Consider the following 55,061-nt stretch of genomic DNA (forward strand, 5'->3'; position numbering starts at 1 on the left):
GGCTCCCGATTCGTTTCGGGATACGGCTATCGGCCGTGGCCCTCGTAGGTGAAGATGTCCCGGTTCTTCGTCTCGGGCATGAAGAGGAGGCCGATCACTAAGGTCGCAAGCGCGATGATGATCGGATACCAGAGGCCGTAGTAAATGTCACCCTTGAAGGCCACCAGCGCGAAGGAGGTGGTCGGGAGCAGGCCGCCGAACCAGCCGTTACCGATGTGATAGGGCAGGGACATCGAGGTGTAGCGGATGCGGGTCGGGAACATTTCCACCAGCATTGCAGCAACCGGGCCATACACCATGGTCACGTAGATCACCAGCACCCACAGCAGGAACAGCGTCATCGGGATGTTGATGCGCGCCGGATCCGCCTTCTCGGGATAGCCGGCGGAGGTCAGCGCGGTCTTCAGGCGCGCGCCCAGGTCGGCGCCCTGCGCCTTGGCATCGTCCTTGGACAGGCCGGCCGCCTCGTAGGATTCGACGCGGTTGCCGCCGACTTCGACATGCGCCAGCGTACCCGGCGCCGCCGCCTGCACGGTGTACGGGACGCCGGCCTTGGTCAGGGCCGCGGTGGCGACGTCGCAGGAACTGGTGAACTTGCGCACGCCGGCCGGATCGAACTGGAAGCTGCAGGTCGCCGGATCGGCCACCACCACCGCGGGCGAGGTCGCGCGGGCTTCCTCGACGCCGGGATTGGCGAAGTGGGTCAGGCCCTTGAAGATCGGGAAGTAGGTCAGCGCGGCCAGCAGGCAGCCGGCCAGGATGATCTTCTTGCGGCCGATGCGATCGGACAGCCAGCCGAAGAACACGAAGAACGGTGTCGCCAGCGCCAGCGCACCGGCGATCAGCAGGTTGGCGGTGGTGCCGTCGACCTTGAGCGCCTGGGTCAGGAAGAACAGCGAGTAGAACTGGCCGCCGTACCAGACCACGGCCTGGCCGGCGGTGGCGCCCAGCAGGACCAGCAGCATCAGCTTGAAATTGCCGCCCTTCAGGCTGTCGCGGAACGGTTGCTTGGAGCCCTTGCCCTCGGACTTCATCTGCTGGAACAGCGGCGATTCGCTCAGCTGCATGCGGATCCACACCGACACGCCCAGCAGCACGATCGAGACCAGGAATGGAATGCGCCAGCCCCAGGCTTCGAATTCCTCGGTGCCCAGCGACAGGCGGCACCCCAGGATCACCAGCAGCGACAGGAACAGGCCGAGCGTGGCGGTGGTCTGGATGAAGCTGGTGTACAGGCCGCGCTTGCCGTTGGGCGCATGCTCGGCCACGTAGGTCGCCGCGCCGCCGTACTCGCCGCCCAGCGCCAGGCCCTGCAGCAGGCGCAGGACGATCAGGATGATCGGCGCGGCCACGCCGATGCTGGCGTAGTTGGGCAGGACGCCGACGATGAAGGTGGACAGACCCATGATCACGATGGTGACCAGGAAGGTGTACTTGCGACCGATGCGGTCGCCCAGGCTGCCGAAGAACGCCGCGCCGAACGGACGCACCGCGAAACCGGCGGCGAAGGCCAGCAGCGCGAAGATGAAGCCGGTGGTCTCGTTGACGCCGCTGAAGAACTGCTTGGCGATGATCGCCGCCAGCGAACCGTACAGATAGAAGTCATACCACTCGAAAACGGTACCCAGGCTGGATGCGAAGATGACTTTCTTGTGGCCGCCGGTGAGTTCACCGGACGGCGAATGCTTGAGCGTGGTCGCGTTCATTCCTCTCCCCTCAGAACGAGTATTTGACGTGGGTGTGCAGGCGCTTCAGGTCGCCTTCGCGGTCATCCTCGAGCGAACGCTGGCCGAAGATGAGTTCCGCGCCGATGTCCAGCTTCGGGAACGGCGAATAGATGATGTTGGCGTGCATCGACTGGGTGCGTTCGGTGACGCCCCACCCGGTGACCGCCACGTCGTTGTCGAAGTGCGAAGCCGAGTACATCAGGTTGGTGCGGACCTTCGGGCTGAACACGTGGCGCCAGGCCACGAAGCCGCCGTAACCGTCCAGCGCGCTGATGTCGCCGTCGGCCTCGGTGACCACGTCGCTGCCGACGCCGAACGCCAGGTAGCGGCCGATGCCCTGGCCGGCGTTGACGGCATAGCGGATGTCGTCGTTCTTGCCCAGGTTGAACTTGCCGGAGACGCTGAGCGCGGCGCCGGTGTCGGTCTCGTCGGCGACCTTGAACTGGCGCAGCAGCGCGGCCACGGTGAAGTGGCCCCAGTCACCCTTGGTCAGCCAGCGGGCGGTGACGTCGGGAGCGGCGTTGTCTCCGCTGTTGAAGCGGGCGCCGGTCAGGTACGGCGTGACCGTGGTCTGCGGATTCTCGATCGAGAACGACCACGGGCCCTTGGTGTAGCGCAGCTGGGCCTGGCGCACGAAGATGGTGCCGTCGGTGGGACCGACGAAATCCACCGCGTCCGGCAGCGCGCCGGCGTCCATGAAGTTGGACCAGGTCTGGCCGGCCAGCCAGTTGTTCCAGGTGACATAGGCGTGGCGCAGGGATACCGCGTAGGTATTGGTCGCCGTCTCATTGCCGGCCAGCGCGTTGCTGCCGCCGCCGAAGAAGTCGGCCTCGATGTAGCCCTTGAACTTGTCGCCGTTGTCGGTGACGTGGTCGGCGCTGAGCCAGAAGCGCGAGAACTGGGCGTGGAAGTCGGCGTAGGGATCGCCGCCATCGGCGTTCGCGCCCGCCACCGGGATCGTGCTGGGCACGTAGAACAGGCGGCCGGACGAACCGTCGGCGATGCGGCCATCGCTGGTGTCGGTCACCATCGCGTCCATCTTGATGAAGCCGCCGTAGGAGAACGTGGTTCCCGGGTTGGCGGCGGTCATGATGGTGGTGCCCTGGATCGGCTGCTTGCCGGCGGGCAACGCGGGCTTGGCCGCCTGCGCGGCCTGGACCTGGGTGACCTGCTCCTGGGTGCTGCTGATCTGGGTCTGCTGTTGCTGTTGCGCCGACAACAGCAGCTGCACCTGCCGTTCCAGCTCGGCCACGCGGGCCTCCAGCGCCTTCTCTTTCGCCGTCTGGGCGAATGCCAGGCCCGGCGCGATGCAGGCGACGAACAGCGCGGTGGCCAACGGCCGCCGTGCCATCGTTGCGAAACGTGTGGTCATAACCCCTCCCGGTTTGGACGCATGCCGTGGTCGGCACGTGCCGGGCAGACTTGCGCCGATGCCTTCGCCACGCCTATTCGCCATTGGTCGAATGACGTCGAAGGTTCGCGGAAACCCCTTCAAAACAGCCCTCGCGCAGCTGGTGACACACTGGTATGCGGCTGGAATTACGACCAAGGTCTAACAGGGTTGCTGCGATGCCGCATGGCCGGATGCGGCAAACTCGGTCCATCGCCCGTCCCGCGGAGCGTTGCCGGCGCTCGCGGTGTGATGGGCATTCTTGTCAGAATCGCATCCTCAGACTTTCGTTCCGCTGTCCCCGGGAGGGCCCCCATGAGCGACATCTACCCCGTCAAGCCAGACTTCGCCGCCAAGGCGCGCATCGACCGCGCGGCTTACCAGCGCGATTACCAGGCTTCTATCGATGACCCGGACAAATTCTGGGGCCAGGTCGCCGAACGGCTGGACTGGTTCAAGAAGCCCACCCGGATCAAGGATGTCAGCTACCGGCTCGACGACTTCCACATCCGCTGGTTCGAGGACGGCGAACTCAACGCCAGCGTCAATTGCCTGGACCGCCAGCTGGCGACCCGCGGCGACAAGACCGCGCTGCTGTTCGAGCCCGACAGTCCGGACCAGCCGGCCTACCGGGTCACCTACCGCGAGTTGTACGAGCGCACCTGCAAGCTCGCCAACGCGCTGCGCAGCCTGGGCGTGAAGAAGGGCGACCGCGTCACCATCTACCTGCCGATGATCCCGGACGCGGCCGTGGCGATGCTGGCCTGCGCGCGCATCGGCGCGATCCATTCGGTGGTGTTCGGCGGCTTCGCGCCCAACTCGATCGCCGATCGCGTGGCCGATTGCGGCAGCAAGCTGATCATCACCGCCGACGAGGGCCTGCGTGGCGGCAAGAAAGTGCCGCTGAAGGCCAACGTGGATGCGGCGCTCAAGCTGCCGGGCACCAACTCCGTCGAGACCGTGCTGGTGGTGCGCCACACCGGCGGCGCGGTGGACATGCAGATGCCGCGCGATCGCTGGTTCGACGCGGTGGTCGACGAGCAGCCGGCCGAGTGCGAGCCCGAGCGCATGAACGCCGAGGACCCGCTGTTCATCCTCTATACCTCCGGCTCCACCGGCAAGCCCAAGGGCGTGCTGCACACCACCGGCGGCTACCTGCTGTACGCGGCCTACACCCATGAGGCGGTGTTCGACCTGCGCGAGGACGACGTCTACTGGTGCACCGCCGACGTCGGCTGGGTCACCGGTCACAGCTACATCGTCTACGGCCCGCTGGCCAACGGCGCGACCTCGCTGATGGTCGAGGGCGTGCCCAACGATCCGAGCGTGTCGCGCTTCTGGGAAGTCATCGACAAGCACCAGGTCACCATCTTCTATACCGCGCCCACCGCCATCCGCGCGCTGATGCGCGAGGGCGAGGTGCCGGTGAAGAAGACTTCGCGCTCCTCGCTGCGCCTGCTCGGCAGCGTCGGCGAGCCGATCAATCCGGAAGCCTGGCGCTGGTACTACGACGTGGTCGGCGACGGGCGCTGCCCGATCGTGGACACCTGGTGGCAGACCGAGACCGGCGGCATCATGATCAGCCCGCTGGCCGGCGCCATCGATCAGAAGCCGGGCTCGGCCACGCTGCCGTTCTTCGGCGTGCGTCCGGCGCTGGTCGACGCCAACGGGGAAATCCTGGAGGGCGCCACCGAGGGCAATCTGGTGCTGCTGGATTCCTGGCCGGGCCAGATGCGCAGCGTGTACGGCGATCACCCGCGTTTCATCGACACCTACTTCCGCACCTATCCGGGCACCTACTTCACCGGCGACGGCTGTCGCCGCGACGCCGACGGCTATTACTGGATCACCGGCCGCGTCGACGACGTGATCAACGTCAGCGGCCACCGCATCGGCACCGCCGAGGTGGAAAGCGCGCTGGTGCTGCACCCGAAGGTCGCCGAGGCGGCGGTGGTCGGATTCCCGCACGACATCAAGGGACAGGGCATCTACGCCTACGTCACCCTGAAGGCCGGCGAGGTTCCCAGCGAAGACCTGCAGAAGGAGCTGGTGCTATGGGTGCGCAAGGAAATCGGCCCCATCGCCGCGCCGGATCACCTGCAGTGGGCGCCGGGCCTGCCCAAGACGCGCTCGGGCAAGATCATGCGCCGCATCCTGCGCAAGATCGCCGAGAACGCGCCGGACCAGCTGGGCGACACCTCGACCCTGGCCGATCCGGGCGTGGTCGACTCGCTGGTGGCGGAGCGGAAGGTGAAGTGAGCGCCGTGGGGACAGGCAAATCCCCCCCGGCCTCCCTTTTTCAAAGGGGGGAGCCCGGTTTGTTTTTCCGGATGGCCTCGCTTTCCGGTGCGCCAGCGGCTTCCGCTGAACAGCGCGCGTCGTCATCCCATCGTGATGTCGCCGACGCATCCCCCCCTTTGAAAAAGGGGGGCAGGGGGGATTTGCCTTCACGCGGGAGAACTCCATGACCACCCTGTTGATCGCCGATGACCATCCGCTGTTCCGCGAGGCCCTGCGTGCCGCGGTGCAGCGGGTGCTGCCGGGCGTGCGCCTGCACGAGGCCGACGGCGTGGATGCGTTGTACGCGCTGGTGGACGCGCACCCGGACGCGGATCTGCTGCTGATGGATCTCAACATGCCCGGCGCGCAGGGATTCAGCGCGCTGGTGCATGTGCGTGCCCTGCATCCGCAGTTGCCGGTGGTGATCGTATCCGCGCGCGAGGAACCCACCGTGATGCGGCGCGCGCTGGATCACGGCGCGCTGGGTTTCATTCCCAAGTCGGCCGACTCCGACACCATCGGCGAGGCCATCGGCACGGTGCTCGACGGCGAGCGCTGGGCGCCGGCCGAGGCGATGAACGCGCCTGCCACCGCTCGTGACGAGCACGAGATCGCCCAGCGCCTGCGCGACCTGACGCCGCAGCAGTTCCGGGTGCTGCAGATGCTCGGCGTGGGCCGGCTCAACAAGCAGATCGCCTACGACCTGGGTGTTTCCGAGGCGACCATCAAGGCGCACGTCACCGCGATCCTGCGCAAACTCGGGGTCACCAACCGGACCCAGGCGGTATTGATGGCCGGACGGCTGGCGGTGGACCCGGACGGCGTGGTGCCGCCGCCGGAAGAAGACTGACGCGGCTCAGCGCTTCAGGCCCAGCACCAGCACGCCGCCGGCGACCAGCAGCATGCCCAGCCCGTCACGCAGGCTCGGCCGTTCGCCGAGGAACAGCCACGCGAACACCAGCACCAGGAGCAGACTGGCCTTGTCGACGGGCGCGACCTGCGAGGCATCGCCCAATTGCAGCGCGCGGAAGTAGCACAGCCAGGACGCGCCGGCGGCCAGGCCGGACAGCACCAGGAAGGTCCAGGTGCGGGCGGGAATCGCGGTCGGGTCGCTCCACTTGCCGGTGGCGGCGATGAACACCGACAGCGCGCCCATCACCACCGCCGTGCGGATCCAGGTGGCCATGTCCGAATCGATGCGCTGGACGCCGACCTTGGCGAAGATCGCGGTGAGCGCGGCGAAGGCCGCCGACGCCAGCGCCCAGCCGAACCAGCCCGATGCCTGACCTGCGTTCATCGTGATCCTCCTCCGCCGGAGCGGCGTGGGACTTGCCGGATCAGTTTTTCACGACACCACGGCACCGCGCAAAGAGGTCGCGATCCGGGTCATACAGCGTCGTGCGCACGTCCAGCAGGCCCAGCACCGACGGGAACAGGTTGTCCTGGCTGGCCGGCTCGGCCGCCTCGCGACGCACGCAGGCGGTGTCCAGCGCGGCGTTGGCGGCGAAGCGGGGCGAGAACCACATCACCATCGGTACCCGGGTCTGCTCCTCCGGCGCGATCGCATAGGGCACGCCATGCAGGTAGAGCCCTTTCTCGCCGAGCGATTCGCCGTGATCGGACAGATAGATCATGGCGGTATCGTAGTTCGTGTCGCGCCCCAGCTGGCCGATCAGCTGGGCGAGCACATGATCGGTGTAGCCGATCGCATTGTCGTAGGCGTTGACGATGGCCTGGCGATCGCAGCTTCCCAAGTCGCCCGATTCGCACACCGGCGTATAGCGGCGGAAGCCGGCCGGATACCGTTCGAAATAGTTGGGACCGTGGTTGCCCAGTTGGTGCAGCACCACCAGCCGGTCGCCCGTGCCGGAGGGCAGCGCGGATTCAAGATCGCGCAGCAGGATTTCATCCAGGCAGCGCTTGCCGTTGCACAGCGCCGGATCCCGGGCGTCATCCAGCTGCTGTATCGCCAGCCCCTCGCAGACGCCCTTGCAGCCGGACTGGTTGTCCCGCCACAGAGTACGGATGCCGGCATGCTCCAGGACATGCAGCAGCGACTGGTGGCTGCGGATCTTCTGCTGGTCGTAGTCATGGCGTCCGTATGGGGAGAACATGCACGGCAGCGACACTTCCGTGCTGCTTCCGCAGGCGGTCACGGCGGGAAAATTGATCACGTCCAGGCGCGACAGCTCGGGCGTGGTCTGGCGCGCGTAGCCGTTCAGGCCCCAGTTCTGCGCGCGCGCGGTTTCACCCACCACCAGCACCAGCAGGCGCGGCCGCCTGCCGGCCGCCTGCGGCAATTGGCGGGCATCCTGGCCGATCGGCGTGCGGGCGGGGCGGCTGCCTGGCGGCGAGGCCGTCACCACCCGGCTCAGCGAGACCAGGTAGTTGGCCGGCGTCACCAGATAACGCACTTCGCGGCGGTTGCGGATCAGCGAGGAGAGATCCTGGAACGACAGCATCGCCGCACCGACGAACGCCAGCGCCAGCACCACCAGGAAACCGGCCCGCACCGCCAGCGCGCGGCGCCAGGGACGCACACGCAGCTGCACGCGCCACAGCAACGCGATCGGCAGGCTGGCGAACAGGATCGGCACCAGCAGGCGCCAGCTCAGCAGCTCGCTGGATTCCTTGCGGTCGGTATGCAGGATGTTGCGCAGCATGTCCGAATCCAGATACACGCCATAGCTGCCCATGTAGTAGGTGGCGATGGCGGTGACCAGAATCAGCACGGCCAGCAGTGGACGGGCATAGCGGCGATGGACCAGCAGACCGAGGAGAAGGCCATGCACGGCGGTGATGATCACGAACAGCGCGGCGGCCAGTTTCCATTGCACCGCCGGCGCGACGATCACGTTGCGCCAGAATTCGCCGTTGCTGAATGCGGTGAAGTAAAGGCTCACCGCCAGCAGCAGGGTTTCGCTGGCGATGACGGGGCGTCGCCGCAGCCATAGCGGCGCGGCCGAACGGGCGTTGCGGCGCAGGCCGGCTTCCAGCGGACTCGCGCTCATGGCTGTTCACCCCGCGGCAGCGGCGCGGAGCCGGGCAGGGCGGCCGCACGCGAGCGCGTCGCCGGCGTGCGTCCCGGCACCAGGATGCAGGCGTACAGCAGCAGCCCGATCGCCCAGCAGATCGCCAGCGTCCACAGATCGTGCGAGAGGAAGTGGGCACCACGCAGCTGCTGGGCAAAGCCGAACAGCAGACCGATCGCCAGGCCGACGCCCAGTCCCAGCCAGCGCAGGCGTGGCCAGGTGGCCAGGAAGAAGAAGTACAGCGCGACCCAGGCATAACCGGCGCTGGCGTGTCCGGCCGGGAAACACGAGGCGCGCGGCAGCAGCGGCGGACGCGTGGTGAACAGATCGATGAACGGCCGGCTGCCGCCATAGCGCGCCAGATCCCAGGGGCAGTCCATGTCCGTCCACAGTTTCAGCGTGCCGACCGCGGCGGTGGACAGCGCGGTGGCCAGCAGCAGGAAGAATAGCGGACGTCGCCATGCCTTCAGGCGCGGAAACGATCCGCTGGCGATCAGCAGCAGCGCCACGCAGTACCAGGCCAGCGTGCTCAGGCGCTTGCCCATCACGTGGATCAGATGCTGGGTGACGAAGCCCTGTTGCAGCGACCAGCGGTGGCCTTCCCAGGCGTAAAGCTGATCGGCCAGCCACAGGTCGCCGCGCAGCGGAATCAGCAGCACGGTCGCGAGCACGAACGCCAGCAGCGGCCAGCCGGCATGGCGGGCGAGGAAATCCCGCCCAAGGACGAGCGGGGGATGACTGAGGTGCAGTGGCGGCGAGGGTGCCTGTGGCGCGGCGTAGGACATCGGATACGGTCGTTCCGGCCCCTGTGCCGGTCATGGCGCCATGCTGGTGTCGCCGCTGTCGGAGAGCCGTCGGAACCAGGTTCGCCACGGGTTAAGCCGGATGAACGCCGACGGCACGCTTCAGCCAGCGTTGTGTTTCCGGGGACGTTGACCCGCGTGCGGCCCGCGCATGGGAGAATGACTCTCGTTCCGACCGGATTCCGACACCGGGAGGCTCAGCGTGGCGGCCGCCGGGCGACCGCACCGGCAATGACGAGGACGGAAACCCCCGATGCGGCTGCTCGTGATCGAAGACAACCGGAGCCTGGTGGCGAACCTGTTCGACTACTTCGAAGCGCGCGGCCATGCCCTGGACGCCGCGCCGGACGGCGTGACCGGCCTGCACCTGGCGACCACCCAGGCCTACGACGCACTCATCCTCGACTGGATGCTGCCGCGCATGGACGGCCGCGAGGTGCTGCGTCGCCTGCGCGAGACGCACGGCAACGACGTACCGGTGATCATGCTGACCGCCCGCGACGAACTGCCCGACAAGATCGCCGGCTTCCGCGCGGGCGCCGACGACTACCTGACCAAGCCCTTCGAACTGCCCGAGCTGGAAGTGCGGCTGGAGGCGGTGCTGGCGCGCAGTCGCGGACGCGGGCGCAGTCGCCTGCTGCAGGTGGCCGACCTGAAACTGGATCTGTCCACGCTGGAGGCCAGCCGCGCCGGTCATCCGCTGCACCTGTATCCGGCCTGCCGCAAGCTGCTGGAGGTGCTGATGCAGGCCAGCCCGGGCGCGGTGACCCGCGACCGCCTGGAGTACGCGCTTTGGGGCGACAGTCCGCCGGACGGCGACATGCTGCGCTCGCATGTCTACGAACTGCGCCGCAGCGTCGATGGTCCGTTCCCGGTCAAGTTGATCCAGACCCTGCCCCGGGTGGGCTATCGCCTGGCGGTGCCGGAGGAACAGCACGATGGCCGCTAGGAACGGCCTGCGCCGGCGCATCCTCACCTGGCTGCTGGTGTACGTCTCGCTGCTTTCGGTGGCGATCTTCATCGGCGGCCTGATCGTCAACGAGGAAGCCGAGCGCATGGTCTGGGAGTCCCTGCTGCGCGCCGAACTCCATCACTACCAGGACCGGCTGGAAGCCGATCCCGGCTATCGCTGGACCGATACCGACGACATGACGCTGTACCGCTGGGACGACTCGCCGCCGCCGCCCAAGGTGCTGCGCGTGCTGGGGCCGGGCCTGCACGATGACATCTGGGTGGAGGGCAAGCTGCGGGTGGTGATGATCCAGGATCTGGCCGGCGGCCGGGTGGCGCTGGCGCTGGACATCACCGAGTTCGAGGGGCTGGAGGAAACCATCAGCAGCGGCATCGTGGTCGGCATGTTCGCCGCGGTGATCCTGCTGGGCCTGCTGCTGGCCTGGGGCCTGGGCCGCGCGATCCGCCCGCTCAGCGTGATGGCCGGCGACATCACCCGCCTGCAGCCGGAGCGTGGCCGCCAGCGCATCGACGTGGAGCCGAAGGCCAGCGACGAACTGCGCGTGATCGCCGACGCCTTCAACGATTACCTGAATCGCAGCGAGCGTTTCGTCGAACGCGAACGCGCGTTCATCAACAGCGCCAGCCACGAGCTGCGCACCCCGATCGCGGTGATCGGCGGCGCCGCGCGGCTGGCGCACGACCAGGACGGCATGCCCCCCGCCGCCCGCGAGCAGATGCAGCGGATCCTGCGCAACGTGCGCCAGATCGAACAGCTGATCTCGCTGCTGTTGATCCTGGCCAAGGATCCAGAGCGGCTGGCGGCGGTCAGCGACACGGTTTCATTGGACGAGCTTCTGCCGGAAATCGTCGAGGATCACCGCCATCTGACCGAGGGCAAGGACCTGGCGCTGCGGACGGCGACACTGCCGTCCGTCCGGATAACCGCGCCGGTGGCCATCGTGCAGGCGGCGATCGGCAACCTGCTGCGCAACGCCATCGAGAACAGCGATCGCGGCGTGATTGACATCCGCCTGGACGCCGACGCCACCGTGACGATCGCCGATCCCGGGCATGGCATGAGTCCGGAGGAGATCAGCCGCATCTACGCGCAGATGGCGCGCGGCCAAGCGCGCGACGGCGGCGGCATCGGCCTGGATCTGATCGCGCGGTTGTGCGAACACCTGGGTTGGCACCTGGACATCGATTCGGCGCCGGAGCGCGGCACCGTGGCCCGGCTGCATTTCCGCAGGTAGTCCCCCGGTTCCGGCGGTGTGGCGGCGTCCCGCGCCGCCGGATTCACCCCATGGGCTCATGCGAAGGCGATGGGGTTCCGCAGCCTGGAGAACGCCCGCGCCCGGAAGCAGAACCGGTGCGCGCCACGCGCGCGCGGGGTTGTCACGCGCATGACTTTGAAGACGAATGTCTTCATCCATCGCGCGTGACTGGTTAGCATCGCCGCGACAGGCGTCCCATCCGCGTGGATGGTTCGCATCGACAGGCGCGTGATCGGCGGGCCGTCTCCACTCCCATCGCACCCCCTGGAGGGACGTCCATGCGGACCGCACATGCCCGCGACCTTTATCCACGCCGCCACCACGACGCGGGATTCAGCCTGATCGAATTGATGGTCGTGGTGGCAATCCTCGCCATCCTGTCGGGCATCGCGTACGCCAGCTATCAGAAGCACGTCATCAATACCCGTCGTGGCGCCGCCGCCGCCTGCGTGCAGGAGCGCGCGCAGCGCCTGGAGCGCTTCCATACACTGCATCTGTCCTATATGAGCCCGACGGGACAATCGATCAATCTGCCCCAGTGCGACGCCGCGGTCGCGCAGCACTACCAGCTGAGCGCCGATATCAAGGCGCAGGTGTTCAGCCTGAAAGCCGTGCCGCAGGGCGCGCAGGCCGCCGCGGACACGCGCTGCGGCACGCTGGTGATCGACCAGCTGGGCACCCGCGGGGTGGAGGGAACCGCCAAGAACACGCCGGAAGAATGCTGGTGATCGCCCGGGTGGCGACCGGCGAGCGCGTCAGGCTTCCAGGCGCTGACGCGCGTCGTGGTGCGCGGCCAGGAACGCGCGCAGCGAGGCCGGCTTGACCGGCTTGGTCAGCAGGCGATAACCGCGCTCGCGGGCGCGCTGCTTCAGCTCGTCGCGACCATCAGCGGTCAACAGCGCGCCGGCCATCGGCCCGGGACTCGCGGCGCGCAGCGCATCCAGCGTGTCCAGGCCATCCAGCCGATCGTGCAGGTGGTAGTCGACCAGCACCACCGCCGGGCCCGCGCTGACCCGTTCCAGCGCCTCGTCGACGGTGGTGGCGGTGACGACCTCGACCTGCCAGCGGCCCAGCAGCGCGCGCATGCCATCGAGGATCTCGCGATCGTTGTCCACGCACAGCACCCGCAATCCGGCCAGCGAGTCGGCCGCGAGGGCGCGCCGCGGCGCGGCGGGTGGGGCATGCGCGCGGGTGGCGCGCGGCACCACGATGGAGAACATGCTGCCGCGATCGACCCGGCTGCGCGCATCCAGGTGGTGGCCCAGCAGGCGCGAGATGCGCTGGCAGATCGACAGTCCCAGGCCGAGGCCGCGCTCGCCCCAGTCGAACGGCTGCTGATAGCGATGGAACTCGTCGTAGATCTGGCGCATGTGGTTTTCCGGGATGCCCGGGCCGGTGTCCCACACCTGCAACGACACCTTGCCGTCGAGCAGGCGCATGCCGAGCACGATTCGACCCTGGCGGGTGTAGCGCAGGGCGTTGGCGAGGAAGTTCTGCAGCACCCGCCGCAGCAGACGACGGTCGGTGCGTACCGACAGCGCGCGCGCATGCACCCGCAGATCCAGCCCGCGCCCGGCGGCGACCGGCGCGTACTGCGCCGCCAGTTCGCGCAGCAGCTCGCCGGCGTCGAAATCGCCGATTTCCACCCGCAGGCTGCCCGCGTCCAGGCGCGAGACGTCCAGCAAGCCATCGAGCAATTCTTCGGCCGCGCGCAGCGAGGCGTCCACGCGTTCGGCCAGGTGCCGCTGCTCGCCGTCCCGCTCGCCGTCGCGCAGGGCGGAGGCGAACAGGCGCGCCGCGTTAAGCGGCTGCAGCACGTCGTGGCTGATGGCGGCGAGGAAGCGGGTCTTGGACTGCTGGGCCGCCTCGGCGGCGCGGCTGCGCTCGGTGACGCGCTGCTCCAGGTTCTCGTTGGCCTCGCGCAGCGCCTGCTCGGCGCGCTTGAAGTCGGTGATGTCGTTGTAGCTGGTGACGTAGCCGCCGCCGGGCAACGCTTGGCCGCGCATCTCGATCACCTGGCCGTCGCTGCGCACGCGCTCGAACACGTGCGGCGACCCCGCACGCATGTAGGCGATGCGCTTGCCGACCTGCGCATCGACGTCGCCGTCGCCCAGTTCGCCGCGCTCGGCGTTGTAGCGGATCAGATCGGCGACTGGCCGGCCAACGTACAGCATGCCGTCCGGATAGCCGAACATCTGCTGGTAACGCCGGTTCCAGGCGACCAGGCGCATTTCCGGATCCACCACGCTGACGCCGGCGGAAATGTTCTCCAGGGTGGTGGAGAGGATCTCGCGGTTGAAGCGCAGTTCCTGGCCGGCCTCGTCCAGCACCGCGACGACCTCGCCCAGTTCCATGCCCGAGCCGCGCAGCACGCTGGTGAGGACGATGCGTGCCGACGCCGCGCCGATTGCGGCGGCCAGCAGGCGCTCGGTGAACTGCACCCAGGCGCGATCGGCCGCCGCGTGCGGCTGCATCTCGCGGCCCAGCGCCTGCGCCTGTTCCAGGAAGGCGCGACGGGCGTGGCGCTCGCCGACCACGCGCTCGGCCAGGGTCTGCAGATCGCCGACCCGCACGCTGCCGGGCCATTCGCCGGCGACCAGCGCGGGGCGCTGCGCGTACGGATCCAGGAACGGCGCGGCGCGCAGGCGGTCATCCACGCCCGGACGCCAGCGCGCCGAGATCACCATCATCGCGCCGGTGTTGACCAGCAACGACCAGAACGTGCCGTGGGTGAGCGGATCCCAGCCGCTGAGGCCGAACAACTGGTGCGGGCGCAACCAGGCGATGCCGAACGGGCCGGTCGCGATCCAGGAGGCGTCGAATCCGCCGGCCTGGGTCATGGTCGGCAGCAGCAGAGTGTAGATCCAGGTGCCGAAGCCCAGCAGCATGCCCACTTCCACGCCGCGCCGGCTGGCGCCGCGCCAGTACAGACCGCCGATGAGGCCCGGCGCGAACTGGGCGACCGCCGCGAACGCCATCAGGCCATAGGACGCCAGGGTGCTGTCGTTGCCGCTGCTGCGGTAGTAGGTGTAGGCCGCGAGCGCCAGCAGCAGGATCGCGAAACGGCGGATCCACAGCACCCGCGAGGCGACGTCGGCTTCGGCATGATGCTCGGCCCAGCCGCGCCGCAGCAGCACCGGCATCACCAGGTCGTTGCTCACCATGGTCGCCAAGGCGATGCTGGCGACGATGACCATGCCGGTGGCGGCGGAAAAGCCGCCGACGTAGGCGATCAGCGCCAGCGCCTTGCTGCCGTCGGCCAGGGGCAGGGCGAGGATGAAACTGTCGTCGGCCACGCCGCTGCCGATGCCGAACGAGGCCACGCCGGCGGCCGCGATCGGCACCACCATCACCGAGATCAGGACCAGATAGGTGCCGAACAGCCAGCGCGCGCGGCGGATATCGCCGACGTCGCTGCACTCAACCACCGCGACGTGGAACTGGCGCGGCAGGCAGACGATGGCCAGGAATCCGAGCAGGGTCTGGGTGACGAATCCGACCGGCGGCGAGTTCTCGAACAGCGCGCGCGCGGACGCGGTGACCGGAATGTCGCGGCCCTGCAACCACAGGTAGGCGAACAGGCCGACCGCGATCATCGCCACCAGCTTGACCATCGACTCCAGCGCGATCGCCAGCATCATGCCGTGATGATGCTCGGTGGCATCGACCTGGCGGGTGCCGAACAGCGCCGCGAACAGCGCCATCAGCAGGGCCACGTACAAGGCCGGATCCGAGAAGAAGCCGTGCGCACTGCCGCCGGCCTGGCCGGTCAGCACGCCCAGGCTCATCGCCACCGCCTTGTATTGCAGCGCCAGATAGGGAACGACGCCAATCAGCGCGATCACCGTGACCAGCGCGGCCAACCGGCGTGAGCGGCCGTAACGCGACGATATGAAATCGGCGATGGAGACGGTGTTCTCGCTGCGCGCGATCAGCGCCAGCCGCTCGATGATGCGCCAGCCGAACAGCAGCAGCAGCAGCGGTCCCAGATAGATCGGCAGGTAGCCGATGCCGTTGCGCACCGCGCTGCCGACCGCGCCATAGAACGTCCAGGACGAGCAGTAGACCGCCAGCGCCAGGCTGTACACGACCGGTCGCAGCCAGGGGCGATCCGGATACATCGGCCTGCGATCTCCCCACCACGCCACCCCGAACAGCAGCGCGGCATAGCCGATCGACACCAGCAGCAGAATCCAGCTCGAAACCAACGCCGCCCTCCCGGCGTCCAACACCGGGAGCAGCGTAGCAGCCGGGCAGGCCCGGCTCTATATCGACAAGGGGAAGAGCCGGCGGACGCCGACCGCCGGCGCCGGCGTCAGCGCGCGAGTACCTGCCGGGCCACGGACTCGGCCTGGCCGCGCAGTTCGGGGATGGCGGTGGTCTCCCACAGGCTGCCGATGCGCAGGCTGCCCAGCACCCACAGATCCGGCTGCGCACGGCCGTCGGCATCCAGCACCCGGCCGTCGTCGTCGGTGGCGATGCCGATGCCATGCGGGCCGGCCAGGGCGTGGCCCTCGCCCAGCAGTTCGGTCAGCAGCGGATTGCGCATGGTCGGCACCCGCATCTCCACGCCGGTGGCGTTGACCACGCGATCCACTTCCAGCGCCAGGCCCGGCTGGCCGCGCACGTTCGCGCTGACCTGCACGCAGCGGCCCACCTGCATCACCGTGTCCAGGCGGCCGCGGTGCAACCGCAACTGTCCGCGGTCGATCAGGACCTGCAATTGCTCGTGCACGGATGCCGCGACCCGGTGCCGATGCACGTCCCACAGCCGCACGACATGGCGCAGGAAGCGCCGCTGATCGGCTTCCGACAGCGAACGCCACAGGGCCTGCCCGTGTGGGCGCAGGCGTTCCATCACCGCCTGCCACGGCAGGCCGGCGGACACCGCCTCGCGCACGCGCTGGCGGACGAAGCGCAGGCGCGCGCGCAGATCCAGCGGCAACAGTTGCGCGGGATCGAAATCGGCGACCGCGTGGGCGGCGTGCGGCTGCGGCAGCCAGCCGTGCCGCGACAGCACGTGGATGGTGCCGCGATGTCCGGTGGCGACGAAGCTCAGCACCGCGTCGACCATGCTCAGGCCGGAGCCGACGATGCACAGGCGGGCATCGCCGGGCACCGCGCGCACCGCGTCGAAATCCCATGCCGACAGGCTGGCGTCGTCGGACAGCCCGTTGGCGCCTCGCGCCGGCAAGGGACGCGGGCGATTGCCGACCGCCAGCACCACCGCCCCGCAATCGGCCTGCGCGCCATCGGCCAGGCGCAATCGCCAGCCGTCCGGTCGGCGAGCCATCGCCAGCACCGGCTGGGTGAGGTGCACCAGCGTGGCGACGCTGGCGTCGCGCGCGCGCGCCAGGCGATCGCGCAGGTATTCGCCATATCGGTGGCGCTCCACGAACGTGGGCGCCAGCGCCGCGCGTTCCCGTGGATCACTCGACAGGAAGTCGAGGAAATCTTCCGGCGTGTCATTGAAGCCGCTCATGCGCTGCACCGGCACGTTGAGCAGGTGTTCCGGATACGGGGTGGCGTAGGCCACGCCCTGCGCGAGCGGGGATTGCGGTTCGTACAGGGCGATGCGCAATGGCGTGGTCGCCGCGCGCAGCAGATGGATCGCGGTCAGGACGCCGCTGGCGCCTCCCCCGATGATGGCGATGTCATGGGCGAGGCCCGCGGATGCGCTGGTCATGGCGGCATTGTAGTGGATCGATCCGCGACGCCTCATGCTGGCTCGGCATCAGCGCCGCATGACAGTGAACGCAAACTTCACAAACCGGCCAAATCCGTTTGGCATCAAACCTTTCCGAAGAGGGATTCCGCTACATCAGCGAGTCGGCCAATCGCGCGATGCCGTCGCGGCTGCGCCGCCATGCCGGCCGCCTGGCCCAATCCTCGGCCCGCACGCCGTGCGAGTGGTTCAGGTAGTCGGCTTCGATATCGCGAAGACGCGCGACGACGGCGGCGTCGTAGCACAGCAGGCCGATTTCGGCGTTGAGCGCGAACGAGCGGATGTCCAGGTTGATCGAACCCACCAGCGCGACCTCGTCGTCCACGCTCAGATGCTTGGCGTGCAGGAAGCGCGGTTCGTACAGCGCGATGCGCACGCCGCAGGCGAGCAGTTCGGCGTAATACGATTCCTGCGCCCACGCGGTCAGGCGCTGGTTGTTGCGCGCGGACAGGATCAGCTGCACGTCCACGCCCGACAGCGCGGCGATGCGCAGCGCGCTGAGGGTGGCGTCGTCGGGTACGAAGTAGGGCGTGGCCAGCACGATCCGGCGCTTGGCCAGATGGATCAGCGCATTGACCGCATCGCGCGCGTTCTCGAACGGATACGCCGGTCCGCTGGGCAGCAGCTGCATCGGCACGTCGCCCGCGCCGGCGTCCCGGATCGGGTCCACGTGCAGGCGTTCGCCGGTTTCCAGGTACCAGTCGCTGGCGAACACTGCGTCGAGCTGGGCGACGATCGGCCCGCCCACGCGCGCGACCAGTTCGCGATTGGGAAAACCGGCGATGAAAACCGGATCGGCGAGATTCTGCGAACCGATGAAACCGATGGCGCCATCGATGACGGCGATCTTGCGGTGGTTGCGCAGGTCCATGCGCCCGCTGCGGCGCCAGCGCAGGCCGCCGGGCAACAGCTGGTGCACCTGCACGCCGGCGGTGCGCAGGCGCCGCGCGTAACGGCGCCAGCCGCGCTTGGCGCCGACCGCGTCGAGCAGCAGCCTGCACTCCAGGCCGCGTCCGGCGGCCCGCTCCAGCGCCGCGGTGACCGCCTCGCCGACCGCATCGTCGAACATCAGGTAGTAGAGCAGGTGGACCTTGCTCCGCGCCCCGTCGATCGCGGCGATCAGCGCGCGCAGGGAGCCTTCGTAGTCATCGAGCAGTTCCACCTCGTTGCCGCGGACCGGCATGAACGCGCCCTGCCGTTCGACCAGCGGCGCCATTTCCGCCGCGATGCCGGTCCCGCTGTGCCAGCGCAGGGTCGCGAGCGGGGCCTGCTCCTCGCGGATCACCTGCGAGGCGCGCGCCTGCCGCTGCACGCGTTCGCGCGAGAGCCAGGGATGGCCCAGCAGCAGATAGGCCGGCAGGCCCAGCAGCGGCACGAAGCCGACCAGCAGCATCCAGCTGCGCGCCGCCGCCGGCGAGGTGCGGCTGGGAATCCACAGCAGCGCGGCCAGCCGGATCACCCAGTCGAGGATCAGCAGTACGGTTCCCAGGGACCAGTCCATGCGGCGCCTGTTGTCGGAGCGATGGCTGATTCTGGCCGCAGCCTGGAAAAACCGGAAGATCGGGATTTGCGGGATGGGTTTTCCCGTGCCGATGGCATGCGGCGGCGAGGCGGCGCAAAGAGCAAAACCCCGTCGTCCGCGGCGCGGGCGAGCGCCCCCTTTTGCCCGCCATCCGGTGGTTGAGGAGCGCTTCAAAGCGAGCCATGGCTCCCGAGGTCGGTTAGGCAACGGGAATTCCGTTTTGCTTCCCCCTTTGAAAAAGGGGGACCGAGGGGATTTGCCTTTCGCGGCATTCCCGAAGCAAACAAAAAAGCCCGCCTTGCGGCGGGCTTTTCGTGGAAGCGATCCGGATGCGGCGTACCTCGCGGTACGCGGAACATCACTTGATCTTGCCTTCCTTGTAGATCACGTGCTTGCGGACCACCGGGTCGTACTTCTTCATTTCCATCTTGCCCGGGGTGTTCTTCTTGTTCTTGTCCGTCGTGTAGAAGTGGCCGGTGTTGGCCGAGGAGATCAGACGGATCTTGTCACGCTTGGATGCCATGGTCGTTTACTCCTCAGATCTTCTCGCCGCGGGCACGCAGCTCGGCCAGAACGGAGTCGATGCCGTTCTTGTCGATGGTGCGCAGGGCATGCGCGGAAACTTTCAGCTTGATCCAGCGGTTTTCGCTGGCGACCCAGAAGCGGCGCTCGTGCAGGTTGGGCAGGAAGCGACGACGGGTCTTGTTGTTGGCGTGCGAGACGTTGTTACCGGTCTGCACACGCTTGCCGGTGACTTGGCATACGCGGGACATACGCACCTCGAAAAAGTTTGATGCTTCCCTTGGCCAGGGAGGCGGCGGCCCGACGGCACGGCCTGCGGACAGACCGGACGACACGCGATGCGGTGGAAAACCTCGCCATGGACCCAAGCCGGAATCGCGCTTCCGGCCGCAAATCCGGCCAGGCCGGACACAGCGAGCCGCGCATTATGGCGGGCTTTCCCTTTGCCTGCAAGCACTTAGGCCCCAAACGGGCCCGGAGGCGGCGTCCGCCGCCCCCGGAACCGGCCGGTTCAGGCCGCCGGCAGGGTCTCCGGGGACCCGGCCGGGGCCTTGCGGCCATGCAGCCAGCGGTACAGCACCGGCAGCACCAGCAGGGTCAGCAGGGTCGAGGAGACGATGCCGCCGATGACCACGGTCGCCAGCGGGCGCTGGACCTCCGAACCTGCGCCGACGTTGAAGGCCATCGGCAGGAAGCCCAGCGAGGCCACCAGGGCGGTCATCAGCACCGGCCGCAGGCGGCCCAGGGCGCCGTCGACCACCGCCTCGTCGAGCGGATCGCCCTGTTCCCGCAGGCGGCGGATGAAGGCGATCATCACCAGCCCGTTCAGGACCGCCACGCCGGACAGGGCGATGAAGCCGACCCCGGCCGAGATCGACAGCGGAATCCCACGCAGGGCCAGGGCCACCACGCCGCCGGTCAGCGCCAGCGGCACCCCGCTGAACACGATGGCGGCGTCGCGGGCCGAGCCGAACGCCCAGAACAGCAGGGCGAAGATCAGCGCCAGGGTCACCGGCACCACCACCGAAAGCCGCTGGGTGGCCGAGATCAGCTGCTCGAAGGTGCCGCCGTAGTCAATCCAGTAGCCGGACGGCACCTTCACTTCGTTGCCGACCCGCTGCTGCAGCTCGGAAACGAAGCCGCCCAGGTCTCGGCCACGCACGTTGGCGGTCACCACCACCCGGCGCTTGCCGTTCTCGCGGTTGATCTGGTTCGGCCCCAGGGTGCTGTCGATCCTGGCCACCTCGCGCAGCGGCACCGTCCGCGGACTGCCGGCGAAGCCGCCCATCCGGCGGCTGGATTCGTCGGCGTTGGCGTCGTCGCCGGGCAGTGGAATCGGCAGATCCTGCAGCGCGGCCGGATCCTGGCGCAGCCGTTCCGGCAGGCGGATGACGATGTCGAAGCGGCGGTCGCCCTCGAACAGCTGGCCGGCGACCTCGCCGCCCACCGCGGTCGCCACGGTGTCCTGGACGGTGCCGGGGTTGAGTCCATAGCGGGCCAGCGCGCGCCGGTCCGGGGTGATGGTCAGCAGCGGCAGGCCGGTGGTCTGTTCCAGCTTGACGTCCGCCGCGCCCGGCACCGTCCGTGCGACCGCCTCGATGCTCCGGCCGATCTCCACCAGCCGGTCCAGATCGTCGCCGTAGAGCTTGATCGCCACATCCGCGCGGACGCCGGAGATCAGCTCGTTCGTGCGCATCTGGATCGGCTGGGTGAACTCGTAGTTGTTGCCGGGCAGCTGCTTCACCGCGGCCTCGATCTCGGCGACCAGCTGCGCCTTGGGCTTGCGCGGATCCGGCCACTGATCGCGCGGCTTGAGCATCAGGAAGGTGTCGGCCACCGACGGCGGCATGGGATCGGTGGCCACTTCGGCGGTGCCCAGCTTGCCGAACACGCGTTCGACTTCCGGGAACCGCTTGATGCGCGCTTCCAGGGTCGCCTGCATCTTCAGCGCCTGCTCCAGGCTGGTGCCGGGAATGCGCATGGCGTGCAGGGCGATGTCGCCTTCGTCCAGGCTGGGGATGAATTCAGACCCCAGCCGGGTCGCCAGCAATCCGCACACGGCGAGCAGGGCGACCGCGCCACCGAGCACCCAGCCGCGCCGGCGCAGCGCCCAGTCCAGCGCGGGCGCGTAGGCGCGCCGCGCCCACCGCATCAGGCGGGTGTCCTTCTCCTCCACCCGGCCGCGCAGGAACAGCGCGATCGAGGCGGGCACGAAGGTCAGCGACAGCAGCATCGCGCCGGTCAGCGCCAGCACCACCGTGATCGCCATCGGGTGGAACATCTTTCCCTCCACCCCGGTGAGGGCGAAGATCGGCAGGTACACGGCGGTGATGATGCCCAGGCCGAACAGGCTGGGGCGGATGACCTCCGCGGTGGCCGAGGCGGTGGTGTCCAGCCGCTCTTCCTCGTTCAACACGCGGCCCAGTCGGTGCTGCAGTTCGCCGAAGCGGCGCAGGCAGTTCTCGATGATGATCACCGCGCCGTCGACGATGAGGCCGAAGTCGAGCGCGCCCAGGCTCATCAGGTTGCCCGACACGCCGCCGCGGACCATGCCGGTCAGGGTGAACAGCATCGCCAGCGGAATCACCGCCGCGGTGATCAGCGCGGCGCGGAAATTGCCCAGCAGCAGGAACAGCACCACGATCACCAGCAGCGCGCCTTCGACCAGGTTCTTGGCCACGGTCTGGATGGTGCGATCCACCAGCACGGTGCGGTCGTAGACCGGATTGGCCGACACGCCCGGCGGCAGGCTGCGGTTGGCTTCGGCCAGGCGCGCGGCGGCGGCCTGGGCGACGTCGCGGCTGTTGGAACCGATCAGCATGAACACCGTGCCCAGCACCACTTCGTGTCCGTCCTGGGTGGCCGCGCCATTGCGCAGTTCCGGACCCTCGCCGACCTCGGCCACGTCGCGCACCCGGATCGGCACGCCCTCGCGCCGATCCAGCACGATGTCGCGGATGCCATCCAGATCCGCGACCTGGCCCGGCGCGCGCACCAGGTACTGCTGGCCATTGCGCTCGATGTAGCCGGCGCCGACGTTCTGGTTGTTGGCGGCGACCGCGTCGACCACGTCGCGCAGGGTGAAGCCCAATGCGACCAGTCGCGCCGGATCCGGGGTGATGTGGATCTGGCGGGCGTAGCCGCCGATGGTGTTGACCTCGGTGACGCCTCGCGTGTTGCGCAGCTGCGGCTTGATCACCCAGTCCTGCAGGGTGCGCAGATCCGTGGCGGTCCATTTGCTGCCGTCCGGCTTGCGCGCGTCCGGCCTGGCGTCGACCGTGTACATGAAGATCTCGCCCATGCCGGTGGTGACCGGTCCCAGTTCCGGCTCCAGTCCGGGCGGCAGTTGCGACTTGACCTGCTGCAACCGTTCGGCGACCTGCTGGCGGGCGAAGTACAGATCGACGCCGTCATCGAACACCACCGTCACCTGCGACAGGCCGTAGCGCGAGATCGATCGGGTGTGATCCATGCCGGCCAGGCCGGACAGCGCGGTTTCGATGGGAAAGGTGACGCGCTGTTCCGATTCCAGCGGCGAGTAGCCGGCGGCCTCGGTGTTGATCTGCACCTGCACGTTGGTGATGTCGGGGGTGGCGTCGATCGGCAACTGGCGGAAACTCCATACGCCCACGCCGATCAGGGCGAGGGTGAGCGCCAGCATCAGCCATCGGTGCGCGATGGCGAAGCGGATGATTCTCTCGAGCATGGCCGGGTCCTCAGTGGTCGTGGGAAGCGCCGGACTTCTCGATGTCCGCCTTCACCACGTAGCTCTGTTCGACCACGACCTGATCACCGGCCTTCAGCCCGGACAGGATCTCGACCCGCTGGGCGTCGCGCTTGCCGAGCTTGACCGGACGCACCTCGTAGGTGTCGCCGACCCGCACGAACACGGCGTCGCCATCGCGGAACGTCTGCAGCGCCGACACCGGCACCACCAGCGCGGCGGCTTGCCGATCCACGGTGATGCGCGCGGTGACCGCGGAACCGGGGCGCCACTGGCCATCGGCGTTGGCGATGAGCGCGCGCGCCACCGTGCTCTGGCTGGCGGTGGCGGTGCCGGGCAGCACGCGTTCCAGCACGGTCTCGGCCTGGGCGCCGTCGCTGATCCGGGTCAGGGTGACGGGCGCGCCGGCGCGGATGTGCTGCGCGTCGAAGCCGAACACGTGCAGATCCACCCACAGCGTGGACAGATCGGCGACCTCGAACAGCGTCGTGCCCTCGGCGGCGACCGAACCGACCTCGGCGTTGCGCGCCAGCACCACGCCGCTGATCGGCGTGCTGATCGTGTAGGTGGTCAGGCTGAGGTTGCTCTCGACGGAAGCCAGCGCCTGGCCGGCGCGGACCTGATCGCCGACATTGGCGGAAAGCCGGCGCACCGGGCCGGGGAAGCGCGCGGCGACCTTGGCCACGCGGCCTTCCACCGGCGTCAGCAGGCCCTGCACCTCATGCTCGTCGGCGATGATGCCCGGACCCGCTGGCGCGACCCGGATACCGGCCTGTTGCGCGATCGGCGCGGTGATCCCGGTGCGGCCTTCATAGCTGGGATAGGCCCAGCGCAGCGCGCGGCCTTCGATGTTCGCCAGCACCTCCACGTCGAAGGAATGCGGTTCGATCACGTCGCTGGCGCCCAGCAGGCTGCCGTCGGCCTGCGCCCGCAGGCGATGGGTTTCGGTGACGCCGCCCAGGCGCTCGAGCCGCACCTCCACCGTGCCGGCGCTGGCCGGCAACGGTTTGCCATCGCGGTACAGCCAGGCCTGGAACTTCGGCGGGGCGCCGTCCTCGGCGATCGCCAGTTCCACCGTCAGGCCCTCCTTTTCCAGCACGCGGCCGCCGTGCTCGCCGGTACGGGTTTCTTGTTCGGCGTGTTCGCCGGCTTCGTGTCCGTGCCCGTCGTCGGCGCCGGACTTTCCGCCGCAGGCGGCGAGGGCGAGGCTCAGCAATAGCAGCGGCATCCACCGCGCGAGGTGATTGCGAAACATCATGGTGTGGTTCCTTGTGCGGGGGCGGCGGCCACGAAGGGCTGGCCGGTCAGGCGCTGGATCTCGATCAGCGCGCGCTGGGCGTCGAGGGCGGCGTCCAGTTGCTGGCGCCGGGAGGCGGTGCGTTCGGATTGCAGCTGCGCCCATTCCAGGTAGCTGATGGCGCCTGCCCGATAGGCGCGTTCGGCGGCGCGTTCGGCTTTGGCGAGCTTGGGCAGCACCGCTTCCTGCAGGCGCGTCACTTCGAACTGCGCGGTGCGGTAGCGACCGTGCGCGTCGGCCAGGGTGGAATACAGCGCCAGGCCTTCGGCCTCGCGCTCCACTTCCACCAGCGCCAGTTCCGCTTCGGCGGCGCGGATGCCGGGTTCGGCGCGACGCGTGCTGCCCAGCGGGATCGCGATGCTGGCCATCAGGCCGGTGTCGCCGTTCTCCTGCAGCCGGCGCACGCCGAACTGCCAGTCGACATTGGCGCTGCGTTCGCTGCGCGCCAGCTGCACGCGGGCCTCGCGGATGCGGCGCTCGTCGGCGAAGCGGGCCAGTTCCGGCGTGCCGTCCAGCAGCGCGGCCAGTTCGCCGAAGTCGGCGACCGCCGGCAGCGCCAGCGGGTTGCCGGCCACGGTCGCGAAACCGGGATCGCGTTCGCCCCACAGCGCCGCCAGATGCTGGCGCGCGGCGGCCAGCAGGCGATCGGCGCGATCGCGTTCCAGTTCGGCGCGGGTGAGCGCGGCCTGCGCGGTCAGCAGCACCGATTCCGGCGACGCGCCCGCGGCCAGCCGCTGGCGCGCGGCCGCGACGGTGCGGGTGCGCTGCTCGATGTCGTCCAGCGCCACCGCGCGCTGGCGCTGGGCCGCGATGATGGCCAGGTAGCGGCGCGCCACTTCGGCCAGCAGGTCCAGCCGGCGGGTTTCGCGCTGCACGGCCAGCGCGTCGATGCGGCTCTGCGCCAGCGTGCGGCGGGCGTCCCACTTGCCGCCGCGTTCGAGCACGCCGGCCAGGGTCAGACTGATCTCGGCGCCGCCGAAACCGCTGGTGTCGCCGGTGCCGAGCGCGTTTTCGACCGACGCGCCGGCGGTCAGGCCCGGACGCTGCGCGGCGATGTCCGCTTCGGCGGCGAGCACGCGGTGCTGGCCGTCGACCAGGCGCAGGTCGGGATGGGTGCGGGCGACGCGCGCGAACGCGTCGTCCAGGGTCATGACAACAGGCGATTGCGCCCGCGCGGATGCGACGGGCGCGATCGCGAAGGCGGCCAATGCCGCCAGACGCAACCACATGGAAATTCTCCGAAAGGATCGAGGGAAGACGGCCCGGGCGGGGCCGCGGAACGCCTCAGATCGCTATCGGGGGACGCAGCAGCTTGTCGCCGCGATGGGTCGGCGCCGGCGCGTCATGCAGGAACGGCGTGGTGTCCGGCGGCGCGAGCGGCTGCCAGGTCGCCGCCGCCACCGGCATCGCCGGCGCGTGGCCGCAGCAATGCGTGGCGCGCATCAGGGCGTGCAGCAGTCCGCCGGCCTTGCCGGATTCATCGCCGCCGCGCTCGTCCTCGTCGCTTTGTGTGTCCGCGTCCGCGTGCGAATGCAGGCCGCCACCGTGGCCGAGTTCATGGACGCCGCCCACCGATGCCATCACCGGTTGCGCGATCACGCCCAGCAGCAACACGCACAGCGCCAGCAGGCGCATGAGGGTGGGACGGCGGAGACGGCGGAGCAAGGGCATGGGACGCACAGGCTAGCGGCCCGGCGGGGCGTTACACAATCGCAGGGCGGTGGATGGCGGGCCGGGGTTGGCGCGGAAGCGCGAATCCCCCTCGGTCCCCCTTCCGCGAAGGGGGAGGAAAAGCGGCGTCATCAAGGATGTCTGGAACGGCGGCGCGCTTCGCTGCCGATGGCGATGCTCCGTTCCGTCAATGACCGGCTTTGTCGCGGTGCCAGCCGCGGTGCTTGATGTCCAGGTACAGGCTGTACAGCGCGGTGAAGGCGGGAAACAGGTTCTGCAGCACGCCCACCGAGTCCTGCTTGGCCGAGAACAGGAAGTAGCTGAGGGTCATCAGGCTGCCGAGCACGCTCATGTACCAGAACAGCCGCGGAATGACCGGCTTGCCGGCGCGGCGGGACGCGATGAACTGGACCAGCCAGCGGCCGCCGAACATCAGCGCGCCGGTGTAGCCGATCAGCTTCCAGCCGGTGACATGCAGGCCGGTCCAGTACAGCGCTTCGATCGGCTGGTTGAGCCAGTGCGGTTCCATCTCAGAGCTCCCGGACCGCCGTGCGCTTGCCGCGCTTGATCAGCCAGGCGACGCCGCGCAGATCGCTGATGCCGACCAGCGCGCGGTTGAGATTGTTGTACTTGGACACGCCGGCGGTGCGGTGGCGATGGTTGACCGGCACGCTGATCGTCTTCCAGCCGGCGCGCTGCATCAGCGCGGGCAGGTAGCGGTGCATGTGATCGAAATAGGGCAGATCGAGGAAGGCCTCGCGCTCGAACAGCTTGATGCCGCACCCGGTGTCCGGGGTTTCGTCGCGCAGCATGCGCGAACGGATCGCGTTGGCCCAGCGGCTGGCCCAGCGCTTGCTGCCGCTGTCCTGGCGGTTGACCCGCCAGCCGGCGTACAGCTTGGTCTGCGCCTCGCCGCCGTCGCGCGCGGCGATCAGCTTGGGGATGTCGGCCGGATCGTTCTGGCCGTCGCCGTCGAGGGTGGCGATCCAGGCGCCGCGCGCGGCTTTCACGCCGGTGCGGATGGCGGTGCTCTGGCCGCTCTGCTGGACGTGCTGCAAGACCCGCAGTTCCGGCACGCGCGCCTTCAGGCCCTGCAGCACGGCCAGGGTGTCGTCGCGGGAATGGTCGTCGACGTAGACGATCTCGAAATCCACCTGCCCGCGCAGGGCGGCGGTGATCTCGTCGATCAGGGGGGTGACGTTGTCGCGTTCGTTGAAGACCGGGACGACGACGGAAAGGACGGGGCTGGAGGTCATGGACGCCTATTCTGCCGCCACGGGCTGAATCCGGGGCGGGTACGGGTTGCCGGCGCGCCGTCGCACGGGGCGCGCCCGTTGCTCAGCCGCGCGGACCGCGCAGCTTTTCCAGCACGCCGTCCAGGGTGTCGAGATCGGTGTACTGGATGATCAGCTTGCCCTTGCCGCCGCGCCCGTGGGCGATGGTGACCCGGGTGCCCAGGCTTTCGGACAGCTCGGTTTCCAGCGAGGCGATGTCCGGTTGCGGGGCGGCCTTGCCCGGCTTGGCCTTGCGGCCGACCACCGGCACCTTGCCGGCGGCGAACTGCTGGGCGCGGTGCTCGACCTCGCGCACCGACCAGCCCTGGTCGGCGGCCTCGGAGGCCAGCTTGCTGGCCAGTTCCGGCGACAGCGTCAGCAGCGCGCGGGCATGGCCCATTTCCAGCCGGCGCGCTTCGAGCAGCGCGCGGATCGCCGGCGGCAGTTCCAGCAGGCGCAGCAGGTTGGACACCGCCGCGCGCGAACGGCCGACCGCTTCGGCGGCTTCGGCGTGGGTCAGCGCGAATTCGTTGATCAGGCGCTGCAGCGACTGCGCCTCTTCCAGCGGATTGAGATCCTCGCGCTGGATGTTCTCGATCAGCGCCATCGCGATGACGGTGCGATCGTCCAGTTCGCGCACGACCACCGGCACTTCGGCCAGGCCGGCTTCCTGCGAGGCGCGCCAGCGGCGTTCGCCGGCGACGATTTCGAAGCGACCGGGCGACAGTTCGCGCACCACGATCGGCTGGATGACGCCCTGCGCCTTGATCGACTCGGCCAGCTCGTTGAGCTTGGCCGGATCCATCGCCATGCGAGGCTGGTACTTGCCCGGCTGCAGCTGGCCGACCGGCAGGGTGCGCAGCGCTTCGCCCGGCTGGGCTTCCGGCGGCGGGGTTTCGGCGGCCTTGGGACCCAGCAGGGCTTCCAGTCCACGGCCCAGGCCGCGCTTCTTCGACGCGCTCATCAGGCGTACTCCATCCTCTTTTCTTGCTTCTTGCGTTCACTCTGCCGGCGGATGATTTCCCCGGCCAGGCCCAGGTAGGCGACGCCGCCGCGCGAGGTGCGGTCGTAGCCGACGATGCTCTGGCCGTGGCTGGGCGCCTCGGCCAGGCGGACGTTGCGCGGCACGATGGTGCGGAACACGCGATCGCCGAAATGCTGGGTCAGTTCCGCCGAGACGGCGTTGGCCAGGTTGTTGCGCACGTCGAACATGGTGCGCAGCACGCCTTCAATCTCCAGGCCCGGATTGAGCCGTGTCTTCAGCGCCTCGATGGTTTCGACCAGCGCGCTGAGCCCTTCCAGTGCGTAGTACTCGCACTGCATCGGCACCAGCACCGAATCCGCCGCGGTCAGCGCGTTGAGGGTCAGCAGCGACAGCGCCGGCGGGCAGTCGATGATGATGAAGTCGTAGTCGCCGCGGATCGGTTCCAGCGCGGCCTTCAGGCGCGTCTCGCGGCCGTCGGCTTCCATCAGCTGGATCTCGGCGGCGGTCAGATCGATGTTGCCCGGCAGCAGGTCGAAGCCTTCCTGGGTGGTGACGATCGCCGCGCGCGCCTCGACTTCCTGCAGCAGGACGTCGCAGGTGGAGTTCTCCACCTCGCGCTTGTCCACGCCGCTGCCCATGGTGGCGTTGCCCTGGGCATCCAGATCCACCAGCAGCACGCGTTGCGGCGCGCGCGCCAGCGCGGCGGCCAGGTTGACGGCGGTGGTGGTCTTGCCGACGCCGCCTTTCTGGTTGGCGATCGCGATGATGCGGGCCATGCGGGTGGTCGCCTCGAGGCACGGGGTGGATGGGGGATTATGCGGGGTCCGGACCGGTCGTGCGAAATCGCATGGCCGGAACCGCCGCGCGGCGATGCCGCGGAACGGCGCTCATGCCGCGGCTCCGGTCAACGATATCAAACGCTTATGAAGGATCGCGGCGCGAGTTCAGGCGGCGGTCCTGCGCACGACCACCAGATGGCGTTCGCCGACCAGGCCGGGCACCCGCAGCGGGTGGATGGCCTCGACCGACCAGCCCGCAGGCAGCGCGGCGATTTCCTCGTCCGGCCGCACGCCCTTCATCGCCAGCAGGGCGCCGCCGGGCTTCAGCAGATGGCCGCCGACGGCGATGATGCCGGCCAGGGTGTCCATGGCGCGCGCGGTGAGGTTGTCGTAGGCGGCCGGTTCGTCCAGCGCCTCGGCGCGGGATTCGGCCACCCGCGCATTGTCCAGGCCCAGCTGGCGCACGGCCTCGCGCATGAAGCGGGCTTTCTTGCCGTTGCTTTCGACCAGCGTCACCCGCAGGCCGGGATGGGCGATCGCCAGCGGGATGCCGGGCAGGCCCGGGCCGGTGCCCAGATCGGCGAGGGTGCCGAGGGCCACGTGCGCATGCATGGCCAGCGAATCCAGCAGGTGGCGGGTCACCATCTCGGCGGGATCGCGGATGGCGGTGAGGTTGTAGGTGCGGTTCCAGCGGTGCAGCAGGGCCAGATAGTCCAGCAGCGGCGGCGCCAGCGTATTGGCGTCCAGGCCCAGTTCGGTCAGGCCCTGGCGCAGTTGCGCATCCAGGCCGGCGGGGAGCGTCGAGGCATTCATCGCGCCCATTATCCCCGAACGCCCGGACTCAGGTCCGCCACGCCAGCGCGCCGCGATGGCCGGGCAGGGGCTCCCATTCGTGCAGCTGCCACTCGGCCGGCGAACCCAGCGCCGGATCGCAGTCGACCAGGTGCAGGCCACCTTCGCGTTCGCCGAACACCAGCTTCTCCAAGCCGAAGGAGACGCCATGGCCGTGCGCTTTCAGCAGCGCCTCCTTGGCGCACCACAGGCGCACGAAGGCGCCCGTGCGCGCGTCGTCGTCCTGCGCGCGCAGCCAGTCCAGTTCACTGGGATGGAAGAAGCGCTGCGCGATTTCCATCATCCGCGGGCGTTCGCGGTGGCGTTCCACGTCCACGCCCAGATCCCGCGCCGGTCCGAGCGCGACCAGCAGGACCTCGCCGCTGTGGCTCCAGCTGATCGCCTGATCGCCGAAGGGCGCATCCAGGTGCGGTTTGCCGCGCGCGTCGCGCCGGATCGGCAAGGCGTCGGCGGGTTGCGCGAGCGCCTCGGCCAGCACCTGCCGCGCCGAAGGTTCGCCGCGCGTGCGCGGCGCGTGCGGGCGCAGCCACACCTGGAATCGCCCGAATCGCCAGGCGAGGTGGGACGGGGCTTCTGCGAGGGACGAAAGATCGGGCATGGTCGGCGGGTGGTGCGGGGCAGCGTGCATCGCGGCGCGATTCGCGTTATCACCGCCGCGCAAGGATGCCATTCCCCCTGGCCCGCTTGACAGTGGTTTCACGGCGGCGACCGCTTAATCCCACGGGCCCCTCGGGTTGGGGGCCGAGTCCACAACGGAAGGAGACAGGCAGAATGAATTTTCTCATCTATCTGATCGTCGGTGGTGTCGCGGGCTGGCTGGCCAGTCTCGTGATGAAGCGGGATGCCTCGCAGGGCATCATCCTCAACATCGTGGTCGGCATCATCGGTGGTTTCCTCGGCGGATGGCTGCTGCCGACGCTGGGCCTGGGCCTGGGCGGCGGCTGGATCGGCTTCCTGGTCACCGCCTTCATCGGCGCGGTCGTGCTGCTGCTGATCGTCAACCTCTTCACGCGGGGACGCGCACGCTGACGCGGCGATGATCCGGTTTCGCTGCGGCCGCGTGCGCGGATTCGAGACGCACCCAAGGTCCGTGGCATCACAAAGGCCCGACGCAGCCGCGTCGGGCCTTTGTTCATTCCGGAAGGCGGTGCGATCAGCCGGCCAGCTGCACCCAGGCCGGCGCGTGATCGCTGGGGCGTTCCCAGGTGCGCGGCTCGCGATCGATGCCGGAGGCCGCCGCCTGCGCGCGCAGCGCGTCCGAAACCAGGGTCAGGTCGATGCGCAGGCCGAGGTTGCGGCGCAGTCCGCCCATTCGGTAGTCCCACCAGCTGTACACGCCGGCTTCGTCGTTGTGCAGGCGGAAGGCGTCATGCAGGCCGAGCGCGTTCAGCCGCCGCAACGCGTCGCGTTCGGCGACCGAGGTCAGGATGTGGTCGTCGCCCCAGACTTTGGGGTCGTACACGTCGCGTTCGTCCGGGGCGATGTTGAAATCGCCCATCACGATCATCTTCGGATGCCGTTGCAGTTCGGCGGCCAGCCAGCCGTGCACGGCGTCCAGCCAGCGCAGTTTGTAGGCGTACTTGTCGGTGCCCACGTCCTGCCCGTTGACCACGTACAGATTGACGATGCGCACGTCGCCGACGGTCGCCGCGATCACCCGCTTCTGCTCGTCCTCGAAGCCGGGGATGCCGACCTGCACTTCGGTGGCCGGCACCCGCGACAGGATCGCCACGCCGTTGTAGGTCTTCTGTCCGGCGAAGATGCTGCGATAACCCAGCCCGGCCAGCGCGGTGTCCGGGAAGCGGTGATCTTCCAGCTTGGTTTCCTGCAGGCCCACCACGTCCGGCGAGAACGCGCCCAGCCATTGCTCCAGGTGCGGCTGGCGCACGTTGAGCGAGTTGACGTTCCAGCTGGCGATTTTCATTCCGTGCATCCGTGATCGTGGCGCCCCGGGGCGCCGGAAGGACGTCAGTGTAAGTCAGCCGCCGGGCTCAGGCGCCCGATGCTTCGTTGGCCACGCGGGCGACATGGCCTTCGCCCTCGCCGTCGCGCATCAGGTGTGCGGCCATCCAGGCGGCCAGCACCATCATGGTTCCGCCGAACACCGCGACCAGCCGCATCGCATCGGTGAACGCGGTGCGCGCGGTGGTTTCGATCGCGACAGCCTGGCCGGCCGGCAGCGCTTCGGCGGTGGCGATGGCGCCGCCGAGCGTGGACAGCGCGTGCCCGGCGGCGGCGTGGGCGAGATCCGCGGGCAACGCCGGTTCCAGCCAGAAGCGGTACAGCGCCATGCCGGCGCTGCCGAGCAGCGCGATGCCCAGCGCGCCGCTGAGTTCGGCGCTGGTCTCGGCCAAGGCCGACGCCGCGCCGGCGCGTTCCGGCGGCGCGGTGGTGATGATCAGTTCGTTGCCCACGGTGAACACCGGCGCCAGGCCGATGCTCATCGCCAGCATGCCGGCGATCAGGATCCACAAACCATGTGGCGGCACCACCAGCGCGGTGATGCCGAAACCGACCGCCGCCACCAGCAGGCCGCGCACCATCACCCGGCGAGCGCCCCAATGCCGCGCCAGGCGCGGCGCCAGCAGCGAACCGACGGTGAAGCACAGCGACCACGGAACCGTGGCCAGGCCCGCCTGCAACGGCGACAGGCCAAGCACCAGTTGCAGGTATTGAGTCATGAAGATGTACACGCCCATCATCGACAGGCCCGCCAGCGCGTACGCCACGATCGCGGCGCTGAAGGCGGGACGGCGGAACAGGGTGACATCGAGGAACGGATAGTCCAGGTGGCGCTGGCGACGCACGAACAGCACGCCCAGCACCAGCCCGACCGCAAGCACCAGCAGGCCACGCGCATCGGCGCCGTGTTCGGCGATCCGCTTGAGTCCGTACACCACCGCCAGCACCCCCAGCAGTGACTGCGCCATGCTGGCCGGGTCCAGCCGGCCGGCATCGGGATCGCGGTACTCGGGCAGCAGCTTCGGCCCCAGCAGCAACAGCAGCACCATCACCGGCACCGCCGCCAGGAACGCGGCGCCCCACCAGAACCATTCCAGCAGCAGGCCGCCCACCAGCGGGCCGATCGCGCCGCCGACCGAGAAGCTGGCGATCCAGACGCCGATCGCGAACTGCCGCTCGTGCTCGTCATGGAACATGTTGCGTATCAGCGACATGGTCGAGGGCGCCAGGGTCGCCCCGGCCACGCCGAGCAGTGCGCGCATCGCGATCAGCATTTCCGCGCTGCGCGAGAACGCCGCGATGATCGAGGCGGCGGCGAACGCGGCTGCGCCGATCAGCAGCAGGCGCCGTCGGCCGATGCGATCGCCCAGGGTGCCCATGGTGATCAGGAAGCCGGCCACCAGGAAGCCGTAGATGTCGACAATCCAGAGCAGCTGCGACGTCGACGGATTGAGATCGGCGCTGATGGCCGGCAACGCCAGGTTGAGCACGGTCAGGTCCATCGCGTAGACCATGCAGGGCAGGGCGATGGCGATCAGGCCGATCCATTCGCGGCGGGTGGCCTTGGGAGGCGTGGGGAAGGTCATGGGCGGTCCTGTGCGGGTGACCTGACTATGACGAGCCGGCGGGTCGTTTTTCGACATCGCCGTCGGATCAGACTATCGCGGACGGACCTCCGTCCGCCTCATGGCGGGCTGAAGTGTCGCTCCGGCCATGTGTCTGGCGCGCCCCCAGGCCAGTGCCGGCCCGCGTCCGCCGCGTTCCCGCGCAGGCGAGGACCCGATTTGCTCCTGTCCTCATGCGATCCGGAACGCGAGGCGCCAATGGATGCCGGCCTTCGCCGGAATGACGGGGCCCGGTCCACGGCACCGGGTAACCGCCATGGCCGCGTAGCGGCACCCGTGTTCCGGAGGAACGCGGCTTCCCCGACCGTCCGCCTGCGTGCCTTCCCGACAATTTCACCCGGACAAGGAGCTGCACGCGTGAGGGATCACCGCGGAGCGGGCTCGCCGGGCGGAAGGGACTGCGGCCGGTGCGCGTGCTCCCAATGCGAGGACGAGGCATGCGCCGCCGTCTCGGCCAGCAAAGCCGTTTGAATGCCCGGCTCGAAGGCGGAATGACCGGCGTCGGGCACGAGCGTCAGACGTGCCCCGGGCCAAGCGCGCGCGATGGCCAGCGCGCCGTCCACCGGGCACAGCATGTCGTAGCGTCCATGCACGATCGACCCTGGCAGGTCACCCAGGCGTTCCGCCGCCGCGACAAGCGCTTCCGGCTCCGTGAAAGCCCGATTGATCGTGAAATGCGCTTCGATGCGCGCGAGCGCCAGGGTTTCTGGTCCGGCGGAGATTTCCTCGTGGGAAGGCAACAGGCGTTCGCAGGCCGCCTCCCAGCGGCAGAACGAAACGGCCGCCGGCATGTGCACGGCCGGATCGTCGTCGCACAGGCGTCGATGGTAGGCGGCGAGCAGGTCGCCCCGCTCCTCTTCGGGGACAAACCCTTCGAACTCGGCGAACGCCTCCGGCCAGAATCGTCGCAGCCCGTCATAGTCCCAGGCGATGTCTTCCTCGCGATTCAGCCAGACGCCGCGCAGGATGAGGGCGACACAATGCTCCCGATGCTTGCCGGCGTAACTGAGCGCCAGCGTGGAGCCCCAGGAACCGCCGAACAGCAACCACCGATCTATGCCAAGGCGGTGGCGCAGCCGCTCCATGTCGGCGACCAGGCTCCAGGTATCGTTGGCGTCAAGGCCGGCGTTCGGCCTGGACCTGCCACATCCCCTCTGATCGAACTGGATGATGCGGTAGAGAGAGGGATCGAAGAACCTTCGATGGTAGGGAGACGAGCCTGCGCCCGGGCCACCATGCAGGATCAGCGCCGGCCGCCCCTCCGGGTTGCCGGACTGGCAGTAGTAGATCGTGTGTCCATTTCCGACATCGATGGTGTCCTCCGCGAATGGCTCCAGGGGTGGAAACATGGTTCAGTCCTTCGGTTGTTTGTGGATGGCGACACCCAGCATCACCAGGGCGATGCCCAGCAGGTCCTGCCCGTCGGGTATCTGGGCCAGGATCAGCGCTCCCACCAGCGTGGCGACTGCGGGGAGCAGCGCCAGCATCAGGGCGAAGCTGGAACGCTTGAGCCGCGCCATTGCGAGCTGATCGCAGACGTAGGGGATGACCGAGGAGCAGATGCCCACCCCGATTCCGGCCATGACCAGCACGGGGTCGCTGAAGGCGGCCACCGCTTCCCTGAAACCAATCGGCAGGACGACGAGCAGGGCGATCGCCATCGCCGCGCCCAGTCGCTGGATGCCATCGCCGGCACCTGTCCGGGCCATCCGATGGCCAAGCAGGATGTAGACGACGAACAGCGCGCCGTTGAGAAAGGCCCACAGGAGGCCGAGGGGATCGCTCGACCATGTGACGTCGATCAGCGTGAAGACGCCGATGACGGCGAGCGCCAGCGCGGCGAGGTTGCGTTTCGTGCGCAGACCATGGACCGCTACGCCGATGGTGCCGACAAACTCGATGGCGGCCACCAGGCTGATCGGCAGACGGTCGAGAGCGAGATAGAAGGCGCAGTTCATCCCGGCGAGACAGACGCCCATTGCCGCGATCAACCAGCGACCGGACCTGTCCGCCCGGGCGATCGTCCGCCACGGCCGGGTAATCGGGGCGAAGACGAAAGCGGCCGTCGCGATCCGCAGCCATGCGACCCCCAGCACGCCTACCGCGGGGAACAGAAGTACGGCAAAGGAGGGGCCGAGATAATGGAACACCGCGCTGATGCCGAACCAGAGGTGGGGCGGCACGGCATCGAGCGGTCGGCGGGCGGATTGAGGGGGGATCGCTTCCATCTGCTTATGATAGAAAGCGATTTCTTCATTTTATATGGTAAAAAGAACGTCATGTAATGTAACTGCGTTCTTTTTTGAGAGTGGTTGCGTATTTTTACCTTCGAAACAAAGGCGGCCATGAATCGACGTGTTTTTCGACCCCTCGACGTACTCGACCGACGGCTGCTTGAGTTGCTGTCGGAGAACGCGCGGCTCTCGATGAAGGTGCTTGCCGACAACGTTGGTCTTTCTCCCCCTGCCGTCGCCGAGCGCGTCAGGAGGCTCGAAGAGAGCGGCGTTCTCGAGGGCTACACGATTCGACTGAATCCTTGCGCCGCAGGGCTGCCGCTGGCGGTGCACATGCGCCTGCGGCCCATGCCCGGCGAACTCTCACGCGTGGCCGCTCTCCTGCAGGAGACCCCGCAGATCGTGGAGGCGGAGCGTGTGACGGGCGACGACTGCTTCATCGCGCGCGCTTTCGTGCAGGGAGTGGAGGAACTGGAATCCCTGATCGATCGATTTCTTCCTTACAGCGCGACCAATACGGCGATCATCCAATCCTCGCCCGTGAAGCGTCGCATGCCCAGACTGCCGCTCGACGACGCAGAGTGATCCATCGCTGCTTTCGTGGGCGACGGCCGGATCGCTGATCGGCGTCGCGGTGGCCCTGCGCGATCTGCGCGGCGAGACCCGGCCATTGACGCGTCCGCGTTGTTCCTGCCAATCACTCCGTGATCATCCCTAGGTGCGAGCGGGCCGACGTATGCCCCCGCTGCCGTCATCCCGGCGACTGCCGGGATCATCTGCTTCCCCGCCAGGGTGGCTCCCGTCCAGCGAATCAGGATGGATGCCGGCCTGGGCGGAACGACGGTGGGAAACGATGCTGCTCGCCATCGTCCCAGCGCAGAGGCCGGGACCCGGTTCGCTTCCGCCCTTGATGCGACCTGGAACGCGAAGGGCCAACGGATTCCGGCCCACACCGGAATGACGGGGGTCTCGCGGTAGCGGGTAGCCCCACGACCCTGAGCGGGCGAAGCCGTGTTCGTGTCCGGAGGAACGCGGCTTCCCCGAGGCCGCCCGCCTAGCGGACGATGAAATCGATGAAGCGGGCGACCTTGGCGTAGGGGGGCTTGAGCATGTCGCTGCCGGCGCGGCGGCTCTGCCAGAGGATCGGCAGCGCCTTGCTGAACGCATCGAAGCCGGCCTTGCCGTGATAGGCGCCCATGCCGCTGGGACCGATGCCACCGAAAGGCAGATCATTGATGCCGAAATGCAGCACGGTGTCGTTGACGGTGACGCCGCCGGCCAGCGTGTGCTTGAGGATCTTCTCGATCCGGTTGCGGTCGTTGCTGAACGGGTACAGCGCGAGCGGACGATCGTGCGCGTTGACGTAGGCGATGGCCTCGTCGAGCGAGTCCACCGAACGGATCGGCAGGATCGGCCCGAAGATCTCGTCCTGCATCACCTTCGCATCGTCGCCCGGATCCAGCACCAGGGTCGGCGGGAACAGCCGCTCCCGCGGGTCCTCGGCGCCGGCCAGCGGAATCACCGCCAGGCCACGCGCCTGCGCATCCTCCAGATAACCCCGCAGGCGGGCGAACTGGCCATCGTTGATGATGCGGGTGTAGTCGCCCGGATTCTGCAGATCGCCATAGCGCGCCTTCACCTGCCTGCGCAGCGCCTCCACCAGCGCGTCGCGGCGATTGGCGGCGATCAGCACGTAGTCCGGGGCGATGCAGGTCTGGCCGCCGTTGAACCACTTGCCGGTCGCCAGCCGCGCCGCGGCCTGTTCCAGCGGGTAGTCGTCACAGACGATGGCCGGCGATTTGCCGCCCAGTTCCAGCGTCAGCGGGGTCAATTGCGGCGCGGCGGCGGCCATGACCTTGCGGCCGACCGCGGTCGAACCGGTGAACACCAGATGGTCGAACGGCAGGCCGGCGAACGCGGACGCGATCTCCGGTCCGCCGCTGGCGACCGCCACGCGATCGGGCGGGAACACTTCGGCCAGCAGTTCGCGCAGGAACGCGGTGGTGCGCGGGGTGTGTTCGGAGGGCTTGAGGTAGACGTGGTTGCCCGCGGCAATCGCGGTGGCCAGCGGAATCAGGGCCAGGTTAACCGGGTAGTTCCAGGGCGCGATCACGCCGACCACGCCGACCGGCTCGGGCCGGATCTCCGCGCGCGCCGGCCAGAACCGCCAGCCCACCCCGACGCGGCGCGGCATCATCCAGCGGCGCAGGTGCTTGAGCAGGTGATCGATCTCGTTGAGCACGGTCATGCCGTCGGCGATGCGGCTCTCGTGCAGCGAGCGGTGGCCGAAGTCGGCGGCGATGGTGCGGGCCATCTCGTCCAGCCGGCGCTTCAGCGCATCGCGCAGGCGCTGCAGATCCGCCTGCCGCCGGGCGAGGTCGGGTCGCTGCGCCTGCCAGGCCGCGCGCAGGCGATCGAGGGTGGGACGGAGCTCGGTCTGGGGCGTGTCGGCGGGAGTGTCCATGGCCGCAGTGTAGGCCCGGACGCGGGCGTATGGTCGCTACAATGGCGACATGACCGCTATCCGCCCCTATCTTGACCGTTTTCCCGCCCTCGGCCCCCGTGTCTACGTTGATCCGGCGGCCACGGTGATCGGTGACGTGGAACTGGCCGAGGACGTCTCGGTGTGGCCGGGCACGATCATCCGCGGCGACGTCAACCACATCCGCATCGGCGCCCGCACCAACGTGCAGGACGGCACCATCATCCACGTCAGCCACCACAGCCCGTACAACCGGGCCGGGTATCCGACCCTGATCGGCGCGGACGTCACGGTCGGCCACGGCACCATCATCCATGCCTGCACCATCGAGGATCTGTGCCTGATCGGCATGGGCGCCTGCATCCTGGATGGCGCCACGGTGAAGAAGCACGGCTTTGTCGGCGCCGGCGCGGTGGTCGGTCCGGGCAAGGTCGTCGGCGAGGCGGAACTGTGGCTTGGCAATCCGGCCCGCTTCGCCCGCAAGCTCAGCGACAAGGAAATCGAGAGCCTGCACTACTCCGCCGCCCACTACGTGCGGTTGAAGGACCAGTACCTGCACGCCGCCCAGGGCTGACGTCCCGGGGCGCGGTCGCCCGGTTTGCCGGAATGGCGGTTTGGCTTGTCCGCCATCCACCGGGAGGCTTTGCCGGTCGCGCAGGGCTTGCCTGTCGCCGATGCTCCGGCAACACTGGCGCGGGACAGGGATCTGTCCATCAATGGGGAAAAACATGTTGAAACCATGGTTCGGTGGCCTGCTGGCCGCCGCGGTGCTGGCGTGGGGAACGCCGGTGATGGCGCAGGACGACGGCGAAGCGGCGGGCGCGAAGAGCGCCGAGGAGTTTGTCGCGGGATTGAAGTTCCGGGAGGGCGATATCGCGGTGCCAAAGGCGCATGCGCGCTTCCAGCTGAAGCCGGAGTTCCGCTATCTGGAACAGGCCGACGCCCGCCGCGTGCTGGAAGACCTGTGGGGCAATCCGCCGGATGAATCGGTGCTGGGCCTGATCGTGCCGCGCAAGCCGGATCTGCTGGCCGACGACAGCTGGGCGGTCGTGGTCACCTATTCGGACGAAGGCTACGTCTCGGACGAGGACGCCGCCAAGATCGACTACGACAAGATGTTGACCGAGATGAAGCAATCCACGCGCGAGGAGAACAGCGCGCGCAAGGAAGCCGGCTACGGCACCGTGGATCTGGTCGGCTGGGCGGTGCCGCCGCGCTACGACGGTTCGGCCAAGAAGCTGTACTGGGCCAAGGAACTCTCGTTCGACGGCAACGCCGAGCACACCCTGAACTACGACATCCGCGTGCTGGGGCGGCACGGTTATCTGAGCCTCAACGCGGTGGCCGGCATGTCCGAACTGGCGCAGGTGCAGAAGGGCATGCAGGACCTGTTGCCGATGACCGAATTCGACAGCGGTGCGCGCTACGCCGACTTCAACGCTTCCACCGACAAGGTCGCCAGCTATGGTCTGGCGGCGCTGGTGGGCGGCGGACTGGCGGCCAAGGCCGGCCTGTTCGCCAAGATCGGCCTGGTGCTGGCCAAGTTCTGGAAGCTGCTGCTGGTCGGCGTGGTCGCCATCGGCGCGGGCCTCCGGCGCATGTTCGGCGGCAAGAAAGAGAAGCCGACCGTCAGCTGAGATGCGTCGAGCGTCCTCAGGGCCGGGTGGCCCGCTCCAGCGCGTCCAGGTAGGCCATGGCCTCCTGGCGGCTGTGGCCGCACATCTCCGGTCCGGGCTTGAGCGTGGCGCAGAACCGCGGGCGTTCCGGACGCCCGAACAGGCGGCAACGCAATGCCTCGTCCAGCTGCACGCAGGGAACGCCCGCGGGTTTGCCGGCGGGCATGCCGGGAATGGGCGAGGCGATCGACGGCGCCGTGCAGCAGGCGGCGCAGCCCGCGCGACAGGGAAAGGACGATGACATGCAGGCAGTGTAGCCGCGCGCGGACTGGGCAAGCGTGGCGGCGGCGGCTAAAGTCGCGACGGACGGAATGCCGGGAAACGGAATCGCGCATGGTGCGCAACACGCAGACTTCGCCAGGACGGCGCATCGCCGATGCGATGACGTGGGCCGGCATCGGGTGATGAAGTGAGACTGGATACCTACCGTGAAGTGATCACGCCCGAAGGCGTGGCCCTGCATCTGCCCGCATCCGGGCCGGTGCCGCGCGCCGTGGCGTGGTCGATCGATCTGGTGGTGCGGCTGGGCATCCTGTTCGTGGTCGGCACCGTGCTCGGCCTGATGGGCAAGATGGGCCAGGGCCTGTCGATGGTGCTGATGTTCGTCGTGTACTGGATTTACCCGATCGCCCTGGAGGCGATCTGGAACGGGCAGACCATCGGCAAGCGCGCGATGGGGCTGCGGGTGGTGTCCGCCGATGGCGCGCCGCTGGGCTGGCTGGCCGCGATCACCCGCAACCTGCTGCGCACGGTCGACATGTTGCCGTTCGGTTACATGGCCGGGCTGGTCGCCAGCCTGGCCGATCCGCATGGCCGCCGCCTCGGCGACATGGTGGCGAGGACGCTGGTGGTGCACGAGGACCATGCGCGCGAGCCGGTGCCGGCGCCGGCCAACGTGGTGGTGCCGGTGCCGCCGGGCCTGCAGCCGGACGAGCAGGCCGCGATCGTCGCGTTCGGCGAACGCGCGCCGCTGCTGACGCCGGCGCGCCAGGCCGAGCTGGCCGACATCGTCGCGCCGCTGACCCAAGCGCAGGGACAGGCCGGCGTGCTGCGCCTGTACGGCATGGCCAACTGGCTGGTGGGGCGTCGATGAGGCAGGAGCAGTTCGTGGCCCGCCACCAGCGCGAATGGCTGGCGTTCGAACAATGGCTGGATCTGCGCGGCGAGCCCAGGCAGGCGCGCGATGCGCGCAACCACGCCGAGCTGGCCGACGAGGACGTGCCGGCCCGCTACCGGCGCGTCTGCGAGCAGCTGGCGCTGGCTCGCAAGCGCGGCTACAGCCCGCAGATCACCGACCGCCTGCAACAGCTGATGCAGCGCGGGCACAACCTGCTGTACCGCACGCCGCCACCGCGCTGGCGGCGGGCGCTGGTGTTCGTGCTGGCCGATTTTCCGCGGCTGGTGCGCAGCGAGGCGGCCTGCATGTGGATCGCCATGGCGCTGTTCGTGCTGCCGATGGTCATCCTGTTCGTGCTGCTGCAATACCAGCCGGAGCTGATCCACGGCATCAAGGCGCCGGAGGAGATCGCCTCGATGGAGCGGATGTTCGATCCCAACGATCCCCGCCACCGGCTGGGACGGGACTCGGGCAGCGACTGGTACATGTTCGGCGTCTACATCATGAACAACACCAGCATCGGCCTGCGCGTGTTCGCCAGCGGCCTGCTGGGATGCCTGGGACCGATCTATGTCCTGATCTTCAACGGCGTCGACATCGGCGCCTCGTTCGGGCACCTGCAGCAGATGGGCTCGGCCGATCCGCTGTGGCGCTTCGTCGCCGGTCACGCGCCGTTCGAGCTCACCGCGATCGTCATCACCGGTGGCGCCGGTCTGCGCCTGGGGTACAACCTGCTCGCGCCCGGACGCAGAAGGCGCGTCGATGCGCTGGTCGAGGCGGGCTGGAAGGGCGCGAAGATCTGCCTGGGCGCGGCGCTGATGTTTTTCATCGCCGCCTTCATCGAGGCGTTCTGGTCCTCGATCCAGTCGATTCCCGCATCGGTGAAGTACGGCGTGTCGGCGACGCTGTGGACGCTGGTGCTGCTGTGGCTGTGGCGCGGCGGCCGGGGGAGCACCGATGAGGCTTGAACAGCTCACCGTCCAGTTGCGCGCGCGCTCGTCCTGGGAGGCGATGGAACTGGGCATGGCGCTGATCCGCCGCGACGCCGCCGCGATCTGGAAACCCTGGTTGCTGGTGACGCTGCCGGTCTTCGCGCTGCTCAACGCGGTCGGTTGGGCGCTGGACCTGATCGGCCTGGCGGCCGTGCTGATGTGGTGGCTCAAGCCGCTGTTCGATCGGGTGCCGCTGTATGTCGCCTCGCGCGCGGTGTTCGGCGCGGTGCCCGGCGTGCGCGAGACCCTGCGCGCGCAGGCGACCTGGGGCTGGAAGCCGATGCTGCACTACCTGACCTGGCGGCGGTTCAGTCCGGCGCGCTCGCTGTACCTGCCGGTGGACCTGCTGGAAGGCGTGCAGGGCCAGCGCCTGCGCGATCGCAGGCGGGTGCTGGGCGGCGCGATCTACGGCAATGCGGCGCTGCTGACGCTGGTGTGCCTGCATTTCGAAGGCGCGCTGTTCCTGGGCGGGCTCGCCGGCATCCTGATGTTCACGCCGCTGGATCTGCTGCCGGAAACCCTGCGCACCACCTGGACGCTGATCGTCGAGCAGTCGCCGGTCTGGGTGAAGATCGGCCTCAACGCGATGGCGTGGATGGCGATGTCGGTGATCGAGCCGTTCTTCGTCGGCGCCGGCTTCGGCCTGTACCTCAACCGGCGCACCCAGCTGGAAGCCTGGGACGTGGAGATCGTGTTCCGCAAGCTGCGCGGCCGGCTGGCGAGCAGCGCGTCGGCGCTGATCATGGTGCTCGCCGTGCTGGGCGGGACGATGGCGGGACCGGCGCGGGCACAGGACGCGCCGGAGCAAGCGGACGAGCCGGAAGCATCGGTGCCGCACGAGTCCAGCGACGCCGAAGGCAAGCAGAAACCGCCGACGCTGCCGGAAGTGTTCGGCGACCAGCGGGTGGACGAGAGCGGCTTCCGCCGCGCCAGCGAGCAGGCCTACCGCGACCCGGCGCTCAACCGCACCGTGGTGCAGAAACAGTGGGAGCGCATCGACAAGGAAACCGCCAGACCGGAGAAGGACACGCCGCAGTTGGGGTGGCTGCAGGGCGTGATGGCGATGTTCGCCTTCCTCGCCGAATGGGGCCTGTGGATCCTGGCGGGCGTGCTGTTGCTCGTCCTGCTGGTGACCGCGCGCTATTGGTTGCCGTGGATGCGCGGGCGGGGCGATGGCGGCGCGGCGGGCTTCGACGCCGGCACCTCCCGCGAACCGGCGATGGTCCCCGAAGCGCTGCCCGATGACGTGGCCACCGTGGCGCGCCGGCTGTGGCGCGAAGGGCGCGCGCGCGACGCGCTGGCCCTGGTGTATCGCGCCGGCGTGCAGGCGATGGGCCGTCGCGCGCAGGTGGAACTGCCGCCCGGCGCCACCGAAGCCGAGTGCCTGCGGTTGTCGCGGCGGATGGCCCAGAACGAGGACAGGCAGCTGTTCGCCCGCATCGTCCGGGTCTGGCAGTACGCGGCCTATGCCCAGCGCCTGCCGGAAGAAACCGAATTCGAATCCCTGCTCGGGCAGATGCAGGCGCGCGGCGGGTGGCTGGCATGAAGCGTCCCGTCCGGATCACCCTCATCGTCGGCCTGGTCGTGCTGGCCGGCCTGCTGATCGCCGCCGGCACCCATTGGTTCCAGCGCAACTATCACCGGGTCGAACAGACCCTGTACCTGCCGCCCACGGGCGAGGCCGCCTACAACCCGCTGTACGCCCTGCGCAGGGCGCTGGAGGCCGACGGGGTCAAGGCGCAGTCGCGGCAGCGGCTGGCGCTGGACGCGCATCCACCGGGTCCGCGCGACACCGTGCTGCTGTTCAACGAGGCCAGCGGCCTGGATGGCGACCAGACCCGGCGCCTGCTGGACTGGGTCGAGCAGGGGGGACACCTGCTGGTGCGGACGCCGCCCCGGCAGATCTGGGATGGCAGCCCGGATCCCCTGCTGTTCAAGGCCCTGGGGGTCGAAACGCGGGAGCAGAGCCAGTGCGCCGATCTTCAGGTCGAAGGCCAGCGTCCGCACGTGGAATTCTGCCGGGGACGCCGGTTCCGCCTGCATGACGTGGAACCCGAACTCGCCTGGGGTGACCTGGGAGCCGGCTACGTCTATGCCCGCCTGGCCCACGGCGAGGGCCATGTCGACGTGCTGGCCGATTTCGATTTCCTGGTGAACCAGGGCGAGCCGGGCAATCCGTTCGCCGACCCGCTCAAGCGTCCGCAGGGCGGCCTGCGCGACGTGCCGCATCAGGCGCTGGCGCGGCAGGTGCTGGCCCCGAACTACGGCGCCGGCACCATGCATCTGGTGTATGCCGCCGACATGCCGTCGCTGCTGCGCACGATCCTGTTCCGCGGCTGGATGGTGTGGGGCCCGTTGCTGGTCGCGCTGCTGGCCTGGCTGTGGTCGCGTATGCGCCCGTTCGGCCCGCCGCTGCCGGCGCCGTCGATGGATCGCCGCTCGCTGCTGGAGCATGTGCGCGCCAGCGGCGATCACCTGTTCCGCTATGGCCGTGGCGTGCTGCTCTACACCGCCGCGCGCCAGGCCTTCCTGGCCCGCCTGCGCCGCCGCGATCCGATGGCCGCCGCGCTGGCGGGCGAGGCCCAGGTCGAAGCGGTGGCCGAACGCCTCGGCGTCCCGGCCGACACCGTGCGCACCGCCCTGCAGACGCCGTCCACGCATGACAAGACCGGCTTCCGCGACCGCATTTCCACCCTGATCCAGTTGAGAAACCGACTATGAACGATTCCACCGCCGTCACCGGCGCACCGACGGATGCAACGACCGGCGACGTGCTGGCCGAACGCGTCGCCCAGGTGCGCGAGGAAGTCTCCAAGGCGTTCATCGGCCAACCCGAGGTGCTGGATCAGATCCTGATCGCGCTGCTCGCCGGTGGCCATGTGCTGATCGAGGGCGTGCCCGGCCTTGGCAAGACCCTGCTGGTGCGCGCGCTGGCGCAGGCCCTGGAACTGACCTACGCGCGTGTCCAGTTCACGCCGGATCTGATGCCCAGCGACGTCAGCGGCCATGCCGTCTACGACCCCAAGACCGAGAGCTTCAAGATCCGGCGCGGCCCGGTCTTCACCCACCTGCTGCTGGCCGACGAGATCAACCGCGCGCCGGCCAAGACCCAGTCGGCGCTGCTGGAGGTCATGCAGGAAGGACAGGTCACCATCGAGGGCAAGTCGTTCGAACTGGCGCCGCCGTTCCTGACCCTGGCCACCCAGAACCCGGTCGAACAGGAAGGCACCTATCCGCTGCCGGAAGCGCAGCTGGATCGCTTCCTGCTGAAGATCCTGATCGACTATCCGGCGCTGGACGACGAGAAACGGATGGTGGACGCCATCACCACCGGGCGCGCCGCCGGCGATTTCGATCTGTCGCAGGTGCGGCGCGTGCTGGGCGCGGCGGACATCATCGCCATGCAGCGCGGCACCGCCGAAGTGGCGGTGGACGAACAGGTCGTCGACTATGCGGTGCGCATCGTCGCCGCCACCCGCAAATGGCCGGGCATCGCGCTGGGCGCCGGTCCGCGCGGCAGCATCGCGCTGGTGCGCGCCGCGCGCGCGCAGGCGGTGCTGCAGGGACGCGATTTCGTCACCCCGGACGACGTGCGCGATATCGCCACGCCCGCGCTGCGGCATCGCATCGCGCTGGCGCCGGAACTGCAGATCGAAGGCCAGTCGCCGGACGACGTGCTGCGCGCCTTGCTGGCCAAGGTGGAAGCGCCGCGCAAATGAGGCCCGCCTGGCCACTGATCGCCTGCCTGGCGCTGTGGGGCCTGTCCGGCCTTGCCGTGCTGTTCGCCGGCGTGCCGCAGCCGGTCTGGCTGGGCACGGGCGCGGCGGTGATCCTGCTGGCCGCGCTCGACGCGCTGTGGCTGTGGCGGCGGCCATCTCCGGTGGTGGCGCGGGAAATGCCGGAGGCCTGGCCATTGGGGATCGCGCGCGACGTGACGCTGCGGATGGAAGCCGCCGAGCGGCAGCGCGTGGACGTGTTCGACCTGCATCCCGGCCACTGGACCATGCAGGGCCTGCCGCAGCGCCTGCGCCTGCGGCGTGGCGAGGCGACGGCGTTCCACTACCGCCTGTGTCCGACGGAGCGCGGCGACGCCATTTTCCAGGGCGTGCAGATACGCCTGCATTCGCGGCTGCGGCTGTGGTGGCAGTCGCGTCGGCTCGACGAGCCGCGCACCGTGCGGGTCTATCCGGATTTCGCGCCGCTGACCCGCTTCGCGCTGTTCAGCGCGGAACAGGCGTCGCGGCTGGTCGGCGCGCATCTCAAGCGCCGGCGTGGCGAAGGCACCGATTTCAACCAGATGCGCGAGTACCGCGTCGGCGACAGCCTGCGCCAGATCGACTGGAAGGCGACCGCGCGCGCGCGCAAGCTGATTTCACGCGAGTACCAGGACGAAAAGAACCAGCAACTGGTGATGCTGATGGACACCGGGCGCCGGATGATGGCGCGCGAAGGCGGCCTGTCCCATTTCGACCATGCGCTCAACGCCAGCCTGGTGGTGTCCTACCTGGCGTTGCGCCAGGGCGATGCGGTCGGACTGGGCGCCAGTGGCGGGGAACGCCGCTGGGTCGCGCCGCAGCGCGGCATGGGTGCGATCGACACCCTGTTGCGGGCCAGCTACGACCTGCAGCCGCGGCCGGTGGCGACCGACTATCTGGCCGCCGCGACGGAGCTGTCGTTGCGCCAGCGGCGGCGTTCGCTGGTGATGCTGGTGACCAATGTGCGCGACGAGGACATCGAGGAACTGCTGGCCGCGGTGCGCCTGTTGCAGAAGCGCCATCTGGTCTGCGTCGCCAGCCTGCGCGAGCGCGAACTGGACGAAGCCCTGTCCGCGCCGGTGAAGGATCTGTCCGGCGCGGTCCATGCCGGCGCGATCGCCCGCTACCTGGAGCAGCGCGCGATTGCCCATGACGCCCTGCGGCGCCATCACGTGATGGTGCTGGACGTGACCTGCGCGGACCTGCCGGCGGCGCTGGTGGAGCGCTACCTGGCGGTCAAGCGCGACGGCCTGCTGTAGCCGCGCGTCCGGCGGGAACGCCGCGCGCCCCGGTCAGGATGCGGCGCGCGCGCGCATCGCCTTGCTGGCGCCCCAGGCCAGCAACACCAGACCGACCGACGCAATCACGCCCAGCAGCAGGTTGCCGGCCGAGATGATCGCGAAAATGCTGCCCGGCGCGCCGCCGCTTTCGGCCATGCGATGGATGTGCAGGGCCTGCACCAGGCCCAGCGCCAGTTGCAGCAGAGCCGAACCGAGCAGCAGGCCGGCGCCCCAGAGCGCCTGCGCGCGGCCGGGCGAGGGTTGCGTCCACATCCACAGCAACGCGAGCGCGACCGCGCAGGCCAGCAGATGGGGCAGGTGGTAGGCCGCCACGGTCAACATCTGAATCGGCAGTGCGTCCATGCGGTATCTCCGGGAGAGTCAATCGGCGGTGACCAGCAGTGCGTCCTTGCCGCGCAGCGCGGCGTACACCATGTCGCTGTCCGGACGCGCGCCGTGCCAGGCCTCGAAGGCTTCCGCGGCCTGTTCCACCAGCATGCCCAGGCCATCGACGGCATCGCGGCAGCCGGCGGCCTTGGCCCAGGCCAGGAACGGGATGGCGGCCTCGCCGTAGTTCAGATCCACGGCCAGGGTGCGGGGCGTGGTCAGGGTGAACGGCAGATCGAATTCCTGGCCGCCTTCGCGCGCCGCCGAAGTGGCGTTGACGATCAGGCCGAAGTCGCCGATGTCGCCCAGATCCTGCCAGTAGCGCGACAGCGCGCGATCCGGTTCGCCCATCGCGTCGATCAGGGCGTCGGCGCGCTCGGGGGTGCGGTTGACCACAATCAGTTCGGACACGCCCGCATCCAGCAGCGCCGGAGCCACGCCGCGCGCGGCCCCGCCGGCACCCAGCATCAGCGCGCGCCGGCCGCGCAGATCCAGGCCGTTGCGGCCGGTCAGATCGCGCACCAGGCCGACGCCGTCGGTGTTGTCGCCATGCCACTGGCCGTCGTTCCAGGTCAGCGTGTTGACCGCGCCGCCGCGGCGCGCCCGCTCGCTGGTGCGGGTGCAGATCGCGAATGCCGCCTCCTTCAGCGGCAGGGTCACGTTGGCGCCCTTGCCGCCCTCGCCGACGAACCGATCCAGCGCGGCGACGAATTCATGCGGCGCTGCGTCGATGGCGGTATAGGCGAGCGAGACCCCGGTCTGGCGCGCGAAGGCGGCGTGGATGCGGGGCGAAAGCGAGTGGGAGACCGGGTGGCCGAAGACGGCGTAACGAACGCTGGACATGACTTGGTATATATCCCGTGGGTGAGGGAACCGGCGCGGAGCGACACCATGAAAGCAACACGGGCGGCTGCCGTCCTGATCGGCAGTCTACTCTCAGCCGCCACGGCTGCGCAGCTGGCCGAATTCGGCATCGAAGGCATGGGCGTGGTGTCCACGCCGGCCACCGAGGTACGTGGCAGCGTGAGTCCGGATGGCCAGCGGATCGTCTGGGGCAGCACCGACCGTGCCGGCGGGGCCGGCGGCTGGGACCTGTGGCAGGCCAGCCTGCGGGACAAACGCTGGACCGCGCCCGAACCGCTGCCCGTCAATTCGGACGCCAACGATTTCGATCCGCTGCTGAGCGCCGACGGCCGTTGGCTGTACTTCTTCTCCAACCGGCCGGGCGGGCACGGAGGCGATGATCTTTATCGCGCGGCGGTGCGCGCCGACGGCGGCTTCGGCGAACCGGAGAACCTGGGACCGGGCGTCAACAGCGCCGGCAACGAATGGGCGCCCACGCCCAGCGCCGACGGCCGCTGGCTGCTGTTCGCCAGCAACGGGTTCGGCGGCGCCGGCCGCCATGATCTGTTCGTCGCGCGCTGGAATGGCAAAGCCTTCGTGGAGCCGACACCGGTGCCGGGCATCAACACCGCGGTGGACGAGTTCGACGCGGCGTGGCTCGACGGCGGCAAGGCGCTGGTGTTCGCGCGTTCGGACCAGGCGGGCGAACAGCCCATCCAGCTGTTCGTGGCCGAATGCGACGGCACGGCCTACACCGGCGTCGCGCCCTGGTCGCTGTCGTTCAACTCCGCCGAAGGCACCACCCTGGGTCCGGTGGTGGATCCGTCGCGCCCCAGTGAAATGCTGGTCAGCGGCGCGGCGCGCGCGCCCACCGCGGGCAAGCTGGATATCTACCGCACGCTCGCGCCGGTGCGCCGCGGCAAGGCGGGGTGTCTGCCGGGATGAGCGGGATGGCGTACCCCTTCTGGAAAATACGGGAGCCCGGCACGGTGCCGGCATGGTCGCGCAGTCCGAACCAGACATCCGCCCAAGACTGCGATGAATCGATCGAGCAAGGCAGAGACCAGCGCCTGATCTGGCCGAGCCATAGGTCTGATCAACGGGATGATTGCTGTTTCAGCGCATCGATGAAATCCGCCAGCGGATGAATCGATGGCGTGGTAGTCAACAGCGGTTCGAGCGCCATCGCGATCATCCCGCAATCCTCCTCGGCAAGCGACCGAAGGTTCGAAGAGACCTTGTTGTAGTCGGGCGTCCCGCGTGACGCGAGGGAGCGATTGATCACAAACAGCTCCGTCTGTCCGTCCATCCGTTCCACGAAGAGCGCGAGTGAACCGCCGTCCGCGGCAGCGGCGCTTTCCGATACGGATTTGAACATCCAGACACTCTCCGGTGAACGCAAGGCGAGCCTGTCCTATTAAGGTTGGGAAGCAAGCCCGGATGGCGCGAAAAGAAAATCCCCGCAATCCCCCTTTTTACAAGGAGCAGGAAAGGCGAACTTCCGCCGAATCCGCTTCCATCAGCCCTCGCGCAACCATCTCGCGGCGTCGAGCGCGAAGTAGGTGAGGATGCCGTCGGCGCCGGCGCGCTTGAACGCGGTCAGCGCTTCCAGCGTGCAGGCGCGTTCGTTCAACCAGCCATTGGCGTACGCGGCCTTGAGCATCGCGTATTCACCGCTCACCTGGTAGGCGAAGGTCGGCACGCCGAACTCGTCCTTCACCCGCCGCACCACGTCCAGGTAGGGCATGCCCGGCTTGACCATCACCATGTCCGCGCCTTCCTCCAGATCCAGCGCCACTTCGTGCAGCGCTTCGTTGGTGTTGGCCGGATCCATCTGGTAGGTGGACTTGTTGCCCTTGCCGAGATTGCCGGCGCTGCCGACCGCGTCGCGGAACGGACCATAGAAGGCGGAGGCGTACTTGGCCGAGTAGGCCATGATGCGGGTGTGGATGTGGCCTTCCTCTTCCAGCGCGCCGCGGATCGCACCGATGCGGCCGTCCATCATGTCGCTGGGGGCGACGATGTCCACGCCGGCGCGCGCATGCGACAGCGCCTGCCTGACCAGCGCCTCGACGGTGATGTCGTTCATCACGTAACCGCTGTCGTCGATGATGCCGTCCTGGCCGTGGGTGGTGAACGGATCCAGCGCCACGTCGGTCATCACGCCCAGATCGGGGAAGCGCGCCTTGAGCGCGCGCACCGCGCGCTGGGCCAGGCCGTCGTCGTCCCAGGCCGCCGCGGCGTCCAGCGACTTGGCTTCCGGCGCGGTGACCGGGAACAGCGCGAGCACCGGGATGCGCAGCTCGGCGGCCTGCTCGGCGACCTTCAGCAGTTCGTCGATCGACAGGCGATCCACGCCCGGCATCGAAGGCACCGCCTCGCGGCCCTTCAGCTCATGGACGAAGACCGGGTAGATCAGATCGTCGGCGGTGAGCACGTGCTCGCGCATCAGCCGGCGGGAGAAGTCGTCGCGGCGCATGCGGCGCGGACGCGTATAGGGATAAGCCATCGCTCGCTCCTTGGGGATGGCGCGATCATACGCCCCCCGATCCCCACCGGCCTGCGACCGATGCGCGCAGGCCGGCGCGGACAACGGAACGGCGCCTCGCGGCGCCGTTCCGGACCCGCCTGATCCGCTTGTTTCTACTTGGTGATTTTGGCCGCGCAGGACATCACCTTGCCGCCCTGGTTGCCGACCAGCACTCCGGCCGCCAGCGACCGCTCCTTGTAGGCATCCATGCAGCTCTGGTACGCACCCTTGCTGCTGTTGGTGCGCAGGCACAGGTTGCTCCAGGCCTGCACGTTGGCGCCCGGGATCAGCCCGCCACTGCCGACCACGTCCACATTGGTCGTGCAGTTGCCGATGCGCGCGTTGCCGGGATTGAGCCGCCAGCCGATGTCCTGGAACAGCGCCGGGGTCAGGTCCAGGTTCACCTCGCCGCGCAGGCTGGAGGTGATCGCCGGTTCCATCAGCGCGTTCGGGACCAGCGCGGTGTCGTAGTGCGAGAACGACGAACCGCTTTCATACGGATTCGGCGCGTACAGCCGCACCCGGCCGCTGTTGTCGGCGCCCTGCAACAGCGCGGCATCCACGCCGAAACCGACGCTTGCCGGCAGGTTGGCGCGGATCAGCGCGCCGTCGGACTGCGATACGCCCAGGCTGGGGATGGTGATCGCCGGATCGCTGCCGCCCATCGCCGGCTGCCCGGCGGCGTTGTTGGCCACCAGCATCGCGGTGGCGCCCGCCGCCTGCACGTTTGCCGCCTTGACCACGAAGTTGCAGTTGCCGCGATCCACCAGCGCGATGTTGCCCGCCACCGCGGCCGCGTTGGCGATTGGCTCACAGCCATCGGTGGTGCTGACGCCGCCGCCGTCCAGCGCCGCGACCACGGTACCGCCGAAGTTGGCGGCGGTCGGCACCGGTCCGAAGTTGGCGAAACCGACGTCGTAGCTGCCGGCGATCACCGCCGGCGCGGTGACCTTCAGCACGCTGCGGTTGTCCAGCACGAGTGCCGCCTGGCCGTTGACGTTGCCGCCGGTCCAGACCAGTCGCCCGGTGTTGCGCAACGCGCTGGCGCGCTGGGCGGCGGTGAGCTGCGGGAAGGTCATGGCCAGGGTGTTGTCGTAGGCGAAGGTGGAATAGATGTCCTGGCGTCCGCTGAGGAAGTTGCCAGCCGAATTGGTAAACCCCTGGAAGCCCAGGCCGTGGCCGATCTCGTGCATCACCACGTTGAGGAAATTGATCTTGCCGGCGGGCGTGTTGCCATCGAGGCCGTAGTACCAGTCCGATCCGGTCAGGCAGTTGGGATTGACGCCGATGTCGCCGTTGAAACGCGAGTTGATGTCGATGAAACCGGGATTGAGGTCGCTGCCGGCCAGTGAATCCGCCAGCGCCGAGGAGTACCAGGTGTTGGGCACCAGGCCGGGTGCGAAGTCGGAGAACACGAAGGTGGTGCCGGCCGAACCGAGCGTGGCGCTGGTGGGCGTGCAGGCCAGCGGCTGGAAGCTGGCGCCGACGTAGATGGTGACGTCGCTCTGCAGTACCGAACCCCACAGATCCATCGCGAACTGGTAGGCGAAGGTGCGTTGGGCGCCAAGCGTGGTGCCGGGGTTCAGTCCTTCCGGCGCCTTCGGCGTCGGGTCGTCCAGGCCCAGGCCGGTGCCCGCGTCGCCGCTGACCAGGACCAGATCGGCCGCGGTGGCCGGCAGCGCGCCGGCGAGGGCCGCCAGCAAGGCGGCGCGCAACGGAATCATCCTACTCATCGCTGGCCTCCTTCGCCTGTTGCAGCTTCGAGGCGTCATCGGCGTGGCCGATGCGCAGCTGGCCGTCCGCGCCGCGGACGATCATCAGGTTGGTCATGCTGCTTTCCGGCACCGGCTGGGCCACGCCGCCGGCGGGCAGCCGACGCTGGCCGGCCTGCGCCTCGGCCTCGGTGACCGGGGCCACGAAGCCCTTCTTGCCCGCGCCCAACGGTTCGGCACGACGCGCCTTGGCGCTGGCCCCGCGCGATTGTTCGCTCAGTTGCCGGCGTTCCTCCTGGGTCAGCGGACGCAGCTTGCCGGTCTTCGGATCAATGGCGACCTTGCTGTCGGCGGCGGTGGCTTCGGCCTGCTGCGGGGTCGCGGCAGGCGGCGGGGACTGGGGACGGGCCTGGGCGGTCAGGCAGGCGGCGAAACCCGCCAGCAGCCACCAGGACGGATGCGAGTGCTTCATGAGGCGCTCCATGGCTGGACACAGGGACGCCTGCGCCCACCGGATCGCGACGGCCCGGGTGCAAGGACGCAGGGCGGACGGTGCCGGGCATGCAGCGGAGGGGGGAAACCCGGCCGGCGCAGTCTGCGCCGCGCGGCCGGGGGCTTCAATCAATGGCGATTACGTTCCGGACGGACGGATCAGACGATGCCGCCGCCCAGCATCAGGCGGCCGATGGCGACCACGATGACGATGCCGTTGAGCACCAGGCCGGTCTTGGCGCGGCCGCGGTTGCCGGCGGAGGTGAACAGGACGCCGATGGCGGCGATGATCGCGCCGATCGCGGCGAACGGAATCAGGAACCAGTTGCCCCATCCCAGCAGCGGGATCAGCGCCAGCACCATCCAGATCATCGCGACGATGCCCCACAACAGACTGATCAGACCCATCGATGTCGTCTCCACGCCGGAAAGGGCCGGCGATGTCCCGAGTATGGGTGCGGCGCGGCGGCGATCAAGCGGCCAGGCCGTGCATGCCTTCGATTTCGACCCGCAGTTCGCGCCGGCACACGTCGCCCAGCAGCATCAGGTAGGGCACGTCATTGCCCAGGCGCGCGGCCAGCTGCGTGGCGACTTCCCCGGCGTCGTCGGCGTCGCGCACGTAGACCTTCAGCCGCGCCGAGGCGTCGAGGTGGGCGGGCAGCTGCGGGCGCAGCGCGCGCGCCGCGCCGATCAGGCTGTCCAGGTTGGTCAGGGTTTCGTCCAGCTGGGCCTTCAGCGAATCGGCGTGCTGCGAGGCGTGGCCGACGATGGCGGCGGTGCCGGACAGGAACAGCGGCAGCGCCGGCGCCGAGGTCGGCAGCAGCGCGCGGGCGAAGCTCGGCGATTGCGGGCCGTATTCGCGCGGATAGCGATAGGCGCTGACCTGGCGCGGATTCTCCAGCGGCGTGCCGGCCACGCGCGCGCCCAGCCAGTACACCTGCAGGACGCGGCGGCCGTCGCGGCTGCCCACGGCGGTCGCCGCCGGCAGGGCGCCGGTGTCGAAGGGCCCCAACCCGCGCACGCGGCCCACGCAGAACTGGCGATAGCGCTCGTGATCGCCGTCGCCCAGGATGATCGCGTCCAGGTAGTTCCAGATGCGCAGCAGGTGCGGATAGCCGCTGGCCTGCCAGAAACCGGTCAGGCGCCGGTAGACGAGCTCGCCGGCGAGCAGGATGCCGCCTTCGGGTTCCAGCATTTCCAGCACGCCGAACTGCAGTTCGCCATCGCTGGCCCAGGTGATGCCGTCGTCGGTCACGCCGGAGGACACGGTCGCCGGGGAACGCCACACCTCCAGGCAGGCGGTGCCATGGAGCGGTTGCAGCGGAACGTGCAGGTAGCGCGGATCGGAAATCCGATCGCGGGTGGGCGCGGTATCGCCGAAACCGAAGATCGCCAGGGTGTCCGGCCGCTCCAGCTCGCGGGCCAGCGAGGCGACGGGGACATGGTCGACCGCCAGCCGTGCGGTGCTGGGCCGGAAGTCGGGGACGACGCTCATCTTTCGGTACGGATACGCATGAACAGGCCGTCATGATACCGCGCGGCCCGGCGATCCCGGCGCGCCGGCGCGGATATGCCATATTCAGTCCCGGCGGCGGATGATCCGCCGCAAACCACGGGAGTCGTGCCATGTCCGTCCGTCTTGCCGCCATGCTGGGGTTGGCCATCCTGCTGACCGGATGCGCCGGAACATCCAAGGTGATGCTGGGAACGGCGCGCGCGCCGATCGACCCGTCCCAGGTGCAGGTCTACAGCACGCCGCCGCCGGGCTCGGTGGAAATCGCCCAGCTCGAATCCACCAGCGCGGTCGGTTTCGGCACCCAGGGCCAGACTGATGCCGCGGTGGCCCGGCTCAAGCGCGAAGCCGCGGCGCTGGGCGCCAACGGCGTGGTCCTGATGGGCGTGGGGTCCAGCGGTTCCCCGGTCGGCATGTCGGTCGGCGCCGGCAGCTACGGCCGCCACAGCGGCGGTGGCGTCGGCATCGGCATCCCGACCACCCAGAAACGCGCCGCCGGCGTGGCGATCTACGTGCCGCCGGGCGCGGCGCCGCCGCCGGCGACCGTCCCGCCCGCCCGCTAGGTTTCCCGCATGCGCCTGCCAGGACGGCTGGCGACGTTGGCCGGACTGGCCATCCTCGTCGTCGCATCGAACGGTCTCGCCGCCGAC

At 68.9% G+C, this 55,061-nt stretch carries 52 protein-coding genes (1 of these 52 running past the window's edge); 18 read left to right on the forward strand and 34 right to left on the reverse strand.

Translation table 11 applies throughout. The features are described 5' to 3' along the window. Positions 1–26: 26 nt before the first annotated feature. Both ACTHN1_RS18245 and ACTHN1_RS18250 read right to left on the reverse strand, forming a co-directional pair. Positions 27–1,706 carry an MFS transporter gene (locus ACTHN1_RS18245; RefSeq protein ID WP_440472340.1) on the reverse strand — a complete coding sequence of 560 codons (1,680 nt, stop codon included), beginning with the start codon at positions 1,704–1,706 and terminating at the stop codon, positions 27–29. Between the two features lie 10 nt (positions 1,707–1,716). Then, entirely contained in the window at positions 1,717–3,099 is a 1,383-nt protein-coding gene (locus ACTHN1_RS18250) for a DcaP family trimeric outer membrane transporter (RefSeq protein ID WP_440472341.1), read from the reverse strand. A 333-nt stretch (positions 3,100–3,432) separates the two neighbouring features. Between ACTHN1_RS18250 and acs the strand changes: the two genes are divergently transcribed. After that, positions 3,433–5,376 (forward strand): acetate--CoA ligase, encoded by a 1,944-nt coding sequence (acs, locus tag ACTHN1_RS18255; protein ID WP_440472342.1) that lies wholly within the window; start codon positions 3,433–3,435, stop codon positions 5,374–5,376. A 205-nt stretch (positions 5,377–5,581) separates the two neighbouring features. Next, positions 5,582–6,247, forward strand: a complete 666-nt coding sequence (locus ACTHN1_RS18260) for a response regulator transcription factor (RefSeq protein ID WP_440472343.1) — start codon at positions 5,582–5,584, stop codon at positions 6,245–6,247. A 6-nt stretch (positions 6,248–6,253) separates the two neighbouring features. On the opposite strand, the gene ACTHN1_RS18265 is transcribed toward ACTHN1_RS18260, so the two are convergent. Genes ACTHN1_RS18265 through ACTHN1_RS18275 form a run of 3 tightly spaced genes read right to left on the reverse strand, consistent with a single transcriptional unit; the run spans position 6,254 to position 9,214 of the window. After that, positions 6,254–6,694, reverse strand: coding sequence for an EamA family transporter (locus ACTHN1_RS18265; protein WP_440472344.1), 441 nt, complete (start codon positions 6,692–6,694; stop codon positions 6,254–6,256). Between the two features lie 40 nt (positions 6,695–6,734). Further along, a complete protein-coding gene (locus ACTHN1_RS18270; RefSeq protein WP_440472345.1) occupies positions 6,735–8,408 on the reverse strand; it encodes a phosphoethanolamine transferase in 1,674 nt (557 codons plus the stop codon). Next, positions 8,405–9,214 carry a phosphatase PAP2 family protein gene (locus ACTHN1_RS18275; protein WP_440472346.1) on the reverse strand — a complete coding sequence of 270 codons (810 nt, stop codon included), beginning with the start codon at positions 9,212–9,214 and terminating at the stop codon, positions 8,405–8,407. Before ACTHN1_RS18275 ends, ACTHN1_RS18270 begins: the two co-directional genes overlap by 4 nt. Positions 9,215–9,485: 271 nt before the next feature. On the opposite strand from ACTHN1_RS18275, the gene ACTHN1_RS18280 reads away from it, so the two are divergent. The 3 genes from ACTHN1_RS18280 (at position 9,486) to ACTHN1_RS18290 (ending at position 12,188) form a co-directional block, all read left to right on the forward strand. Further along, on the forward strand, positions 9,486–10,181 hold the full coding sequence (locus tag ACTHN1_RS18280) for a response regulator transcription factor (protein ID WP_440472347.1): 696 nt from the start codon (positions 9,486–9,488) through the stop codon (positions 10,179–10,181). Continuing rightward, entirely contained in the window at positions 10,171–11,439 is a 1,269-nt protein-coding gene (locus ACTHN1_RS18285; protein ID WP_440472348.1) for a sensor histidine kinase, read from the forward strand. The genes ACTHN1_RS18280 and ACTHN1_RS18285 overlap by 11 nt, the downstream gene beginning before the upstream one ends. Positions 11,440–11,738: 299 nt before the next feature. Further along, entirely contained in the window at positions 11,739–12,188 is a 450-nt protein-coding gene (locus tag ACTHN1_RS18290; protein WP_440472349.1) for a type IV pilin protein, read from the forward strand. A 27-nt stretch (positions 12,189–12,215) separates the two neighbouring features. On the opposite strand, the gene ACTHN1_RS18295 is transcribed toward ACTHN1_RS18290, so the two are convergent. The 15 genes from ACTHN1_RS18295 to ACTHN1_RS18365 all read right to left on the reverse strand — a co-directional run bounded on the left by ACTHN1_RS18295 (position 12,216) and on the right by ACTHN1_RS18365 (position 30,409). Next, the gene (locus ACTHN1_RS18295; RefSeq protein WP_440472350.1) at positions 12,216–15,668 is read right to left on the reverse strand and encodes a hybrid sensor histidine kinase/response regulator; all 3,453 of its coding nucleotides are present in this window, start codon (positions 15,666–15,668) and stop codon (positions 12,216–12,218) included. A gap of 107 nt (positions 15,669–15,775) precedes the next feature. After that, entirely contained in the window at positions 15,776–17,146 is a 1,371-nt protein-coding gene (locus ACTHN1_RS18300; protein WP_440472351.1) for an FAD/NAD(P)-binding protein, read from the reverse strand. A 130-nt stretch (positions 17,147–17,276) separates the two neighbouring features. Further along, on the reverse strand, positions 17,277–18,686 hold the full coding sequence (gene cls / locus ACTHN1_RS18305) for a cardiolipin synthase (protein WP_440472352.1): 1,410 nt from the start codon (positions 18,684–18,686) through the stop codon (positions 17,277–17,279). A 379-nt stretch (positions 18,687–19,065) separates the two neighbouring features. Next, positions 19,066–19,230: a 50S ribosomal protein L33 gene (gene rpmG, locus ACTHN1_RS18310; protein ID WP_295378633.1), complete on the reverse strand. Its 165-nt coding sequence runs from the start codon at positions 19,228–19,230 to the stop codon at positions 19,066–19,068. Between the two features lie 13 nt (positions 19,231–19,243). Further along, positions 19,244–19,480, reverse strand: coding sequence for a 50S ribosomal protein L28 (gene rpmB, locus ACTHN1_RS18315; RefSeq protein ID WP_141455050.1), 237 nt, complete (start codon positions 19,478–19,480; stop codon positions 19,244–19,246). Between the two features lie 260 nt (positions 19,481–19,740). Next, positions 19,741–22,935: an efflux RND transporter permease subunit gene (locus ACTHN1_RS18320; protein WP_440472353.1), complete on the reverse strand. Its 3,195-nt coding sequence runs from the start codon at positions 22,933–22,935 to the stop codon at positions 19,741–19,743. Between the two features lie 10 nt (positions 22,936–22,945). After that, a complete protein-coding gene (locus ACTHN1_RS18325) occupies positions 22,946–24,208 on the reverse strand; it encodes an efflux RND transporter periplasmic adaptor subunit (protein ID WP_440472395.1) in 1,263 nt (420 codons plus the stop codon). Continuing rightward, positions 24,208–25,479 carry a TolC family protein gene (locus tag ACTHN1_RS18330; protein ID WP_440472354.1) on the reverse strand — a complete coding sequence of 424 codons (1,272 nt, stop codon included), beginning with the start codon at positions 25,477–25,479 and terminating at the stop codon, positions 24,208–24,210. The genes ACTHN1_RS18325 and ACTHN1_RS18330 overlap by 1 nt, the downstream gene beginning before the upstream one ends. A 55-nt stretch (positions 25,480–25,534) precedes the next feature. Further along, positions 25,535–25,921 carry a hypothetical protein gene (locus tag ACTHN1_RS18335; protein ID WP_440472355.1) on the reverse strand — a complete coding sequence of 129 codons (387 nt, stop codon included), beginning with the start codon at positions 25,919–25,921 and terminating at the stop codon, positions 25,535–25,537. A gap of 187 nt (positions 25,922–26,108) precedes the next feature. Further along, positions 26,109–26,450 carry a lipid-A-disaccharide synthase N-terminal domain-containing protein gene (locus ACTHN1_RS18340; protein ID WP_440472356.1) on the reverse strand — a complete coding sequence of 114 codons (342 nt, stop codon included), beginning with the start codon at positions 26,448–26,450 and terminating at the stop codon, positions 26,109–26,111. A 1-nt stretch (position 26,451) separates the two neighbouring features. Next, complete coding sequence (locus tag ACTHN1_RS18345; protein ID WP_440472357.1) at positions 26,452–27,177, reverse strand: glycosyltransferase family 2 protein; 726 nt, start codon at positions 27,175–27,177, stop codon at positions 26,452–26,454. An 82-nt stretch (positions 27,178–27,259) separates the two neighbouring features. Then, positions 27,260–28,159, reverse strand: a complete 900-nt coding sequence (locus ACTHN1_RS18350) for a ParB/RepB/Spo0J family partition protein (RefSeq protein ID WP_295378647.1) — start codon at positions 28,157–28,159, stop codon at positions 27,260–27,262. Beyond that, on the reverse strand, positions 28,159–28,956 hold the full coding sequence (locus ACTHN1_RS18355) for a ParA family protein (RefSeq protein WP_440472358.1): 798 nt from the start codon (positions 28,954–28,956) through the stop codon (positions 28,159–28,161). Before ACTHN1_RS18355 ends, ACTHN1_RS18350 begins: the two co-directional genes overlap by 1 nt. Before the next feature lie 168 nt (positions 28,957–29,124). Beyond that, a complete protein-coding gene (rsmG, locus tag ACTHN1_RS18360; RefSeq protein ID WP_440472359.1) occupies positions 29,125–29,772 on the reverse strand; it encodes a 16S rRNA (guanine(527)-N(7))-methyltransferase RsmG in 648 nt (215 codons plus the stop codon). A 28-nt stretch (positions 29,773–29,800) separates the two neighbouring features. Further along, positions 29,801–30,409, reverse strand: coding sequence for a 4'-phosphopantetheinyl transferase family protein (locus ACTHN1_RS18365; protein WP_440472396.1), 609 nt, complete (start codon positions 30,407–30,409; stop codon positions 29,801–29,803). A gap of 173 nt (positions 30,410–30,582) precedes the next feature. On the opposite strand from ACTHN1_RS18365, the gene ACTHN1_RS18370 reads away from it, so the two are divergent. After that, the gene (locus ACTHN1_RS18370) at positions 30,583–30,840 is read left to right on the forward strand and encodes a GlsB/YeaQ/YmgE family stress response membrane protein (protein WP_440472360.1); all 258 of its coding nucleotides are present in this window, start codon (positions 30,583–30,585) and stop codon (positions 30,838–30,840) included. Positions 30,841–30,964: 124 nt separating this feature from the next. Here ACTHN1_RS18370 and xth read toward each other — a convergent pair whose 3' ends face one another. From xth to ACTHN1_RS18390, 4 genes are all read right to left on the reverse strand, one after another. Next, positions 30,965–31,735, reverse strand: coding sequence for an exodeoxyribonuclease III (gene xth / locus ACTHN1_RS18375; RefSeq protein WP_440472361.1), 771 nt, complete (start codon positions 31,733–31,735; stop codon positions 30,965–30,967). A 67-nt stretch (positions 31,736–31,802) separates the two neighbouring features. Further along, the gene (locus ACTHN1_RS18380; protein WP_440472362.1) at positions 31,803–33,359 is read right to left on the reverse strand and encodes an MFS transporter; all 1,557 of its coding nucleotides are present in this window, start codon (positions 33,357–33,359) and stop codon (positions 31,803–31,805) included. A gap of 404 nt (positions 33,360–33,763) precedes the next feature. Next, a complete protein-coding gene (gene pip / locus ACTHN1_RS18385) occupies positions 33,764–34,747 on the reverse strand; it encodes a prolyl aminopeptidase (protein WP_440472363.1) in 984 nt (327 codons plus the stop codon). Positions 34,748–34,750: 3 nt separating this feature from the next. Next, positions 34,751–35,626, reverse strand: coding sequence for an EamA family transporter (locus tag ACTHN1_RS18390; protein WP_440472364.1), 876 nt, complete (start codon positions 35,624–35,626; stop codon positions 34,751–34,753). Positions 35,627–35,743: 117 nt separating this feature from the next. On the opposite strand from ACTHN1_RS18390, the gene ACTHN1_RS18395 reads away from it, so the two are divergent. Next, positions 35,744–36,217, forward strand: a complete 474-nt coding sequence (locus tag ACTHN1_RS18395) for an Lrp/AsnC family transcriptional regulator (protein WP_440472365.1) — start codon at positions 35,744–35,746, stop codon at positions 36,215–36,217. Positions 36,218–36,686: 469 nt separating this feature from the next. Here ACTHN1_RS18395 and ACTHN1_RS18400 read toward each other — a convergent pair whose 3' ends face one another. After that, positions 36,687–38,096, reverse strand: coding sequence for a coniferyl aldehyde dehydrogenase (locus tag ACTHN1_RS18400; RefSeq protein WP_440472366.1), 1,410 nt, complete (start codon positions 38,094–38,096; stop codon positions 36,687–36,689). Positions 38,097–38,145: 49 nt separating this feature from the next. Here ACTHN1_RS18400 and ACTHN1_RS18405 point away from each other — a divergent pair, with 49 nt between their 5' ends. Together ACTHN1_RS18405 and ACTHN1_RS18410 are read left to right on the forward strand one after the other, a co-directional pair. Continuing rightward, on the forward strand, positions 38,146–38,688 hold the full coding sequence (locus ACTHN1_RS18405) for a gamma carbonic anhydrase family protein (RefSeq protein ID WP_440472367.1): 543 nt from the start codon (positions 38,146–38,148) through the stop codon (positions 38,686–38,688). Positions 38,689–38,842: 154 nt separating this feature from the next. Next, a complete protein-coding gene (locus tag ACTHN1_RS18410) occupies positions 38,843–39,751 on the forward strand; it encodes a DUF2167 domain-containing protein (RefSeq protein WP_440472368.1) in 909 nt (302 codons plus the stop codon). A 16-nt stretch (positions 39,752–39,767) separates the two neighbouring features. Here ACTHN1_RS18410 and ACTHN1_RS18415 read toward each other — a convergent pair whose 3' ends face one another. Next, positions 39,768–40,034: a YkgJ family cysteine cluster protein gene (locus tag ACTHN1_RS18415; RefSeq protein ID WP_440472369.1), complete on the reverse strand. Its 267-nt coding sequence runs from the start codon at positions 40,032–40,034 to the stop codon at positions 39,768–39,770. 165 nt (positions 40,035–40,199) lie between these two features. Between ACTHN1_RS18415 and ACTHN1_RS18420 the strand changes: the two genes are divergently transcribed. The 6 genes from ACTHN1_RS18420 to ACTHN1_RS18445 are packed head-to-tail and all read left to right on the forward strand — an operon-like array spanning position 40,200 to position 46,913. Then, entirely contained in the window at positions 40,200–40,883 is a 684-nt protein-coding gene (locus tag ACTHN1_RS18420) for an RDD family protein (RefSeq protein ID WP_440472370.1), read from the forward strand. Further along, complete coding sequence (locus tag ACTHN1_RS18425; protein WP_440472371.1) at positions 40,880–41,875, forward strand: stage II sporulation protein M; 996 nt, start codon at positions 40,880–40,882, stop codon at positions 41,873–41,875. Before ACTHN1_RS18420 ends, ACTHN1_RS18425 begins: the two co-directional genes overlap by 4 nt. Next, complete coding sequence (locus ACTHN1_RS18430) at positions 41,865–43,445, forward strand: DUF4129 domain-containing protein (protein ID WP_440472372.1); 1,581 nt, start codon at positions 41,865–41,867, stop codon at positions 43,443–43,445. Before ACTHN1_RS18425 ends, ACTHN1_RS18430 begins: the two co-directional genes overlap by 11 nt. Then, complete coding sequence (locus tag ACTHN1_RS18435; protein ID WP_440472373.1) at positions 43,442–44,620, forward strand: DUF4350 domain-containing protein; 1,179 nt, start codon at positions 43,442–43,444, stop codon at positions 44,618–44,620. Before ACTHN1_RS18430 ends, ACTHN1_RS18435 begins: the two co-directional genes overlap by 4 nt. Continuing rightward, positions 44,617–45,618, forward strand: coding sequence for an AAA family ATPase (locus tag ACTHN1_RS18440; protein ID WP_440472374.1), 1,002 nt, complete (start codon positions 44,617–44,619; stop codon positions 45,616–45,618). Before ACTHN1_RS18435 ends, ACTHN1_RS18440 begins: the two co-directional genes overlap by 4 nt. Continuing rightward, entirely contained in the window at positions 45,615–46,913 is a 1,299-nt protein-coding gene (locus ACTHN1_RS18445) for a DUF58 domain-containing protein (protein ID WP_440472375.1), read from the forward strand. Before ACTHN1_RS18440 ends, ACTHN1_RS18445 begins: the two co-directional genes overlap by 4 nt. A 33-nt stretch (positions 46,914–46,946) precedes the next feature. On the opposite strand, the gene ACTHN1_RS18450 is transcribed toward ACTHN1_RS18445, so the two are convergent. Then, positions 46,947–47,297 (reverse strand): hypothetical protein, encoded by a 351-nt coding sequence (locus tag ACTHN1_RS18450; protein WP_440472376.1) that lies wholly within the window; start codon positions 47,295–47,297, stop codon positions 46,947–46,949. An 18-nt stretch (positions 47,298–47,315) separates the two neighbouring features. Next, a complete protein-coding gene (gene aroE / locus ACTHN1_RS18455) occupies positions 47,316–48,164 on the reverse strand; it encodes a shikimate dehydrogenase (RefSeq protein ID WP_440472377.1) in 849 nt (282 codons plus the stop codon). A 48-nt stretch (positions 48,165–48,212) separates the two neighbouring features. On the opposite strand from aroE, the gene ACTHN1_RS18460 reads away from it, so the two are divergent. Next, positions 48,213–49,109: a TolB family protein gene (locus ACTHN1_RS18460; RefSeq protein ID WP_440472378.1), complete on the forward strand. Its 897-nt coding sequence runs from the start codon at positions 48,213–48,215 to the stop codon at positions 49,107–49,109. Between the two features lie 151 nt (positions 49,110–49,260). Here ACTHN1_RS18460 and ACTHN1_RS18465 read toward each other — a convergent pair whose 3' ends face one another. The 6 genes from ACTHN1_RS18465 to ACTHN1_RS18490 all read right to left on the reverse strand — a co-directional run bounded on the left by ACTHN1_RS18465 (position 49,261) and on the right by ACTHN1_RS18490 (position 54,393). Beyond that, positions 49,261–49,542 (reverse strand): hypothetical protein, encoded by a 282-nt coding sequence (locus ACTHN1_RS18465; RefSeq protein WP_440472379.1) that lies wholly within the window; start codon positions 49,540–49,542, stop codon positions 49,261–49,263. 141 nt (positions 49,543–49,683) lie between these two features. Continuing rightward, positions 49,684–50,673, reverse strand: coding sequence for a porphobilinogen synthase (gene hemB / locus ACTHN1_RS18470; RefSeq protein ID WP_440472380.1), 990 nt, complete (start codon positions 50,671–50,673; stop codon positions 49,684–49,686). A gap of 134 nt (positions 50,674–50,807) precedes the next feature. After that, the gene (locus ACTHN1_RS18475) at positions 50,808–52,427 is read right to left on the reverse strand and encodes a PA domain-containing protein (protein ID WP_440472381.1); all 1,620 of its coding nucleotides are present in this window, start codon (positions 52,425–52,427) and stop codon (positions 50,808–50,810) included. Further along, positions 52,420–52,878: a post-PEP-CTERM-1 domain-containing protein gene (locus ACTHN1_RS18480; RefSeq protein WP_440472382.1), complete on the reverse strand. Its 459-nt coding sequence runs from the start codon at positions 52,876–52,878 to the stop codon at positions 52,420–52,422. Before ACTHN1_RS18480 ends, ACTHN1_RS18475 begins: the two co-directional genes overlap by 8 nt. A gap of 179 nt (positions 52,879–53,057) precedes the next feature. After that, a complete protein-coding gene (locus ACTHN1_RS18485) occupies positions 53,058–53,306 on the reverse strand; it encodes a hypothetical protein (RefSeq protein ID WP_440472383.1) in 249 nt (82 codons plus the stop codon). 64 nt (positions 53,307–53,370) lie between these two features. Continuing rightward, on the reverse strand, positions 53,371–54,393 hold the full coding sequence (locus ACTHN1_RS18490) for a chorismate transformation enzyme, FkbO/Hyg5 family (RefSeq protein WP_440472384.1): 1,023 nt from the start codon (positions 54,391–54,393) through the stop codon (positions 53,371–53,373). Between the two features lie 131 nt (positions 54,394–54,524). On the opposite strand from ACTHN1_RS18490, the gene ACTHN1_RS18495 reads away from it, so the two are divergent. Continuing rightward, on the forward strand, positions 54,525–54,974 hold the full coding sequence (locus ACTHN1_RS18495; protein ID WP_440472385.1) for a hypothetical protein: 450 nt from the start codon (positions 54,525–54,527) through the stop codon (positions 54,972–54,974). Between the two features lie 9 nt (positions 54,975–54,983). Beyond that, positions 54,984–55,061, forward strand: partial view of a penicillin-insensitive murein endopeptidase gene (locus tag ACTHN1_RS18500; RefSeq protein WP_440472386.1) — the 5' portion only. Its footprint extends 624 nt past the window's final position; 78 of the gene's 702 nt are visible here — the first part of the coding sequence; its start codon is at positions 54,984–54,986; its stop codon lies beyond the right edge, outside the window.

The organism is Pseudoxanthomonas sp. (genome assembly GCF_051953815.1).
GTDB lineage: Bacteria > Pseudomonadota > Gammaproteobacteria > Xanthomonadales > Xanthomonadaceae > Pseudoxanthomonas_A.

Excerpts from the sequence above, each read along its gene's own strand:
- ACTHN1_RS18245 (WP_440472340.1), bottom strand. The coding sequence starts at position 1,706 with ATGAACGCGACCACGCTCAAGCATTCGCCGTCCGGTGAACTCACCGGC.
- ACTHN1_RS18250 (WP_440472341.1), bottom strand. The coding sequence starts at position 3,099 with ATGACCACACGTTTCGCAACGATGGCACGGCGGCCGTTGGCCACCGCG.
- acs (WP_440472342.1), top strand. The coding sequence starts at position 3,433 with ATGAGCGACATCTACCCCGTCAAGCCAGACTTCGCCGCCAAGGCGCGC.
- ACTHN1_RS18260 (WP_440472343.1), top strand. The coding sequence starts at position 5,582 with ATGACCACCCTGTTGATCGCCGATGACCATCCGCTGTTCCGCGAGGCC.
- ACTHN1_RS18265 (WP_440472344.1), bottom strand. The coding sequence starts at position 6,694 with ATGAACGCAGGTCAGGCATCGGGCTGGTTCGGCTGGGCGCTGGCGTCG.
- ACTHN1_RS18270 (WP_440472345.1), bottom strand. The coding sequence starts at position 8,408 with ATGAGCGCGAGTCCGCTGGAAGCCGGCCTGCGCCGCAACGCCCGTTCG.
- ACTHN1_RS18275 (WP_440472346.1), bottom strand. The coding sequence starts at position 9,214 with ATGTCCTACGCCGCGCCACAGGCACCCTCGCCGCCACTGCACCTCAGT.
- ACTHN1_RS18280 (WP_440472347.1), top strand. The coding sequence starts at position 9,486 with ATGCGGCTGCTCGTGATCGAAGACAACCGGAGCCTGGTGGCGAACCTG.
- ACTHN1_RS18285 (WP_440472348.1), top strand. The coding sequence starts at position 10,171 with ATGGCCGCTAGGAACGGCCTGCGCCGGCGCATCCTCACCTGGCTGCTG.
- ACTHN1_RS18290 (WP_440472349.1), top strand. The coding sequence starts at position 11,739 with ATGCGGACCGCACATGCCCGCGACCTTTATCCACGCCGCCACCACGAC.
- ACTHN1_RS18300 (WP_440472351.1), bottom strand. The coding sequence starts at position 17,146 with ATGACCAGCGCATCCGCGGGCCTCGCCCATGACATCGCCATCATCGGG.
- cls (WP_440472352.1), bottom strand. The coding sequence starts at position 18,686 with ATGGACTGGTCCCTGGGAACCGTACTGCTGATCCTCGACTGGGTGATC.
- rpmG (WP_295378633.1), bottom strand. The coding sequence starts at position 19,230 with ATGGCATCCAAGCGTGACAAGATCCGTCTGATCTCCTCGGCCAACACC.
- rpmB (WP_141455050.1), bottom strand. The coding sequence starts at position 19,480 with ATGTCCCGCGTATGCCAAGTCACCGGCAAGCGTGTGCAGACCGGTAAC.
- ACTHN1_RS18320 (WP_440472353.1), bottom strand. The coding sequence starts at position 22,935 with ATGCTCGAGAGAATCATCCGCTTCGCCATCGCGCACCGATGGCTGATG.
- ACTHN1_RS18325 (WP_440472395.1), bottom strand. The coding sequence starts at position 24,208 with ATGTTTCGCAATCACCTCGCGCGGTGGATGCCGCTGCTATTGCTGAGC.
- ACTHN1_RS18330 (WP_440472354.1), bottom strand. The coding sequence starts at position 25,479 with ATGTGGTTGCGTCTGGCGGCATTGGCCGCCTTCGCGATCGCGCCCGTC.
- ACTHN1_RS18335 (WP_440472355.1), bottom strand. The coding sequence starts at position 25,921 with ATGCCCTTGCTCCGCCGTCTCCGCCGTCCCACCCTCATGCGCCTGCTG.
- ACTHN1_RS18340 (WP_440472356.1), bottom strand. The coding sequence starts at position 26,450 with ATGGAACCGCACTGGCTCAACCAGCCGATCGAAGCGCTGTACTGGACC.
- ACTHN1_RS18345 (WP_440472357.1), bottom strand. The coding sequence starts at position 27,177 with ATGACCTCCAGCCCCGTCCTTTCCGTCGTCGTCCCGGTCTTCAACGAA.
- ACTHN1_RS18350 (WP_295378647.1), bottom strand. The coding sequence starts at position 28,159 with ATGAGCGCGTCGAAGAAGCGCGGCCTGGGCCGTGGACTGGAAGCCCTG.
- ACTHN1_RS18355 (WP_440472358.1), bottom strand. The coding sequence starts at position 28,956 with ATGGCCCGCATCATCGCGATCGCCAACCAGAAAGGCGGCGTCGGCAAG.
- rsmG (WP_440472359.1), bottom strand. The coding sequence starts at position 29,772 with ATGAATGCCTCGACGCTCCCCGCCGGCCTGGATGCGCAACTGCGCCAG.
- ACTHN1_RS18365 (WP_440472396.1), bottom strand. The coding sequence starts at position 30,409 with ATGCCCGATCTTTCGTCCCTCGCAGAAGCCCCGTCCCACCTCGCCTGG.
- ACTHN1_RS18370 (WP_440472360.1), top strand. The coding sequence starts at position 30,583 with ATGAATTTTCTCATCTATCTGATCGTCGGTGGTGTCGCGGGCTGGCTG.
- xth (WP_440472361.1), bottom strand. The coding sequence starts at position 31,735 with ATGAAAATCGCCAGCTGGAACGTCAACTCGCTCAACGTGCGCCAGCCG.
- ACTHN1_RS18380 (WP_440472362.1), bottom strand. The coding sequence starts at position 33,359 with ATGACCTTCCCCACGCCTCCCAAGGCCACCCGCCGCGAATGGATCGGC.
- pip (WP_440472363.1), bottom strand. The coding sequence starts at position 34,747 with ATGTTTCCACCCCTGGAGCCATTCGCGGAGGACACCATCGATGTCGGA.
- ACTHN1_RS18390 (WP_440472364.1), bottom strand. The coding sequence starts at position 35,626 with ATGGAAGCGATCCCCCCTCAATCCGCCCGCCGACCGCTCGATGCCGTG.
- ACTHN1_RS18395 (WP_440472365.1), top strand. The coding sequence starts at position 35,744 with ATGAATCGACGTGTTTTTCGACCCCTCGACGTACTCGACCGACGGCTG.
- ACTHN1_RS18400 (WP_440472366.1), bottom strand. The coding sequence starts at position 38,096 with ATGGACACTCCCGCCGACACGCCCCAGACCGAGCTCCGTCCCACCCTC.
- ACTHN1_RS18405 (WP_440472367.1), top strand. The coding sequence starts at position 38,146 with ATGACCGCTATCCGCCCCTATCTTGACCGTTTTCCCGCCCTCGGCCCC.
- ACTHN1_RS18410 (WP_440472368.1), top strand. The coding sequence starts at position 38,843 with ATGTTGAAACCATGGTTCGGTGGCCTGCTGGCCGCCGCGGTGCTGGCG.
- ACTHN1_RS18415 (WP_440472369.1), bottom strand. The coding sequence starts at position 40,034 with ATGTCATCGTCCTTTCCCTGTCGCGCGGGCTGCGCCGCCTGCTGCACG.
- ACTHN1_RS18425 (WP_440472371.1), top strand. The coding sequence starts at position 40,880 with ATGAGGCAGGAGCAGTTCGTGGCCCGCCACCAGCGCGAATGGCTGGCG.
- ACTHN1_RS18430 (WP_440472372.1), top strand. The coding sequence starts at position 41,865 with ATGAGGCTTGAACAGCTCACCGTCCAGTTGCGCGCGCGCTCGTCCTGG.
- ACTHN1_RS18435 (WP_440472373.1), top strand. The coding sequence starts at position 43,442 with ATGAAGCGTCCCGTCCGGATCACCCTCATCGTCGGCCTGGTCGTGCTG.
- ACTHN1_RS18440 (WP_440472374.1), top strand. The coding sequence starts at position 44,617 with ATGAACGATTCCACCGCCGTCACCGGCGCACCGACGGATGCAACGACC.
- ACTHN1_RS18445 (WP_440472375.1), top strand. The coding sequence starts at position 45,615 with ATGAGGCCCGCCTGGCCACTGATCGCCTGCCTGGCGCTGTGGGGCCTG.
- ACTHN1_RS18450 (WP_440472376.1), bottom strand. The coding sequence starts at position 47,297 with ATGGACGCACTGCCGATTCAGATGTTGACCGTGGCGGCCTACCACCTG.
- aroE (WP_440472377.1), bottom strand. The coding sequence starts at position 48,164 with ATGTCCAGCGTTCGTTACGCCGTCTTCGGCCACCCGGTCTCCCACTCG.
- ACTHN1_RS18460 (WP_440472378.1), top strand. The coding sequence starts at position 48,213 with ATGAAAGCAACACGGGCGGCTGCCGTCCTGATCGGCAGTCTACTCTCA.
- ACTHN1_RS18465 (WP_440472379.1), bottom strand. The coding sequence starts at position 49,542 with ATGTTCAAATCCGTATCGGAAAGCGCCGCTGCCGCGGACGGCGGTTCA.
- hemB (WP_440472380.1), bottom strand. The coding sequence starts at position 50,673 with ATGGCTTATCCCTATACGCGTCCGCGCCGCATGCGCCGCGACGACTTC.
- ACTHN1_RS18475 (WP_440472381.1), bottom strand. The coding sequence starts at position 52,427 with ATGAGTAGGATGATTCCGTTGCGCGCCGCCTTGCTGGCGGCCCTCGCC.
- ACTHN1_RS18480 (WP_440472382.1), bottom strand. The coding sequence starts at position 52,878 with ATGAAGCACTCGCATCCGTCCTGGTGGCTGCTGGCGGGTTTCGCCGCC.
- ACTHN1_RS18485 (WP_440472383.1), bottom strand. The coding sequence starts at position 53,306 with ATGGGTCTGATCAGTCTGTTGTGGGGCATCGTCGCGATGATCTGGATG.
- ACTHN1_RS18490 (WP_440472384.1), bottom strand. The coding sequence starts at position 54,393 with ATGAGCGTCGTCCCCGACTTCCGGCCCAGCACCGCACGGCTGGCGGTC.
- ACTHN1_RS18495 (WP_440472385.1), top strand. The coding sequence starts at position 54,525 with ATGTCCGTCCGTCTTGCCGCCATGCTGGGGTTGGCCATCCTGCTGACC.